At 38.0% G+C, this 57,671-nt stretch carries 54 protein-coding genes, 3 tRNA genes and 1 pseudogene (1 of these 58 running past the window's edge); 2 read left to right on the top strand and 56 right to left on the bottom strand.

The features are described 5' to 3' along the window. The 4 genes from ACAN52_RS07300 to ACAN52_RS07285 form a co-directional block, all read right to left on the bottom strand. Nucleotides 1–339 carry the 5' end (the start) of an ATP-binding protein gene (locus ACAN52_RS07300; protein ID WP_378953919.1) on the bottom strand. It extends 1,389 nt beyond the left edge of the window, so the window shows 339 of its 1,728 coding nt (coding positions 1–339); the start codon lies at nucleotides 337–339; its stop codon lies off the left edge, out of view. A 136-nt stretch (nucleotides 340–475) separates the two neighbouring features. Then, nucleotides 476–551, bottom strand: a tRNA-Val gene (locus ACAN52_RS07295). 7 nt (nucleotides 552–558) lie between these two features. Next, nucleotides 559–633: transfer RNA gene (locus ACAN52_RS07290), tRNA-Glu, on the bottom strand. A 5-nt stretch (nucleotides 634–638) separates the two neighbouring features. Then, nucleotides 639–714 (bottom strand) — tRNA-Asn (locus ACAN52_RS07285). Between the two features lie 149 nt (nucleotides 715–863). Between ACAN52_RS07285 and ACAN52_RS07280 the strand changes: the two genes are divergently transcribed. Continuing rightward, nucleotides 864–1,976, top strand: a complete 1,113-nt coding sequence (locus ACAN52_RS07280; protein ID WP_378953917.1) for an aminopeptidase — start codon at nucleotides 864–866, stop codon at nucleotides 1,974–1,976. 60 nt (nucleotides 1,977–2,036) lie between these two features. On the opposite strand, the gene speE is transcribed toward ACAN52_RS07280, so the two are convergent. From speE to dcuC, 3 genes are all read right to left on the bottom strand, one after another. Further along, on the bottom strand, nucleotides 2,037–2,870 hold the full coding sequence (gene speE / locus ACAN52_RS07275) for a polyamine aminopropyltransferase (protein ID WP_378953916.1): 834 nt from the start codon (nucleotides 2,868–2,870) through the stop codon (nucleotides 2,037–2,039). 123 nt (nucleotides 2,871–2,993) lie between these two features. Further along, the gene (locus ACAN52_RS07270; RefSeq protein WP_378953915.1) at nucleotides 2,994–3,272 is read right to left on the bottom strand and encodes a hypothetical protein; all 279 of its coding nucleotides are present in this window, start codon (nucleotides 3,270–3,272) and stop codon (nucleotides 2,994–2,996) included. A 116-nt stretch (nucleotides 3,273–3,388) separates the two neighbouring features. After that, nucleotides 3,389–4,756, bottom strand: coding sequence for a C4-dicarboxylate transporter DcuC (dcuC, locus tag ACAN52_RS07265; RefSeq protein WP_378953913.1), 1,368 nt, complete (start codon nucleotides 4,754–4,756; stop codon nucleotides 3,389–3,391). Between the two features lie 293 nt (nucleotides 4,757–5,049). Between dcuC and ACAN52_RS07260 the strand changes: the two genes are divergently transcribed. Next, nucleotides 5,050–5,280, top strand: coding sequence for a hypothetical protein (locus tag ACAN52_RS07260; protein WP_378953912.1), 231 nt, complete (start codon nucleotides 5,050–5,052; stop codon nucleotides 5,278–5,280). Nucleotides 5,281–5,767: 487 nt separating this feature from the next. On the opposite strand, the gene ACAN52_RS07255 is transcribed toward ACAN52_RS07260, so the two are convergent. The 49 genes and pseudogenes from ACAN52_RS07255 to ACAN52_RS07015 form a co-directional block, all read right to left on the bottom strand. Continuing rightward, the gene (locus tag ACAN52_RS07255) at nucleotides 5,768–6,130 is read right to left on the bottom strand and encodes an ArsR/SmtB family transcription factor (RefSeq protein WP_378953910.1); all 363 of its coding nucleotides are present in this window, start codon (nucleotides 6,128–6,130) and stop codon (nucleotides 5,768–5,770) included. Between the two features lie 239 nt (nucleotides 6,131–6,369). After that, entirely contained in the window at nucleotides 6,370–7,302 is a 933-nt protein-coding gene (locus ACAN52_RS07250; RefSeq protein WP_378953909.1) for a DMT family transporter, read from the bottom strand. Nucleotides 7,303–7,322: 20 nt separating this feature from the next. Continuing rightward, nucleotides 7,323–8,312: a TRAP transporter substrate-binding protein gene (locus tag ACAN52_RS07245; RefSeq protein ID WP_378953907.1), complete on the bottom strand. Its 990-nt coding sequence runs from the start codon at nucleotides 8,310–8,312 to the stop codon at nucleotides 7,323–7,325. A 33-nt stretch (nucleotides 8,313–8,345) separates the two neighbouring features. After that, the gene (locus tag ACAN52_RS07240; protein WP_378953906.1) at nucleotides 8,346–10,034 is read right to left on the bottom strand and encodes a methyl-accepting chemotaxis protein; all 1,689 of its coding nucleotides are present in this window, start codon (nucleotides 10,032–10,034) and stop codon (nucleotides 8,346–8,348) included. An 89-nt stretch (nucleotides 10,035–10,123) separates the two neighbouring features. After that, a complete protein-coding gene (locus tag ACAN52_RS07235) occupies nucleotides 10,124–11,611 on the bottom strand; it encodes a UxaA family hydrolase (RefSeq protein WP_378953905.1) in 1,488 nt (495 codons plus the stop codon). Between the two features lie 28 nt (nucleotides 11,612–11,639). Then, complete coding sequence (locus ACAN52_RS07230) at nucleotides 11,640–13,160, bottom strand: tagaturonate reductase (protein WP_378953903.1); 1,521 nt, start codon at nucleotides 13,158–13,160, stop codon at nucleotides 11,640–11,642. Between the two features lie 27 nt (nucleotides 13,161–13,187). After that, nucleotides 13,188–13,832 carry a bifunctional 2-keto-4-hydroxyglutarate aldolase/2-keto-3-deoxy-6-phosphogluconate aldolase gene (locus ACAN52_RS07225; protein WP_378954362.1) on the bottom strand — a complete coding sequence of 215 codons (645 nt, stop codon included), beginning with the start codon at nucleotides 13,830–13,832 and terminating at the stop codon, nucleotides 13,188–13,190. 217 nt (nucleotides 13,833–14,049) lie between these two features. Further along, nucleotides 14,050–14,997 carry a sugar kinase gene (locus ACAN52_RS07220; RefSeq protein WP_378953902.1) on the bottom strand — a complete coding sequence of 316 codons (948 nt, stop codon included), beginning with the start codon at nucleotides 14,995–14,997 and terminating at the stop codon, nucleotides 14,050–14,052. A gap of 117 nt (nucleotides 14,998–15,114) precedes the next feature. Then, nucleotides 15,115–16,458 carry a glycoside-pentoside-hexuronide (GPH):cation symporter gene (locus ACAN52_RS07215; RefSeq protein WP_378953901.1) on the bottom strand — a complete coding sequence of 448 codons (1,344 nt, stop codon included), beginning with the start codon at nucleotides 16,456–16,458 and terminating at the stop codon, nucleotides 15,115–15,117. Nucleotides 16,459–16,861: 403 nt separating this feature from the next. Further along, nucleotides 16,862–18,139, bottom strand: coding sequence for an ROK family transcriptional regulator (locus ACAN52_RS07210; protein WP_378953900.1), 1,278 nt, complete (start codon nucleotides 18,137–18,139; stop codon nucleotides 16,862–16,864). An 8-nt stretch (nucleotides 18,140–18,147) separates the two neighbouring features. Continuing rightward, nucleotides 18,148–18,639, bottom strand: coding sequence for an arsinothricin resistance N-acetyltransferase ArsN1 family A (locus tag ACAN52_RS07205; protein WP_378953898.1), 492 nt, complete (start codon nucleotides 18,637–18,639; stop codon nucleotides 18,148–18,150). 32 nt (nucleotides 18,640–18,671) lie between these two features. After that, entirely contained in the window at nucleotides 18,672–19,451 is a 780-nt protein-coding gene (locus ACAN52_RS07200) for an HD domain-containing protein (protein ID WP_378953896.1), read from the bottom strand. Further along, entirely contained in the window at nucleotides 19,441–19,755 is a 315-nt protein-coding gene (locus tag ACAN52_RS07195) for a hypothetical protein (RefSeq protein ID WP_378953895.1), read from the bottom strand. Before ACAN52_RS07195 ends, ACAN52_RS07200 begins: the two co-directional genes overlap by 11 nt. A gap of 19 nt (nucleotides 19,756–19,774) precedes the next feature. Further along, nucleotides 19,775–21,532, bottom strand: a complete 1,758-nt coding sequence (locus ACAN52_RS07190; RefSeq protein WP_378953894.1) for a hypothetical protein — start codon at nucleotides 21,530–21,532, stop codon at nucleotides 19,775–19,777. After that, a complete protein-coding gene (locus tag ACAN52_RS07185) occupies nucleotides 21,522–23,276 on the bottom strand; it encodes a DNA repair helicase XPB (protein WP_378953893.1) in 1,755 nt (584 codons plus the stop codon). Before ACAN52_RS07185 ends, ACAN52_RS07190 begins: the two co-directional genes overlap by 11 nt. 239 nt (nucleotides 23,277–23,515) lie before the next feature. Next, nucleotides 23,516–24,814 (bottom strand): dicarboxylate/amino acid:cation symporter, encoded by a 1,299-nt coding sequence (locus tag ACAN52_RS07180; protein ID WP_378953891.1) that lies wholly within the window; start codon nucleotides 24,812–24,814, stop codon nucleotides 23,516–23,518. Nucleotides 24,815–24,995: 181 nt separating this feature from the next. Further along, complete coding sequence (locus ACAN52_RS07175; RefSeq protein WP_378953889.1) at nucleotides 24,996–27,446, bottom strand: ATP-binding protein; 2,451 nt, start codon at nucleotides 27,444–27,446, stop codon at nucleotides 24,996–24,998. Nucleotides 27,447–27,658: 212 nt separating this feature from the next. Then, entirely contained in the window at nucleotides 27,659–29,680 is a 2,022-nt protein-coding gene (ptsG, locus tag ACAN52_RS07170) for a glucose-specific PTS transporter subunit IIBC (protein WP_378953888.1), read from the bottom strand. 274 nt (nucleotides 29,681–29,954) lie between these two features. Continuing rightward, complete coding sequence (locus ACAN52_RS07165) at nucleotides 29,955–30,812, bottom strand: CoB--CoM heterodisulfide reductase iron-sulfur subunit B family protein (protein WP_378953887.1); 858 nt, start codon at nucleotides 30,810–30,812, stop codon at nucleotides 29,955–29,957. Further along, on the bottom strand, nucleotides 30,812–31,753 hold the full coding sequence (locus ACAN52_RS07160) for a succinate dehydrogenase/fumarate reductase iron-sulfur subunit (RefSeq protein ID WP_378953886.1): 942 nt from the start codon (nucleotides 31,751–31,753) through the stop codon (nucleotides 30,812–30,814). Before ACAN52_RS07160 ends, ACAN52_RS07165 begins: the two co-directional genes overlap by 1 nt. Nucleotides 31,754–31,755: 2 nt before the next feature. Beyond that, complete coding sequence (locus ACAN52_RS07155; protein ID WP_378954361.1) at nucleotides 31,756–33,579, bottom strand: FAD-dependent oxidoreductase; 1,824 nt, start codon at nucleotides 33,577–33,579, stop codon at nucleotides 31,756–31,758. Between the two features lie 363 nt (nucleotides 33,580–33,942). Further along, a complete protein-coding gene (locus ACAN52_RS07150) occupies nucleotides 33,943–34,887 on the bottom strand; it encodes a molybdenum cofactor synthesis domain-containing protein (RefSeq protein WP_378953885.1) in 945 nt (314 codons plus the stop codon). Continuing rightward, nucleotides 34,872–35,363 carry a cyclic pyranopterin monophosphate synthase MoaC gene (gene moaC, locus ACAN52_RS07145; protein ID WP_378953884.1) on the bottom strand — a complete coding sequence of 164 codons (492 nt, stop codon included), beginning with the start codon at nucleotides 35,361–35,363 and terminating at the stop codon, nucleotides 34,872–34,874. Before moaC ends, ACAN52_RS07150 begins: the two co-directional genes overlap by 16 nt. Before the next feature lie 31 nt (nucleotides 35,364–35,394). After that, entirely contained in the window at nucleotides 35,395–35,889 is a 495-nt protein-coding gene (mobB, locus tag ACAN52_RS07140) for a molybdopterin-guanine dinucleotide biosynthesis protein B (protein ID WP_378953883.1), read from the bottom strand. Further along, nucleotides 35,886–36,500 (bottom strand): molybdenum cofactor guanylyltransferase, encoded by a 615-nt coding sequence (locus ACAN52_RS07135; protein WP_378953882.1) that lies wholly within the window; start codon nucleotides 36,498–36,500, stop codon nucleotides 35,886–35,888. The genes mobB and ACAN52_RS07135 overlap by 4 nt, the downstream gene beginning before the upstream one ends. Next, nucleotides 36,469–37,440, bottom strand: a complete 972-nt coding sequence (gene moaA, locus ACAN52_RS07130; RefSeq protein ID WP_378953881.1) for a GTP 3',8-cyclase MoaA — start codon at nucleotides 37,438–37,440, stop codon at nucleotides 36,469–36,471. The genes ACAN52_RS07135 and moaA overlap by 32 nt, the downstream gene beginning before the upstream one ends. A 209-nt stretch (nucleotides 37,441–37,649) precedes the next feature. Then, nucleotides 37,650–39,374, bottom strand: coding sequence for an NADH-dependent [FeFe] hydrogenase, group A6 (locus ACAN52_RS07125; RefSeq protein ID WP_378953880.1), 1,725 nt, complete (start codon nucleotides 39,372–39,374; stop codon nucleotides 37,650–37,652). A gap of 24 nt (nucleotides 39,375–39,398) precedes the next feature. Beyond that, on the bottom strand, nucleotides 39,399–41,189 hold the full coding sequence (nuoF, locus tag ACAN52_RS07120) for an NADH-quinone oxidoreductase subunit NuoF (protein ID WP_378953879.1): 1,791 nt from the start codon (nucleotides 41,187–41,189) through the stop codon (nucleotides 39,399–39,401). Nucleotides 41,190–41,222: 33 nt separating this feature from the next. After that, nucleotides 41,223–41,720 carry an NADH-quinone oxidoreductase subunit NuoE gene (nuoE, locus tag ACAN52_RS07115; protein ID WP_378953878.1) on the bottom strand — a complete coding sequence of 166 codons (498 nt, stop codon included), beginning with the start codon at nucleotides 41,718–41,720 and terminating at the stop codon, nucleotides 41,223–41,225. Nucleotides 41,721–41,981: 261 nt separating this feature from the next. Beyond that, entirely contained in the window at nucleotides 41,982–42,608 is a 627-nt protein-coding gene (locus tag ACAN52_RS07110; protein ID WP_378953877.1) for an ABC transporter permease, read from the bottom strand. Beyond that, on the bottom strand, nucleotides 42,605–43,375 hold the full coding sequence (locus tag ACAN52_RS07105; protein WP_378953876.1) for an ABC transporter ATP-binding protein: 771 nt from the start codon (nucleotides 43,373–43,375) through the stop codon (nucleotides 42,605–42,607). Before ACAN52_RS07105 ends, ACAN52_RS07110 begins: the two co-directional genes overlap by 4 nt. A gap of 13 nt (nucleotides 43,376–43,388) precedes the next feature. Continuing rightward, a complete protein-coding gene (locus tag ACAN52_RS07100; RefSeq protein ID WP_378953875.1) occupies nucleotides 43,389–44,291 on the bottom strand; it encodes a glycine betaine ABC transporter substrate-binding protein in 903 nt (300 codons plus the stop codon). A 21-nt stretch (nucleotides 44,292–44,312) separates the two neighbouring features. Next, nucleotides 44,313–44,951, bottom strand: a complete 639-nt coding sequence (locus ACAN52_RS07095; protein WP_378953874.1) for an ABC transporter permease — start codon at nucleotides 44,949–44,951, stop codon at nucleotides 44,313–44,315. Nucleotides 44,952–45,176: 225 nt separating this feature from the next. Beyond that, nucleotides 45,177–46,109, bottom strand: coding sequence for an ABC transporter permease (locus ACAN52_RS07090; protein WP_378953873.1), 933 nt, complete (start codon nucleotides 46,107–46,109; stop codon nucleotides 45,177–45,179). After that, the gene (locus ACAN52_RS07085) at nucleotides 46,109–47,194 is read right to left on the bottom strand and encodes an ABC transporter permease (protein ID WP_378953871.1); all 1,086 of its coding nucleotides are present in this window, start codon (nucleotides 47,192–47,194) and stop codon (nucleotides 46,109–46,111) included. The genes ACAN52_RS07090 and ACAN52_RS07085 overlap by 1 nt, the downstream gene beginning before the upstream one ends. Continuing rightward, entirely contained in the window at nucleotides 47,184–48,680 is a 1,497-nt protein-coding gene (locus ACAN52_RS07080; protein WP_378953870.1) for an ABC transporter ATP-binding protein, read from the bottom strand. Before ACAN52_RS07080 ends, ACAN52_RS07085 begins: the two co-directional genes overlap by 11 nt. A 139-nt stretch (nucleotides 48,681–48,819) precedes the next feature. Further along, complete coding sequence (locus ACAN52_RS07075) at nucleotides 48,820–49,935, bottom strand: BMP family ABC transporter substrate-binding protein (RefSeq protein ID WP_378953869.1); 1,116 nt, start codon at nucleotides 49,933–49,935, stop codon at nucleotides 48,820–48,822. Nucleotides 49,936–50,253: 318 nt separating this feature from the next. Further along, entirely contained in the window at nucleotides 50,254–50,391 is a 138-nt protein-coding gene (locus tag ACAN52_RS07070; RefSeq protein ID WP_378953868.1) for a helix-turn-helix domain-containing protein, read from the bottom strand. A 138-nt stretch (nucleotides 50,392–50,529) separates the two neighbouring features. Further along, nucleotides 50,530–51,129, bottom strand: coding sequence for a DsbA family protein (locus tag ACAN52_RS07065; RefSeq protein WP_378953867.1), 600 nt, complete (start codon nucleotides 51,127–51,129; stop codon nucleotides 50,530–50,532). 107 nt (nucleotides 51,130–51,236) lie between these two features. Then, nucleotides 51,237–52,181 (bottom strand): NAD(P)/FAD-dependent oxidoreductase, encoded by a 945-nt coding sequence (locus tag ACAN52_RS07060; protein ID WP_378953866.1) that lies wholly within the window; start codon nucleotides 52,179–52,181, stop codon nucleotides 51,237–51,239. A 33-nt stretch (nucleotides 52,182–52,214) separates the two neighbouring features. Next, the gene (locus ACAN52_RS07055) at nucleotides 52,215–52,442 is read right to left on the bottom strand and encodes a sulfurtransferase TusA family protein (RefSeq protein WP_378953865.1); all 228 of its coding nucleotides are present in this window, start codon (nucleotides 52,440–52,442) and stop codon (nucleotides 52,215–52,217) included. A gap of 299 nt (nucleotides 52,443–52,741) precedes the next feature. Further along, complete coding sequence (locus tag ACAN52_RS07050; protein ID WP_378953864.1) at nucleotides 52,742–53,347, bottom strand: NTP transferase domain-containing protein; 606 nt, start codon at nucleotides 53,345–53,347, stop codon at nucleotides 52,742–52,744. Continuing rightward, nucleotides 53,332–54,108, bottom strand: coding sequence for a selenium cofactor biosynthesis protein YqeC (gene yqeC, locus ACAN52_RS07045; RefSeq protein WP_378953863.1), 777 nt, complete (start codon nucleotides 54,106–54,108; stop codon nucleotides 53,332–53,334). The genes ACAN52_RS07050 and yqeC overlap by 16 nt, the downstream gene beginning before the upstream one ends. Before the next feature lie 3 nt (nucleotides 54,109–54,111). Continuing rightward, entirely contained in the window at nucleotides 54,112–54,423 is a 312-nt protein-coding gene (locus ACAN52_RS07040) for an XdhC family protein (protein WP_378953862.1), read from the bottom strand. After that, a complete protein-coding gene (locus ACAN52_RS07035; protein WP_378953861.1) occupies nucleotides 54,416–55,198 on the bottom strand; it encodes an XdhC family protein in 783 nt (260 codons plus the stop codon). The genes ACAN52_RS07040 and ACAN52_RS07035 overlap by 8 nt, the downstream gene beginning before the upstream one ends. Nucleotides 55,199–55,214: 16 nt before the next feature. Further along, nucleotides 55,215–56,018 carry a selenium-dependent molybdenum cofactor biosynthesis protein YqeB gene (gene yqeB / locus ACAN52_RS07030; protein WP_378953860.1) on the bottom strand — a complete coding sequence of 268 codons (804 nt, stop codon included), beginning with the start codon at nucleotides 56,016–56,018 and terminating at the stop codon, nucleotides 55,215–55,217. A gap of 136 nt (nucleotides 56,019–56,154) precedes the next feature. Continuing rightward, nucleotides 56,155–56,634 (bottom strand): hypothetical protein, encoded by a 480-nt coding sequence (locus tag ACAN52_RS07025; protein WP_378953858.1) that lies wholly within the window; start codon nucleotides 56,632–56,634, stop codon nucleotides 56,155–56,157. Between the two features lie 154 nt (nucleotides 56,635–56,788). Further along, nucleotides 56,789–57,196 (bottom strand): methylmalonyl-CoA epimerase, encoded by a 408-nt coding sequence (gene mce, locus ACAN52_RS07020; protein WP_378953856.1) that lies wholly within the window; start codon nucleotides 57,194–57,196, stop codon nucleotides 56,789–56,791. A gap of 19 nt (nucleotides 57,197–57,215) precedes the next feature. Beyond that, nucleotides 57,216–57,671 (bottom strand): annotated as a pseudogene (locus ACAN52_RS07015) (methylmalonyl Co-A mutase-associated GTPase MeaB); the annotation flags it as partial.

Here is a 57,671-nt window from a genome sequence, read left to right as displayed (position 1 = left end):
AATCCTTGCATTAAAAAATTTCAATATTTCTACCGAACGCATAAGGTCTTTATTCATTTCTTTTGGGTCAAATTTCTTTTGATTTACATCTGATGCCAAAAATTGCAACGCCATTAAGCGGGCATTTAAATTTAAATCTAAACGTTTTACTACGCCTCCAAGGATTTCACGTTCTTGCGTAATGATATTCCGATAATGAGTTGCAAAATAATAGGAAGTCACTCCAATTGATACAAACAGCGCGAAAAAAAGAATAAGCCAACGCACCCACAAACGTGTATCCTGCAACTTTTGCAAATTTAACACCTCTTTTTCTACATAATTCGTCAAATTTTGCATTTTTCCTGCCCTTATGTAAATGACGATAAAAACTTAATTGAATAAACCAGATTTGAAACACAACAGAAAGAGGTATACATGCAAAAAAAATGAGTACTAGAATTTTTATTCCAATACTCATTGACTATTCATAAAATGGTGGGCGATGACGGGATCGAACCGCCGACATCCTGCTTGTAAGGCAGGCGCTCTCCCAGCTGAGCTAATCGCCCGAATGAATGGTGACCCGTGGGGGAATCGAACCCCCGTTATCGCCGTGAAAGGGCGGTGTCTTAACCGCTTGACCAACGGGCCATGGATGGCTCCTCGAGTAGGACTCGAACCTACGACCGATCGGTTAACAGCCGATTGCTCTACCAGCTGAGCTATCGAGGAATAATCACATATACTATTATATATCATCTTAACCATAAACACAATAGAGTAAACTCATAATTTTTAATGTTTTTTTATTTTTATTTATGGAATAATACTATATAATAAGTTTCAGTATAAATATACCAAAACATAAGGAGGTCTTTATATTGGATCCACGAATACAACAGCTTGCTAAAAATCTCATTACCTACTCTACTAGTTTAAAACAAGGCGAAAAGATCTTGATTGAAATGTTTGATGATGCCTTACCTTTGGCTAAAGCCCTCGTTGCAGAAACCTATCGCGTTGGTGCTATACCTTTTTTAACCTTAAAGAATAATCAGTTGCAGCGTGTTCTATTACAAAATGCTACAATTGATCAAATAAAACTAATTGCCCAATGGGAAACTCAACGTATGAGCGCTATGGATGCCTACATCGGTATACGTGCAAGCGAAAATATTAGTGAACTTTCCGATGTCTCCACTGAACAATTACAAATCTACCAACAACATTATCAAAAACCAGTACATACAGATCTACGCGTACCAAATACCAAGTGGTGTGTAATGCGCTATCCAAATCACTCAATGGCACAACTTGCTAATATGAGTACAGAAGCCTTCGAAAATTTTTATTTTGATGTTTGCAATCTTGATTATGCTAAAATGTCAAACGCTATGACTCCACTAGTTGATTTAATGAATCGAACTGATAAGGTGAAAATCATAGGCACTGGTACCGATTTAACATTCTCGATTAAAAATATACCCGCTGTCAAGTGTTCCGGGTTACGCAATATACCCGATGGAGAAGTCTACACTGCACCTGTCAAAACATCAATCAACGGTTTTTTAACTTATAACACACCAGCTGTATATCAGGGAGTGACTTATGAAAACATCCGTCTTGAATTTTCCGCAGGAAAAATAATCAACGCAACGGCTAACTATACTGAAAAAATCAATAAAATATTAGATACAGATGAAGGTTCTCGCTATATCGGAGAGTTTGCGATTGGACTTAATCCTCATATTAGCATCCCTATGAAAGATACATTATTTGATGAAAAGATCAAAGGCAGTTTTCATTTCACACCAGGTAACGCCTACGACCATGCCTTCAATGGTAATAAATCAGCGATCCATTGGGATTTAGTCTGCATACAAACTCCAGAATACGGTGGTGGTGAAATCTGGTTTGATGATGTACTCATTCGTAAAGATGGGCGCTTTGTTACACCAGAATTAGCTGGACTGAATCCTGAAAACTTATTGTAATTGATAAAACAAAAACAAGCAGATGCCTAGACTGGCACCTGCTTGTTTTTGTTTTATCAATTATTTCAATAAATCTTGAACAAAGTTCGGTAGTACAAAACAGCTTTTTTGAATATCTTTGTTATGATAACGGGTCTTCAATTCCTGTATATTATCTGTATTCACTTCCAATGGATTATATTTTTTCGATCCCATCGTAAAACAATGCAATCCACTTGGGTACAAAGGAATATTAGCTAAATACATTTTAGTAATAGGAAATAATGCAGAAATTTCTTTACTTACATATGTAATCAATTCTTGATGATAAAAAGGTGATTCTGTTTGTTGAACAAATAAGCCATCTTCTTTTAAAGCTTTGTATACATTGCTATAAAACTCTGGTGTAAACAAACCTTCACCAGGACCAATCGGATCAGAACAGTCTACAATAATCACATCATATTTATTTTCAGCATCTTTCATGTACTGAATACCATCACCAATCTTAAGTTCAAGTTTCGGGTGAGGCTGAATCATGGCTTCACTAATTTCCGGTAAGAATTGTTTCGAAACTTCCACGACCATTCCATCAATCTCAACCATTTCAGCTTTTTCCACAGCATCATGTCTGACAACTTCACGAATAGCTCCCCCATCGCCCCCACCAATGACTAATACATTTTTGGGATTAGGATGGGTAAATAATGGCACATGAGCAATCATTTCATGGTAAATAAATTCTTCAGCAATCGACGTTTGAAATACACCATCCAAAACGAGCATTCGGCCAAATTGATGGGAATCAACGACTGCTACATCCTGAAATTCAGATTTTCCCATAAAAAGGGTTTCTTTTACCCTAATCTGTAATCCTATATTCTTTGTTTGCGATTCAGTAAACCATAATTCCATCTTCATATCCCTCCTGCTTTTTTATTATATCTCTCTATATAATATCTTCTATAAAAACAAATTATATCATAAAAGCATAACAAGCAAAAGATCTAAAATAAGTTTTTTACATTTTTTTCCTATTTATTTTGATTGCTCTACCGCATTTCCTTGCTTACCAAGAGCTGCAACCGTTTCCAAGTTACTCCCCTTAGGACTATTCCAAATTGAATCGATCGCATGCGTCGCATTCAATTGCGTCATCAACCAAATATAGCTATCTCGCAGTCGGTCTAAATCAAAATGACTATTTTGCGTACCATTCATAATCCAGGCTCCTAGCCAAAGAATCATAAAAAGTGCTGTATAAAAACCAATACATTTGTTGGGAAAATACATTCCTTGTGGAATTTGTCGCCACACAATACTTCACACTCCTATTTTTTATACTTCATCCCCTTTTCATTCATACTATTCGCCACATAAAAAAAATCCTCCAATTATCATTTTGATAAAATTGGAGGATTTATATATAGTAATTATCTGTAGAAATACACAAAGGTGGCTACGACATTAACGATCAAAGCACCAATCATCGGAATGGCTGTACGCTTTACCACATCAATAGGAGAAACCTTCCCAATACCCGATACAACAACAATGACAGCAGTAATCGGCGACATACTACGAGCAATACTCGCAGCAAAATGCATTGGCAATAGCATAAGCACTGGAGCAATTCCCATCTTAGTTGCTACAACCGGAGTCAGTGCTACGAAAGCAAAGAAAGGTGCATTACCAGACCCCATGACTACAGAAGAAATCGCAATAATAGACACCATAACAACAATCATACCAGCTCCGCCAAAACCTGCAGATTGAGCCGAGCTAATGATTGTTTCAATAGCACCAACAGATTTTAACCCCTGAGCAAAAACTTCACCAGAAACGACTAGTGTCACAACACCAGCAAACTGAACACCCATACCATCAAAAAACACTTGTAAATCACCAAAAACTTGCTTAAAATCACGATGACGAATGAACTCAAAAATCATCGATACGAACAAGCTAATAAACATCGCATTCACAATATCCATTTTAATTGATTTAATACCAATATCACTAAATGCTAAAATCAATCCTAAAGGTACAATCGGTAACAAAGCAAAGATTGCTGGTGGCAATTCTTCGTCATCCTTGCCAACATTCATATCCAATTTCTCAACAACATGTCCATCACGCTGATCAAACCACCGTTGAACAAAATAATGAAGCACAGCAACGACAACCATGACAGTGAGTGCAACAGGAATTTGATATTGAGTCCAATAGGTAGCAATATCCATACCAGCAGTATTGGCTGATAATACACTCCCTGGATCTCCGGGGCTCCAATCCAAACAAAGAGTCGTACCAATCACCGCTGTAGCTGCCAAACGACTTACACCTAAACTTACTAATACAGGGAACATGGTAACCATGAGCAACATACCTAAACCAGAAGCACTATTAATAAATAATCCTAAAAATTGCCCAACAATATAACAAGCTGCTAGCATAATATATGGAGCATGAAGCTTTTGCAAGGGCTTAATTACGATTTTAACCAATGCTTTACTAGCACCAATATGATCCATATACCGAGCAAAGCCTCCGACTGCCATAATACTTAATCCAAGACCTGCAGCCCTACCACTCAATGTCTTCTTAATAAACTCAAACAAATCGAACCATACCAACCCTGTACTCTCTTTAGCTGGCAAAATGGTTCCAAGACCAAAAACAATTGCACATGACATCAAGATTAAACCACCAAAAACCAAAACAGCTTGGGTTCTATACTGTTTTAAGATCATGTAAATAACCATTGAAGTCACAATAAGTGCTAAAATAATACCTAACATTGTAAAAAAAGTCCTCCTATAATCTCATCATTGCATGTAAATTCTTGCCGCACCACGTCTTCCAAAATTACACACGAAACGATTAAATTCTACTATTTTATTTTTTCCCCTGCAAAACTACATTAAGTATCAAATCTATTCAAATTATTCTCCAATAAGTAAGTGTTTCTAAGATTTTTCACTTCTGCAAGTAAACATTGAGAAAGACCAGACGTCTTTATATTTCGTTACTTTTACTGTCGAATATTATATAATAAATCTATCGATGTAAATAATAAAGAGCGAGGATCTATATGAGCAGAATGACAACGGAACACTTGAAAGCAGGAAAAATTTTTGGCGACTGCAATACACAAGAATATCTCTACTTACCTGCAAGTGAAATTGGCGTAGATGATCCTTTATGCGTAATTGAAACGCCAGAGGGTCGACAAGATATCACAATGAAAGAAGCACTAACCTATGTGCTTAAACTGAGTTTGAAACCAGTTCGCCACCCTCAATTGGGCAGCCGCTCCTTCTAGCGTTTAGCATCAATAACAAGATACGAAAACAGACTGTTCGCATAATGAACAGTCTGTTTTCGTATCTTATCACCAGAGAATTCATCCTTCAAAAGCAACTATCGTTTACCAATAGCTACTAATATTTTGATAAAAAATAATCTTTCCATTTTTATAGTGACACTTTTAAATAAAGTTGCTAACTCTTGGCTATAATACACAGAAATATCATCAATTTCGATTCGTTCATACACCTGAATATTAGCCGGTGTACCCCGTCTCACGGACGGTTGACGATTTCCATCGCCACAACCATTACTTCACCCACCCGCTCCATCAACAACACGAATGGTGATTGCCTTATCAACTTCACTTGCAATAGAATCCTTTGCCTCTTGATTCAAAAAAAATTCCATAAGTCACAACTCCTTCATGATTCATCGATTAATATATGCAACTATCTTAATCGATGAATGCTAGCATAATTTTCTCTTAGATTTTTTATATCCTACTTAGTATCCATGTCCTTTGAAAACTTACATTCATAGTTTTGCTCTCGATATTGTTTAAGTTTGGCTAACTCGTCTTGATATTGAACATGGGCAGCAAGGTCTTTATCTAATAAGACTTTAATGAAGGAATACCGATTTACTATCTCTTGATTAATTCCATAATATACCCACTGGGATTTTTTTTCACTATATATAATACCTGCATCACGCAATTTTGCTAAGTGCCTCGATACATTAGACTGACTACTTTGAAGTATGGCTTCAATTTCGCATACGCATAAATTTTCAACTCGCAATAAATTCATAATGCTAAGCCGAGTCTCATCACCTAAGGCTTTTAATATCCGTATTAAACTCACTATTTTCCCCTCCATACTCTTTCAATTTATCGTTAAACATATCATTCTAATAGGAATATCTTTCACCATCAAAGATGTAAATAGAACAACATTACCATATTCATTTATAACCATATATAATCTATAACAAATTGTCAATTAAATGATTTCATATCTTCTCGCTTAAAAATATCGCCAAATAGAATTAGAAAGGCTTCCTTGCGTTAAATCCTCAAGCGCAAAAAAAGCCTTACTCATCCTTATTTTGAATCTGAACATACGATTCTTTCTGATTTTGTAATCAAATCCTTATTAACTTTTATACGCGATATATATAACCCTATAAAAATGATAACAGTTCCAGCGCACTGCAACCATCCCATGACTTCTCCCAAGAAAAACCACCCACCAATGATTGAAAAAATCGGAATCAAATTTTGATAAAGGGAAGCTCTTGTACTGCCCAATTTACCAATGACCCAAACCCAGACAATATTACAAAACAAAAGAGCAAACAGAGCAGAATAGCTAATACTTGCCCAAGCACTAAAAGGTATCGCCCTCCATGATACTGTAAGTAAATCCGGCATGGCAAGTATACCAAAAGCAATGGCAGACACAGTCAAAACATAAGTCGTAATTTGATAGGTGGAATATCGAGCAAGTAAATCTCTAGAAAAAATAGTATAATACGCATTACCAATTTGCGCAATAAATACACATAAAGTCCCAATTAAATGGTTACTTGTTAAATTTATTTCTTTACCTGAACCTAAGATCACCAAAATAGCTCCTGTTAAAGATACGACCATACCGACTGCCATAGGAAACGTCATTTTCTCATTTTTGAAAATCCGATTCATAATCACCACATTAAGAGGTAATAATGCCATCATTAAGGAAGCATTGCCTGCCGTTGTTTTCGGTAAACCAATCGCTAAAAATAATTGGCAAAAGAAAAATCCACATAGGCCGATAGCTAGAATCGGAATGATATCATTTTTTTGAACCGGTTTATAAGTTCTCGAATACCATAAAATAGGCCAAGCTAACATGGCAGCGATGAGTAATCGAATGGCATTATATAGGACAGGTGATATATAAATTAACCCAACCTTCATAATAGGAGTATTCATCCCCCAAATGAATACTGTCAATAACAAAAGCCATTCTAACATTTTATTTTTCTGCATAGTCATCTCTCCATATTATTTTACTTCACGGCCTGTATTTTGCGTATTAATTCTGTATGCTGAGGATATTTTTGATATAATGGCTCGACAGCCTTCTGAAAGAGTTCCTTATTAGGTTGCAATATCGTAACGCCTTTGTCTTGCAGGGCTTTCATGGACTGTTCTGTAAACTCAGCCCATAGTTTATGCTGATATTTTGCAGCTTCCGCACTACATTCTTTTAACAGTTGTTGATCTTCGACGCTTAACTGATTCCATGCTTTTTTACTAATATATAAAATTTCAGGGGATACTGTATGCTCATCAAGAGTATAGTATTTTGCCAATTCAAAATGCTTAGAAGTCAAATAACTTGGTGTACTATTTTCAGCTCCACTGACAGCTCCAGTTTGAAGTTTTGGATATACATCATTATATAATAAGGGCACTCCTGTCGCACCGAGAGTTTGCATCATATTAGCAAATAAGTCACCTGGTAATACGCGCAGCTGTAAACCTTTTAAGTCTTCTGGCGTTACAATGGGCTTAGTCGCATAAAAACTTCGAGCACCAGAATCATAATAACCTAAAACAATCATATCTTTTTTTTCAAACTCTTGAGCAATCGTGCTACCAATCTCACCATCGAGTACTTTACGAACATGATCAGAATCACGAAATACATAAGGCATTAGAAGGGCTTCTAATGAAGGTATCTCTTTGATAAAAACATCAATTCCTATACGATCAATATCAATAATACCGGCTTCTATCGCATCACTAATCGTTTTCCCTTGACCAAGTTGTCCTCCGGCGTACATTTGTAATTTAATTCTGCCATGACTTCTCTCTTCTAATTGTTTTCCTAAATACATTGTTCCTTGTGTCGTTGGATAATTTTCCGGCTGATTTTCTACAGCTTTTAACACAATAACTTTGCCCTTATCACTTGTTCCTGACCAGCTACACCCATTCATTAGAGTGAGGGATAAAACAATGAACATTAGGATATATTTTTTTGTATATTTCATAGTTCCTCCATAAACTAAAAAAATCCAACTTGATTAAACCTTAAATTGTTCAATCAGATTTTTAAGATGATCAGCTTTATTAGCAAGCAAATTACTTGCTGTCGAAATTTCTTCCATTGAAGCCAATTGCTCTTCCGCTGCTCCTGAAATAGTTTGCGTACTTGCGGCGGTATGAACGACCATGACCTTCATTTGATCGACAGATTGTAATACTTCATGACTAGAGTCTGAAACCAGTGTTGTCACTACATTAATTCCATTAATTTCTGTTGATAAATTTTTGATTAAGTCAACAATATTTTCAAATTGCCGACCTGTATCTTCCATGACTAGACTTCCATCAACCACATCGTTGCAACCTTTTTTCATCAAAGTTACTGCTTCATAGGTTTGTATTTGAATTTCTTTGATAATAGCACTAATCTCTTGAGCTGACGAGTGAGATTGTTCGGCTAACTTTTTAACTTCATCAGCAACAACAGCGAATCCTCGTCCTGATTCTCCTGCTCGTGCGGCCTCAATGGCTGCATTGAGGGCTAATAGATTCGTTTGACTTGCAATATTACTAATGGCATGCACAATTTCACCGATTTGTTTGGAGCTCTTATCTAACTTTTCGACAACTGCCGCCGACTGACTGACAGAATGATTAATTTGCTCCATTTGCCGGCTGGCACGAGATACAATCTCACGACCTGATAAAGCTACTTGTTCCGTTACATTAGATTGTCGGGCAACATTTGATGCATTGCTTGAAATTCCATTCATCGCTTTTACCATATTGTGTACCAAGTGCACCACTTGTTCTATTTCTTTTGTTTGTGCATCAGACCCTGAAGCTACACTGACTGTCGCTTCGGCCACCTGTTCCGAAGCCTTTGCCGATTGTTCGGAAACGATTGTTAATTGTCTAGTTGATTGGGTTACATACTCCACAGTGCCAAGCACCTGTGAAATCAGATTTCGTAAACTATCGCCCATGATCTCAAAGGAACCAATTGTATCACTAATTTCATTATTGCCAGAATAGTGAATATTCTTTGGACGTAAATCACCTTTTGCAATGGCATCAGCAGCGTTAGACATAAGTCCTAAAGGTCTAGAAATTCGTCTCGAAAGCCAAATTGAAACTCCGATCGCAACAACTAGAATGATAATGTTCAAACCAATCATCAAAGTTGCAATTCTAGATTCTGTTGCCTTTGTTACTTCGATCTGATTATTAATCTCCTGAGTGATAAAATTCGTAAAATCATCTGTAATTTTTTCAATGTAGATCGCTCTTTGTCCGCTTGCAGCAAGAAACTTCAAAGTTCCTTCAACACCCAATTGATCTCTTATGCCAGTTCCCTGTACTAACACTTTGCTATATTCATTCATAGCCAATCGCAAAATTCCTATTTCTTTGTAAGCCTGAGGACTATCCATTTTCTTTTCTAATTCTTTAATAGTAGCTTCAATCACTTGTTGAGATTTATCACTATCCTGAATGTATTTCACATCACCTGTCAGAATATAATTTCGCACATGGGTATTTCGTTTCCACAATTCTACACGTATATCTTTCACTTGACCAATTAATAAGGTTGAGTTTTCCAACATTTGTTCATACTTTTGTTCCATTAATCGACCACGATAATGCAAATATACATTCATAGACACAAATACAACAATCAAGGCCACGCAAGTTGCCGTGATTTGTTTACCAATATTCATTTTCATAAGGCACCTCTGTATTTCGCAAAATAATTTGGGACAATAGACTTACATAGTATTCAACTACTTGCAAGTCATTGTCCCAAAAATCACCTTTACAACGTCACACCATTTTTAAATATCGCTATTTCACGGAAACCCATTTTTTCTGATTTTGTCAACGTTCCTGATGCCACCTGAATCACATGCAATAATAAATCATCTGCAACATTCTCCATAGATTGTCCTTTTAATAAGACACCAGCATCAAAATCCATCCAATTGGATTTTCGTTTGAAAATTTCACTATTGGTCGCTATTTTACTCGTTGGCACAGCCGTACCAAGGGGAGTTCCTCTGCCTGTCGTAAACAAGATAATTTGGCAGCCAGAAGCAGCAAGAGCAGTGGCAGCTACCATATCATTACCAGGCGCACTGAGTAGGTTCAGTCCTTTTCTTCTAACCACATCTGTGTACCCTAATACATCGACGACTTTGCTCCGTCCACCTTTTTGTGTACAGCCTAAGGATTTCTCTTCTAAAGTTGTAATACCGCCTTTTTTATTGCCAGGTGATGGATTTTCATAAATAGGCTGATTATGATCTTCATAATACTGTTTAAAATCATTAATTAGATGCACAATATTGCCAAAAACCTCTTCATTGATGGCACGATCCATCAAAATTGTTTCCGCTCCAAACATTTCCGGAACTTCAGTCAATATAGATGTTCCTCCATTGGCAACCAATTTATCTGAGAATTCACCGACCAATGGATTGGCTGTAATTCCTGAGAAACCATCAGAGCCACCACATTTTAAACCTACAATAAGTTCTGAAATCGGGCAGTCTTCTCTAGCGTCCATTGCTGCTTGTTTTACAAGTTCACTGATGATTTCAACACCGCATATAACTTCATCTTCCACGTCTTGAGCGACTAAAAATTTGACCCGACTATCATCGTATTGTCCGAGCACTTTTTTAAACTCTTCAATATTGTTGTTTTCACAACCAAGACCAAGAACTAAAACCCCAGCAGCATTAGGATGTTTAACTAAATCAGCAAGAATTTTTTGCGTATTGCTATGATCTTCGCCGAGCTGTGAACAACCATAAGGGTGAGTAAATTCATAGATTCCATCGATATTCCCAGCTGTCTTTACGATATCTTGCGCACCACTTGCAATGAGCTGAGCTGTACGATTCACGCAGCCAACCGTTGGAATAATCCAGATTTCATTACGCACGCCAACCTTACCATTTTGTCGACGATAGCCTGCAAAAGTTTTAGGAATCGGCTGAATGCTGCTCTCTGCATGTTGAGGATGATACTGATATTCCAAAATATCTCCCAGGTTGGTTTTCACATTATGAGAGTGAATCCAGTCGCCCACTTTAATATCTTCTGTCGCATGACCAATGGGAAATCCATATTTTACAACATTGCTTCCTGCCGGGATATCAACCAAAGCGACTTTATGCCCTTTAGGGATGATCACTTTAGGCACGATCGAGAGCGTGCCAACCGTATAGCTCTCGCCACTTGCCAATTCTTCAATCGCTACGGCAACATTATCATGTTGACTAATTTTATTTAATAACAAAATACATTCCTCCACATCAGAGATATTGTTATACTAATTCTGCAACTGTTTTTTGCATGCCATTTGTCGTAATTTTATATAAATATTCGCCAAGACAATCCGTAAAACCAGCCGTTTCTGTTAAATCTTTATCCCAAAGTCTTGTGTTTTTTAATACTAACTCAGCTACAGCCTTAGCTGACTGTTGACTACCATCAAAATTCGACCATGCAGCTGCAAAAAATTCTAAAGCCCATACATCATCTTTCATTACAAACTCGCCTGCATCACGAATTGCTTGCATCCCTGTACCATCAATTTTTCCATCTTTATACACAGCAATAAGAGCTGCTAATGAAAAAACTAATTTTTGCGGTAATCTACCATTCAGTTTATGATATTCAAGAATGGATGGTAAAACCCGCGCCTTAAACTTCGAGGATGAATTTAAAAGGATACTTAATAAATAATGTTTGATATAAGGATTTTGGAATCGCTCTACCACAGCATGAGCAAAATCAACTAACATATTTTTATCAAGATCAATAGAAGGAACAATTTCATCTTGAATGATTTGTCTTACATATTTACCCATCACTTCATGATCCATCATTTCTCCGACTGTCTCTAAACCATACAAAAAGGCTGCAGGTACAGAAGCAGTATGAGCACCATTCAAAACGCGTACTTTTCGTGTTCTATGAGGAGTCATATCCTCTGTCCATACCACATTTAAACCAACTTTATGGAATGGCAGACGTTCTGCCAATTCTTTTGGCCCTTCAATAACCCATAAGTGGAATAACTCTCCTGTATTTACCAAAGAATCTTGATACCCTAACGAAGCAGTAATTTCTTTTATTTCATCTCTTGGATACCCCGTTACAACACGATCGACAAGCGTATTCAAGAAGTGATTATTTTCAACTACCCACTGAGCAAACTCTTGAGGTAAGTTCCAAAGTTCTATATATTGCAAAACAGCTTTTTTCAAGTTGTCGCCATTGCGATCAATTAATTCGCAAGGGATGATGACCATCCCCTTCGTAGTATCCCCTTTAAAGCATTGAAAACGATGATATAAATAGGAAGTCAATTTTCCCGGATAGGAAGTAGGAGGCTGATTCTCAAACTTATCTTCTTTATCAAAGGTAATTCCAGCTTCCGTAGTATTGGAAATAACATATTCAATCAATGGATCTTCTGCACATTTTAAATAAGCATCCCATTGAGTATAAGGATTGATACAACGACTAATAGAACTAATGACTTCTTTTTCTTCTACAGGTTTTCCATCGCGTAAACCACGAAGCAATAAAGTATATAAGCCATCTTGTTCATTAACCATATCTGCTAAGCCTTCTTTGATTGGCTGTGCAACGACGACACGTCCATTAAATAGATTTTGTTTATTGAGTAAATGAATCATCCAATCAGCAAACGCTCTTAAAAAATTACCTTCACCAAATTGAATCACTCGTTCTGGTAAATTTTCCGGATATTTTTGTACACTTAGATCCTCTAGAAAGGAAAAATCACTATTAACTAAAGAACTGTTTAACTTTTGCATTATAATCCTCCTCAACTCTTTTTATTTTTATAAACCGCGTGCGACGCGAACTTTTTCAATAAATTGTTTAGCGATCTCTTCGATCTTTTTAAAATCACCCGTTTTAGCGCCACCTGTTAAATTTCCGCCAACACCAACAGCTACACACCCTGCTTTAATCCATGCGCCTACATTATCCAAATCCACACCACCTGTTGGCATTAAGGAAGCTTGTGGCAAAGGACCTTTAATCGCTTTGATGAAAGATGGTCCAAAAGCATCACCTGGGAATACTTTTACAATATCAGCACCTGCTTCCATAGCAGCAACAACTTCAGCAATGGTCATAGCTCCTGCCATAATTGGAATTTGATAGCGATTACATAATTTAACGGTTTCAATATTTAAAGATGGGCTTACAATATACTGTGCACCTGCAAGAATCGCAATTCTAGCCGTTTCTGGGTCAAGTACAGTTCCCGCTCCAATAATCATTTCTTCTGCCGTATATACTTTTCGTAAGTCTGCGATTACACCAGCTGCATCAGGGATCGTAAAAGTAATTTCTATAGCGGCAATTCCGCCCTTCATACATGCATCTGTAATTTTTATGGCTTGATCCGAACTATCAGCTCTCACGACGGCCACTACCCCAGACTTCATAATTTTTTGTAATACATTTAATTTAGGTATCAAAATAACGACCTCCTGTAAAATTTATATTATTTATTATTTATTATTTATCAAGGATTTATTAAGGACAATCGTCAGAAATGGGATATAGGGCTCTAACAGCATTACACAAAAGCAAGAGATGCCCTATATCCCATTTCTGGCAGACTCATCATGAACATCGGATCTCCCACTCTTACTAGTAGGAGATCCATTTGAGGTTTTTCTTATACTACGCTCACTTACTGAGATAAGCTTCTAATTTTTTTCTAGTTGGATAGCCATCTGAATCGCCTCTAACCATAACCGCCATTGAACCAATGGCATTTCCACGTTTCACTGCTTGTCCAAAAGATAGACCTTCATGCATGGCGGATAATACACCAACAGCAAACCCATCACCAGCGCCGACTGTATCGACAACTTTAGAAACCTTAAAGCCTTCTTCATACCCTGTCGTGATTGATCCATCTTCTTCTCGAATTGAATAATAAGCACCTTCCGCGCCATTTTTCATGATAACAAATCGATTACCTTTCTCATGAAAAAATGCAGAAACTTTTTCCCATTCAGTCGTACCAACTAATAATTCGGCTTCATGTAACCCTGGTAAAATCAAATCTGACAATGCAGCAATCTCCAACAATGTGGTTTTTGCTTCTTCAGCCGTCCAGAGTTTTAAACGAATATTTGGATCAAAAGAGATCAGCATACCTCGACTTTTTGCCATTTTGATTGCCGCGAATAATGTTTCCTTACTTGTTGCACTCAATGCTGGAAAAATCCCCGTTATATGAAATATTTTCCCATTTTCAAAGTAACTTTCCTGTAACATATCCGGGCTAAAATAACTTGCCGCCGAATGTCTCCGATAGTAGTAGACAGCAGGATCTCCTGCATCATTACGTTCTTTCACTAGTAAACCAGTTGGATGAACTGTTGATGTCACAACAGCCGAAGTATCTACACCCTCACCACGAATACTATTGCGTATATACGTCCCAAAAGGATCATTACCAATGGAACTGATCCAGCCTGATTGGTGTCCTAGTCTTGCTAGTCCAATCGCGACATTCGATTCCGCCCCTGCAACGTGACGTGAAAAGCTAGATACAAATTCAAGTGGATCTCCTTGGTCTGCAATCAGCATAACCATACTTTCGCCGATCGTAATTATCTCTGGCATTATGTTGCAAGCACCTCTATTCCCTTAAAGTTATTTAATTTAATTAACTAACTTTATATACTATTCGCTTTTTTTATAAAAATTCCTGTTAGGGAATCATTAAAATACTTTTTTATTTTATGCAGATTTTGCTTTTAATTCTTCTACAATTTCACCATGTCTCTTATCACTTAAAGTATATAAGATAGCTACAACAAGACCTGCACAGAAGATCGTCACTGCTGGATATAAAAGCAATAAACCTTTGATACCGGCTAATGATTGCGCGCTTTGTTTTACATTTGGTACATAGCCGACAAGGGATAAACCAATACCAGAAGCAAAACCAGAAACAGATTGAGCAATTTTTCGTGCAAAGTTAAAGAATGAATAAGTAATACCTTCTCTTCTCTCACCAGTTTTCCATTCGCCATAATCAATAGAATCAGAAACAAATGCCCAAGTCACAGCATTCGGAATACTAATACCAACAAAAGCAATACTTGCTAAGATCGTAAAGGTAATGAGATCGCCAGGAATTAAGAAATTAACAAAATCAGCAGCACAACTAATACCAAAACCAATCATTGCTGTATTTTTTTTGCCAAAACGTTTTACCATTTTAGGTATCAAAGTAATACCTAAACAAGAACAACCAATTGTGATGAAACTAATGTAAGGCATTAAGCTAATATCACCAAGATTATATTGGCAATAATAAATTAACATGGCAGATTTTATATTATAAGCTGAAATAGTAAAAATAGTCATTAAAATAAGTGCTAACAAAGGTTTATTGGTAAATACAGATTTAGCCATGGCTTTAATCGAAAATTTTTCAGTTGAAGAAATCGTTTTACCGATGATTACTTCTTTACAATTTTTAAAACAGAAGTAGAAAGCTGTGACACCAATCACTGAAGTAAGAGCAACAACAACAGGCCATCCAATATGTGGATCAGAGAATTGTTTGATCAAAGGTACAACCATTACGCTTGTAATAAGCAACGCTCCTAAAGAACCAGCTTGTCTCCATGATGCGAGTGAAGCTCTATCAATCGGATCTTGTGTCATAGCTGCTCCTAATGCGCCATAAGGAACATTTGTGAAAGAGTAGCCCACACCCCACGCCATATATGTGGCATATCCAAAAAACATTTTTGCAGTTGGTGAAAGTTCTGGGGACAAGAATACAAATACTGATAAAATTCCAAGAATAATACTTCCTGTAAACATAATTTTTCTAAACTTACCTGTCTTAGGATCAAATTTTCTAGCATCAATAAAAGCACCTGCAATTGGATCCATGAAAGCATCAAAAATCTTCGTCAACAAGAAGATGCTGCCTGCAACTGCTGCCGGAATACCAAATACATCTGTGTAGAATTTAAGCAGATATATTTGTCCCATATCAAACATGAAGCCATTACCAAAGTCACCTAGACCATAGGAAATCTTCTCTTTCAAACTTAATTTACTCATTTAATATATGCCCCCTTTATTTCTTACCAGTTTTTGATTTATTTATGGATGATTATTTTTTTCTAAAATTCCTGTTATTATTTAAATATTTTTCGACATTTTTCTGCAATATAATTGCTAATTTACTTCCTTTCTTTCTTTATTTTCTACTTCATTCACTATTTTTTATCTTGTCTGATTATTTCTACTTTGATTATATTGCAAAAGTTCTGTTTTGTAAATACACTTTCTTAATTTAATTAATTATCTTTAAATTTCCAATTCTAGCTTTTACTAGCTTAATCAAACTTAATCCATCTTACTTTAATTAAGCGAATGCTCAACTTTATAAATTCGTAAAAAAAGATCTAAAACCATTCACAGGTTCTAGATCTTTTTTCATTGAATCATCATTTTATTATACTCATTTTTGCTCTACGTTATCCACACCATCTTCAAATATATTAGAATTTGGTGATTTTAACAGTTTTTTAAGGGCAAGAGCGCAAGCTCCGATCACACCTGAATCAATACCAAGTTTTGAAATAAGGATCGGTGTTGCATCACCTACTTCGGAAAAAGTATGAGTCGCAATCACATTTCTGAACTCTTCTATAAAAATTTCTGCGACAATGGACATTTTCCCACCAATAAAAACTGCATCCGGATTATAAAGATTGATCATATGAGAAATTGCCAATCCTACGTATCGACTTGTTTGCCGTAAAACATCTCGCGCATAAGAATCTTCTTGCAAGGCAACTTCCAAGATATCATTAATCTGAATCTCATTATGAATGGCAAAACGTTGTTGGAGAGCATCTTCATTCGCAAGAAAAGGTAACTCCGCAGTTACTTTTCTTAGAATTGCAGGAATACCACATATAGTTTCCAAACAACCACGATTTCCACAATTACATAATGCACCTTGCTCAATCATGACAGTATGTCCGATTTGACCAGCATATCCCTGAGAACCTTGTACAATAGATTCTCCCATAATGATCCCCGCACTAATGCCTTCACCCATATTGATGTAAATTAAATTTTCACAATTAGTGCCGCCACCAAACCATTTTTCTCCTAAGGCAGCAACTTTAGAGTTCGTTTCAATAAAGACAGGTATATTAAACTCTTGGGTCAAAACAGTTTTCAATGGGAATCCATTCCATTTTTTACCCAGATTAACCGCTCTCTTGACTGTACCCTCGTGTGTATTAAGCATCCCAGGAAAAGCAATCCCTATTCCTAAAAACCTTTTTGATTGATGATCTTCATGTAAGATGACTTTTTTTATGGTATTAATTAATTCTTGAACCGCAACATCAGGATTCTTCATATCAACTTTTATACGTTGTATATCAATAGGGACATTTTTCAAATCTGCAAGCGCAATCGTTATTTCTTGACTAGTAATTTCAATTCCAATTACATATCCTGCCAGACAATTAAATTGTAACGTTACTGGCCGCCTTCCGCCTTGCGATTCTCCTAACCCCACTTCTTTTACAAATCCTGTATCAATAAGTTCACGAATGATCCCTGTAATGGCTGGTGGTGTAAGTCCAGTTACTTCTGCTAGTTGCTGGCGTGAAATCAGTTCATTTTCTTTAATAATATTGATGATTCTCATGCGATTTAATCTCTTAACATATTTACTATTAGCAGGACTTCTCATTATTTTTATCCCCAATTTTTCCACTTATCATTTTACTCCCTAAGAAACTTTTCCATGATGGTCATATCAATCCACTTTCCATCTAACATACCCTGTTTCAGATATGTCCCCACTTTTATGAATCCTACTGAACTATATAGATTTTGTCCTGCATAATTGGAAGCAAAGGTACTCAATACCAGTTTGTGAAATCCTACTTCCTTAGCAATTTCCATAAGTTCTACCAATAGTTCTTTTCCTAACCCCTTACCGCGTTCTTCACGGCGGATATAAATCGATAAATCAGCTACTCCTTGATAACACTCACGAGGATTAAATACATTAAGGGATGCCCATCCTTTTATGTAACCATCTTCGTTCTCAATAACAATGACCTTATGCCTTTCACTGCGTATATTAAACCAGTTTTCCATTTCTGCTACACTTTTCAAATTGCTCTCTAAAGTTGCAATTCGATCCTGTATGCCTTGGTTATAAATTTCAGTAATTTGCTCAATATCACCGATCAAAGCAATGCGAGTCAAAAAAATCTCCTCCCCCTTTGCATATGATGAAATTATGCAATCGCATGTTCTTCAGCATACTTCTTTATATAGGAATACACTCCCTGAATATCATTTGTAGCAGGTAGCTTCCCAATCATTTTCTCTATATAATGATGCCGTAATATATAGGAAAAAGAATAAGTATAATTAATATCATAAATCCACGATAAGCGAAAAAGCATTAAATCCGCTGGGGTTACAATTTCTTTAGGCTCAATTAAATTTCCTTGTAAAAGTTCTTGAATGATAAAGTCAGAATACCCACTAGCAGAGGTTAGTTCTGGCGGCTCAGGTATCTGATTTTCTTTTTCATCAGTGACTAGCATAGAAAAAATATCAAGTTTATCTGCATCACGTGTGATTTTAGAGAGTACTACACACTCATCCGAAAGATTTTGGGGCAAATAACGAAGATTATGGTAGAGTACAGCTTGTTTCACAACGTCCTGCTGCTGTACCGATAAACCTGCACTCGTCAATATATTTGCCTCTTCTAAGACATCAAGTCCAAGTTTTGCATGGTTAATGGACAAGCCATCGTTAAAAGTACGATAGATCTGATATTGTTTAAATCGACCAATATCATGCAATAAAGTTGCAATCTCAGCAAGCTTCAATTGTTCAGGAGAAATGGCAAGCCAACGTCCAATATCACTCCCATGCTGCATCACACGCAGAGTATGTTCTTCTTTGAGACGCACATGAAAATAAAGTTGTTCATCTGTTGAATAAAAACTTTGTACATAGTGCTGAAACCACTTCTGTAAAAATAAGAGAGAATTATGTAGCATGTTTCTTTTTACTCGGAACTGCGGTAAGTACAATTTGTTTCCCCTGACGTGCCACTTTAACATCAAAATCCACAATACCTTCTTTATATAACTCAACTTTTATCTCAAGTAACATTTTACCAACTTTCTCCTGAAGTTCAGTTGTAAAAAATTCACTGACATAATCCACTGGTTCTTTCTTGCTTTGCTTTACAGGTTTAGGTGCTGTTATTTCTTCTGAAAAAATATCGTTTTCAAAGGTAATTTGTTCTTGATAATCACCAAACATAGACTTATCACTTAAATTTTTAGGAATTTTTGCCATATTAAAATCCACCTACTTTTTATTTATTTAACCATTTATGTAAACTATCTCCAGAAAAAATTCCAGGCCTTGGAACCCAATTTTTCTTTTCTAACCATTTTCGGATCACACTTTCACCTTCTGGTTTAACGAGTAAACTTTGAGGGCCAATTTGTCCAATAACGTATGCAGAAAGCTTACTTTGCAAAGCGATTTCTGTTGCCATTTCAGGAGTCTCACAAGACAGTATCGTAACTTTAGCAAAAAGTGTCCGGTCATACGCAGCACACCAATGTTCTAATGCCTGTATCACATTCTCTGCAGGTGGAACCTTACAATGATCATTAATGACCTCAAATAACTCACTGACAGCCACTCCGCCTTTAAGAGCACGTAATACACTGTCTCGACTGAAATTTCCTTGATAAACATAATCTTGAATGTGTGTCGTTCCAAACACAGATAATATCCACAATAAATAAGGTGGCGCATAACGCGGTGCAAAAAAAGAAAGATCTGGCTGAATAATGAGTTGCTGCTCAATTTCAGCAGGCAATACATCTTGCCATTTTGCAAAGAGTCGAGAAAAATCAGAAGTAGTACTTTTGCTAAAGATATCGACGTTAGTAATGTGCTGTAAGGACTCGCCTCCATCATTTTCTTCTGCTAACCATTCCGCAAGCGCCAATCCAAGAGATGTCAATCTCCAAAATTTCCTAATTTCTTCTTTGTTTTTGAGCCAAGGTGTTTCTAATTTTTCCGTGGTCTGCTCAAAGAAGCCTAAATACATCATCGGTTCTAATACCACTGACTCTACCCATTCTTCACTGCGAAAAGGATTTTTATGATCAAAGATAACCGCTGAATCAGATCCAATGCTAGTCATCATCAAGGCTGTACTTGTTTGCCAGCATCCCTTTGCCTGAACTGAAGTTTTTAGTAAACGAGCAATAAAAGAGAAGCTTCCTCTCTTTTGAGAATTGATGCGAGAAAGTTCCCAACAGAGTGCTGCTAGAAGACGATGAGGAGGTGAAGAAAAAATAAAATCCTCCCATCTTTCAGGATTAAAACCATAATAACGATTATCAATCTGTTCAGTTATAATTTGTACTGCTTGGATTACTTTGAGCCCATGAAGCAACATAAACATTTTACTCGTATACAAATTTTCATCGGCAGCTTCTTCCCAATCTTCTGTGGCAGCAGCGCTTAACCTTGTAACCAAGCGACGTAATACTGTTTTGGACAAATATCCTTTTGCAGTAAGTTTCGGTTTTTCCACGTAAAAAAAAGCTGCCATTTCAACCAAATCAAATAAAAATTGTCCATTTTTGATCAAAGTTTGATGCTGGGCTGGTAACTCAGCACTCAAAAAGCGACTAAATGCCGGTATTGCTTTAAGAGTTATTTTAAATTCAGAAACAATAAGAAGAGTATAGGGCTGATCACCCTCTAGCAACCATCCTTCCTGCACTAACTCTCCCACTAAAGTTTGTACTACTTTTTTAGTGATTTTACCAGAAAAATACTCATAGATTTTTTCGATTTTTATAGGACAACCAGCATATTCACATAAAAAAGTGATAATTAGCTGTTTTTCTAAACTAAGAGCATTATATAGTCCCATAAAACGTGGAATATTACAAATTGCTTCATGAAGTAAATTAGGAACATTGCCAACCCAGCCGCTTACATCAAAACGCCAGCACATGCGATTTAACGCAGTCGCTCGCATCAAATGAAGATCTTCCAAAGTATATGTTTTATCCATATCTAATGGTAATTTTTTATTTACCACAGCCTTCAATTCCTTCCTCAAGCAATGTCTCATCAAAATCTAAAATTTGGTATTGATATCCTTGCTCAGTAAGGAATAATTGACGGTGATGAGCAAACTCCTGTTCTCTGGAATCTTTGGATACCACACTATAAAAAAATGCACTTCTACCATCTTTTTTAGGCCTTAATATTCGCCCTAAACGCTGTGCTTCCTCTTGGCGTGATCCAAAAGCACCAGAAACTTGTATGCCTACGGATGCATCAGGTAAATCAATGGCAAAGTTAGCCACTTTCGAAACAACAAGTACAGGAATTTTTCCAATACGAAATTGTTCATATAATATATCACGTTTTTCCGTTGGAGTCTTACCAGTAATTAAAGGAAAGTCAAAATGAGCTGCTATAGCTTCCAATTGTTTTATATATTGACCGATAATCAATATACCGTCATCAGCATGCTTATGCAATAAATAGTCAATGGCTTTTAGCTTATCTGCATTTTCTGCCTCAAAACGATAAGCCATTCGTTCTGGTACTTGAGCACATTCCATTCTCAATGAAAAATCCATAGGTACACGCACTTCAGTACAGATAGCTGTTGCAATCCAACCAGCTTGTTCCATATCACTCCAGGGAACATCTAATTTTTTTGGTCCAATCAACGTAAATACATCAGCTTCTCGACCATCCTCTCGAACCAATGTCGCAGTGAGACCAAGCCTCCGTCGAGCCTGCAATTCTGCTGTCACCTGAAAAACAGGAGCTGGCAGAGTATGGACTTCATCATATATAATCAATCCCCATGCACGCGCATTAAAAATCTCAAAATGAGGAAATGGCCCATTCTTTTGAGGACGATACGTAACCATTTGATAAGTAGTCACAGTCACTGGACAAATATTTTTTTTGCTACCTGAATATTCACCGACTACCTCAGACTCAAGAGTGGTTTTCTCAACAATTTCTCGCATCCATTGGTGTACAGCACTTGTAGATGTGGTTAAGATCAAAGTATTCATACTGATTTGCGCCATGGCTCCAATACCAATGACCGTCTTACCCGCACCACACGGTAGCACCAATATTCCTGATCCTCCAGTCTCTCGCCCATTATCATAGAAAAGATTAACGGCTTGTTGTTGATAATTACGTAATGAAAATGGATTGCCTGCATCATCATATTGACTCAAATCAATCTCTAATTGCTCACCATCAATATAACCAGCCAAATCTTCTACAGGATAACCGATTTTTACCAAGAGTTGCTTAACAATTCCCCGCTTGCCTGATGACAATATCAATGTATGATCATCAAATTTATGATGAAAAATTCCTTTGGTTTCTTTATGTCCAGCAATCGCCATAATAGTCGGAATATCTTGGGAATATAAATAAAGAAATTCTCCAGGTACGACAGGTTCACTCTCTTGAGCAAGGGAAACACTCGGTGGGTTTGCCATCAATTTTACTAATCCATACCGCCCCATATAGCCTTGAATATCACGACATACATTATTTGGGATGGGAAACTTAACATACTGCAGCAAAAATTCAAGCACTTGCTCAGGAGTCTGGCCTGTAGCTGCTGCATTCCATAAGGATAGGGGCGTAATACGATAAGTATGAATATGCTCAGGGCTTTTTTCTAAATCAGCGAAAACGCCTAACCCACTACGCACTTTTTCAAAATCAGCATGATATGCTTCAAGCAATACAGAGAAATCTCCTTGAACAATCATTGGATTCGTAGGATTATATACCACAATGGCCTCCTAATATTAATCTATCTATTATGGATATGAGCTTAGAAATCAGTCTACACTTCAATTGTACGACTCTTAGGAAGATTCGTCAAAATAAATTAACAAATCCTTATCTGCTATTATCTGTATTAAAATAATAATCAATGCAATAAGTAAACAGACTCTGCCTTCATTAAAAGCAAAGTCTGTTTATTATATCTACTTGATGTTATATTTTCTGATTCCAAAACTACAAATTCTTAATGACAATTCCCTTTAGCGATATCTCCATTAAGGTCTGAATCTGAGGAATCATTATTTAACTCATTATGAAACTTTACTTCATCTAATTCATTTTCCCATTTTGCAATGACCACAGTCGCGATGCCATTACCAATTAGATTAGTGACAGCTCTAGCTTGCGACATAAAGCGATCAATTCCAAAGATTAAAGCAAGTCCTCCTACTGGAATTCCTGGTATCACTGATAAAGTAGCAGCAAGAACAATAAAGCCACTTCCTGTTACGCCTGATGCCCCTTTCGATGTTAACATGAGGATGGCAAGAATCGTTAACTGTTGCGTTAAGGTAAGATCCGTATTTGTAGCCTGAGCGACAAAGATCGCAGCCATCGTTAGGTAAATCGACGTTCCATCAAGATTAAATGAATAGCCCGTTGGAATCACTAAACCAACAACAGATTTAGCACACCCTAATTTTTCTAATTTATTCATCATGCGTGGCAATACACTTTCTGAAGAAGCGGTACCAAACACAATCAAAAATTCTTCTTTAATGTATGAAATGAACTTTATAACGCTAAATCCTGCCCATTTTGTAATTAACCCTAAAATGACAAGTACGAATAAAATACAGGTCACATAGAAAACAGCTAACAACTTACCCAAAGGCAATAATGAGGCAATACCATATTTACCAATTGTAAAAGCCATTGCACCAAATGTACCAATAGGTGCAAGTTTCATAATAAGATCCACCATACCAAATAAAGCATGGGAAACTTCACTAATGACACTAAATAAGCCCGTTTTCTTGCCTCCCATTGCTGATAAAGCCCAACCAAACATGACAGAAAACAATAAAACTTGCAAAATATCGCCTTTAGCAAAAGCATCGACAACTGTTGATGGAATCACATTCATTAAAAAATCTTGTGTACTTTGTGCTTTGGCAGCTGTTGTATAAGCCGAGATGGCTCCACTGTCTAAACTTTTCACATCAATATTCATGCCGGCCCCAGGCTGAGCCCAATTAACAATAACCAACCCTACAATTAAAGCAAAAATAGAAACAACTTCAAAATAAATAAGTGCTTTTGCGCCAACTCGACCCACTTTTTTCATATCATCCATACCAGCGATACCTGTAACAATGGTACAGAAGATAATAGGAGCAATAATCATTTTAATTAACTTGATGAAAGCATCACCAAGTGGTTTCATACTTTCACCTAAAGCAGGGTAAAAATGCCCTAAGGCGATCCCCACAACAATAGAAAAGAACACTTGAAAATGCAACGATGTATAAATTTTTTTCATTTAATTCTCCTTTCCATTCATTGTTTTTCAATACATATACATTATCATAAAAAACGCAAAAAACAAGGATTCTTAAAGAAAAATACAAGATACAATTTAAAAAACCTACGTGATCCTACAATAAAAATCATGTTTTTCTTCTCTATTTTATCAATATTTCCTTGATAAAACGATGGAAAAATTAGTTACTTTTACGATCTTCCTCTTTTTTAAGTGGAAAATCAATGATGAAAGTTGTCCCTTTACTGAGTTCGCTCACACATTCAATCGTGCCACCAAACTGTTGCGTCACGATATTATATAAAACCGATAAACCTAGACCCGTGCCTCCCATGCCGCGCTTGGTTGTAAAAAAGGGATTAAAAATCTTCTCTAAGACTATATCTTCCATCCCCTGCCCATCATCCGAGTAGGTCAGATGTACCGTCTCATCCTTTTCTATGATAATCCGAATGGTAATTTCACCTATATCATCAGGCTCATAAGCATGCATGAGTGAATTCATAATCAGATTTGTTATGATCTGAGCAAAAGCCCCTGGGAAGCTATAAATTTCTAACTCTTCATCACATTCAACATTAATTTTATAGTGAGTCCTCTTAAGTTTGGGCTGCAAACTTAATAATACTTCACCAAGATATTTCTTCACATTAAAAATCCGCATTGTTTCATTCGACTGATCCACTGAAACTTGTTTGAAGCTACGAATTAATTGAGAGGCTCGCTCCAAATTAGAAAAAATAATTGTCGCGGCTTCATCAGATTCTGCCAAGTAATCCGTTAACCCTTTCCGACTTAGATTACCACTTTCATACAGTTCATTAAATTCTTTTGTAATCACTTGCAAATGAGATACTGCCGTTACACTAACACCAATAGGAGTATTAATTTCATGAGCGATACCTGCCACTAGATTTCCCAATGAAGCCATTTTTTCCGACTCTACCAAATAAGTTTGTGCTTGTTTCAATTGTTCAAGATTCTGAGCTGATTCTTGGTTCACAGATTGTAGTTCTTGATTAATGGCAAGTAAGTCTTGAGTCCGCAGTTCCACTTTCGTTTCCAATTGATCATAGGCCTGCCGTAGAGCTTCCTCTCCGTTTTTACGCTGCGTAATATCACTAAGCGAACCAACAATACGAACAGGTTTATCCCCTTCCCATAAAGCTTGCCCTCGGCCAAATGCCCATTTAAAAGTGCCATCTAGACAGCGAACACGGTGTTCAGCACTAAAAAAATCCGTTTCTTTAGCAAAATGTTTTTCTATAAGTTCATGGACGATTTCACGTTCATCAAAAGGAAGAATTTCCATCCATTCATCAATATTTCGTGGCATAGTCGTATCATCATAACCAAACATTTCTTTGGCACGACTAGAAAAAAATATAGTACCAGTTTTGATATTCCAATCCCAAATACCATCATTACTGCCACTGAGTGCCAAATGCCAACGTTCTTCACTCAGACGCAATGCTTGATTACTATTATTAATTGCTTTCATATTTTCCCGAATCGTTGCCGACATGGTATTAAAGGTCATACATAGTTGGCCAATTTCATCTTGGGTCTTGACATCAATCACATGGTCAAAATCACCACTGCCGATTCGAGCGGCATGGAAATTTAGTCTCTGCAGTGGTACAACAACTTTAGATTCAAACAATTGAAAAATCATCACTGCTAATAATAAGATCGAACAAATTAATACAATCATATTTTGGGTTAGAATCCATCTCACCGATGCAAAAGCTTCCCTCACTGGCATGACCATTACCAAACGCAGTCCTGTATCACCAACCGGAGTCGCTACAACGAGAACCTCTTGGCCATTTAGAATGGTCTCCATCATCCCAGTTTGATCTTTATCAAGCACGATACTCGCTATATTTTTTAAACTTGTTACATTTTCTTCTGTGTCTTCAATTCGTGAGTATTCAGTAGCTAGATTTGCTAACGGTGCACCACGGCTGCTCACTAAGAATCCATAACCACTGTTACCAACTTCCATCTCATTAATGTGATGGATCAATTCTTCAAGACCAATATCAACACTTGTTACTCCAATCACATTTCCATCTTTTTTAATCGGACTGGATGCGGTAATCATAATGACACCTGAAATTGCATCAATATATGGTTCACTCCAGGCTACTCTTACCCCAGGTTTGAGGGCCTTTTTATACCAATCGGATTGAAAGTAATCATGTTTCTCATTACTATACTCCCAAGTTAGATGATATTCTCCGCCCACACCACTACGAAACAAATAGGGAGCGTAATATTTTTCTTGCTCACTATGGACAAAAGGTTCTAACCAGAACCCACCACCAATAATCAATGGCTCACGCGCCATCATTAGTTTCATAATTCCTAAAATTGCATCTGCATTAGAAATACTCAATGCTTCCATTGTTTCGGCCTGCGACTCGACAACCTTACTAGTGACAATAAAATTAGTATTTAATCGTGTTGCCTCATTACGCCCTTGTGTTTTTAATAATTCTACAATTTTTTCTTCTAATATTCTACTAAATTGATAGTGGCTAAATCCAGTTTGCAAGCTAAAAACAATGATCGTCATGATTACCATTGTCAGTGCAAATATTGTCTTAATACTTTTAATCTTGCTCATTATCTCACCACCTCACTTATACCTGAAAACTAAACTAATGATCAATCAATTTTTATTTTTAATATATAGTGATGCTATTCTAGCGTTTTAAGACAAAATCCTCTTGGGATGCATCTTTTTTAGAAAAAAAGCAAAAAAAGACTCACAATTGCTTTTGAATCGATATAATAATCCGATTCATATCACAATTGTGAGTTTTTTATACCATGATACTATTTAATTTTAATAAATCCTTTTTCTCCACGTTTTACATTTTGTCCATTTTTAACTTCAACTTTTTTACCTTCAGGAAGATTAGTAAAAACAATGGGGGTAATCAAGGAAGGAACTTTCCCTTTGACACTAGCAAAATCTACTTTTAACATAGGTTGTCCAACTTTGACTTTATCGCCTTCTTTAACAAAAGCAGTAAAACCTTCACCTTTTAAATTAACAGTATCCATGCCAAAATGAACGATGAGTTCTAAGCCATTGTCAGCTTGAATCGCTACTGCATGTTTACTATCAAGTAAACTAACAACAGTTCCATCAACAGGTGATACAACTTCACCATTGATCGGTTCGATAGCAAAACCATCACCCATTATTTTTTGTGAAAAAACCTGATCAGGCACTTGGCTAATATCCATGATTTTTCCATCTAATGGAGCAACAAATACACCAAGCTCCCCACTATTTGTCTCTGTGCTTGCAGCAGGCACTTGAACATCATCATATGTTGCAGCTACTTTTCCATCGACAATGTCTTTGATTTGACTTTTTAATTGATCGGATTTTGGTCCAAAAATAATTTGAAGATTATCACCAACTGTCATAATGCCAGCAGCTCCTAAGTTCTTTAATTTATTTTTGTCCACAAGATCAATTTTCTTTACACTCACACGTAAACGAGTAATGCAAGCATCCAAGTTACCAAGATTTCCTTTTCCACCTAATGCATCTAAAACTCCAGTTGCCAAACTATAACCTGTAGAGCTTATGCTTGCATTCTCATCCTCTATTTCTCGACCAGGAGTCTTTAGATCCCAAGTACGAATAGCAAAACGGAAACCAAAGTAGTAAATCAGGGCGAAGACTAAACCTACAGGAATCACTAACCACCAGTCCGTACGATTCGGAATGACGCCGAAGAGTAGATAATCGATGACTCCGCCTGAAAAAGTCATACCAATTTTGACATTGAGAATGTGCATGGTCATAAATGATAAGCCAGCAAAAATACAATGAATACCAAACAGCATCGGTGCAACAAATAAGAAAGTAAATTCAATAGGTTCTGTAATCCCTGTCAAGAAGGATGTTAAGGCCGCTGACGCCATAATACCACCAACCAGAACTTTCTTTTCTGGTTTTGCTTCATGATAGATGGCAAGGGCAGCTGCTGGTAAACCAAACATCATGAATGGGAATTTACCTGTCATGAAGGTACCGGCTGTGAAAGGAACACCATCTTTAAGCTGAGCAAAGAAAATGCTTTGATCACCATTTACAACTTTACCAGCTGCATTCACATATTCACCAAACTGATACCAGAAAGGATTATAGAAAATGTGATGTAAGCCAAAAGGAATGAGAGAACGTTCAATTACACCAAAAATAAAGGCTGCCAATGTTTTATTCGTGTCGATCATATTACGCGAGAAGTGAGTAAGACCATTTTGTATGGGAGGCCAAGCAAACACCATTACAGCACCTAAAATTAAGGCTGCAACAGCAGTGGCAATCGGTACAAAACGTTTTCCGGCGAAAAAGCCTAAATAAGCAGGAAGTTCAATATTATAATATTTTTTATACATGGCTGATGCCAAAATACCAACAATAATACCACCGAATACCCCGGTTTGTAAGGTAGGATAACCGAGTACCATGGCGAGTGCTGGATTTTTAGCCGAAGCCATTTCTGGGGTAATGCCTGCCACAAGACCGATGGTGACATTCATAATCAGAAAACCAACAATGGCTGCGAGACCAGCAACGCCTTCACCACCCGTTAAACCAACGGCTACACCAACGGCAAAAAGAAGTGAAAGATTACCAAAAATAACGCCACCTGCTTGTTCCATAACTTGGGCGATACCGTGAATATTTTCTAGTCCAGGAAAAATAGTAAGAAGTGCGGGATTTTGAAATGCATTACCAAAAGCTAATAAAAGTCCTGCGGCTGGCAATAATGCTACCGGGAGCATTAAAGCTTTACCAATTTGTTGTAAGACACCAAATGATTTTTTAATCATAATCTGTATTCTCCTCCAATCTCATATTTAGTTTTTATCTCTGTCCTATTAGATTGCAAGATACGTGCCAAACATAGTTTTATATTTTTATTATTAACAATAATCCGTTTAATTATGAGATAAATCAAGACTTATCTCATAATTAAAAAAACACTTCTAGAATGAGTCATTAAACTAGGATTATATCATGTCTTATTTATGTTTTAATCCTGTTTTGCAAATTAACCTACAATCTGACTGATTGTAGGTTAATTGTATTCTATGAATTATGATATTAAAAACGAATTTTATCAACAGCTGAAATATGCCGCTGAATTCCAAGATCTTGTTTATTCATGCCAAGTGCAAGTCCAATTAATTGGGGCAAATGAAGTATAGGAAGTTCAGCGCTAACCTTTGCGACTTCTCGTCCTTCAGGCTGATACATATCCAGCTGGATTTGGCATAAAGGACAAGGGGTCACAAGCAGATCAGCACCAGCGTTAGCTGCACTATTGACCGTCTGCCCTGTGACTTTGAGTACATCTTTTTCAGCCGTCCAAAAAGCATGGAAGCCACAACATTTAAGTTTGAAATCAAAATCCACGGCTTGTGCACCAAGAATACCAATAATTTTTTCTAAAGATTGAGGGTTTAGACTATCTTCATAATTCATTATTCTCGGCGGACGCAGTAAATGACACCCATAATATCCAGCAACCTTTAAGCCCGCTAGTGGTTTGGTCACTTTTCCCTCTAACAATTGAGGATTTGAGGCAAGGACCCATAAGAGATGAGTCACTTCAGCAGTTCCTTTATATTCATAACCTGATTTTGCTAATATCTCATTGACCTTTGCTTTGAGAGCTGCATCTGTATCAAGACTTTCTTTTGCCCGTCTGAGTTGCAGAGTACAGGTATTACAAACTGTCATAATCGGTAATCCCATACTTTCTGCAATGGCTAAATTTCGAGCATTCACTGCCAGTGCAGTCATTTCATCCACATCTTGCAAATGAGATGCACCACAGCATGTCCAGCTTGGAATCTCAACAAGTTCAATACCAAGGGCTTCCGTAACCTTTACCGTAGCCAAAAAAGCTTCACTGGCAACACCACGGAGAACACAACCAGGAAATAATGCGAATTTCATTATTTTTCCTCCTTTGCTGCCATCATAATCGTACGTACCTTTTGAATTTCAGGAATGACTTCTGCTTTTTCAAGAGGTGCCATTTTGCCAGCTCTCATTAGGCGATAGGCAACTGGAACACGTAAAGCTGCTTTGAAACCCTCAGTTTTAAATGCGAGTTTAGATTCATCAAGACGTCCTGTATCGCGAATGTCATCATAAAATGCCTGAGCATGATCAGACCCTGCATTACTTGACATTTTTTTCTTAAAAGTCGCAATGCGCAGTTTTTCAATATCTTCAGCTGGTGTAAGGCCTTTGGGACACTTTGTTGTACATTCCTGACAATTAAGGCACTTCCATAATCCCTCTTGCACAGCAGGGGCTAAATGGAGGGCAGCATCTTTATCTCTTGAATCAGCAACAAATTTTTGCGCCTTCGTGAAAATGAAGGGATCTAAAAAGTCGCTGGAATCAAGAGTTGATTTATTACACTCTGAAACACAAGCACCGCATAAAATACACTCAGAATTCTTTTGATACTTTTTGAAATCCTCAGGTGATTGCCTGCAGCCAGCTCCAGCGCTAAACTCATCTTTGGGTTGTAAGGCGGGCTTAATCTTCTTCAGGCGTTCATACTTAGGTTTCCAGTCAACGATCAAATCACGTAGTACCGTAAAATTGCCTAAGGGAGCAATTGTTAACGTATCACTTTTATAACGTCTCACAAGATCACTAAGGGGCGTTTCACAAGCAAGAACTGCATTACCATTGACTCTGACTGCACAAGCTCCACAAATCCCTGAACGACAAGACGCTGTAAACGAAAGAGTTGGGTCCATTGTTTCTTTTATTTTAATTAGTGCACTGAGTACGGTCATTGTTTTATCTGTTTCAAGGCTATAATCTTGAATCCACTGTTTCCCCTCTACCAATCGCTCAATTTTTAAAATAATCGGCATGACTAGTACTTCCTTTCTTCTGGTTTATATTTGGTTACCACCACAGGACGATACTCGGTTTTTAACTGCTCACCGTCTTTAAAGACCAGTGTATGTTGCAGAAAATTTCCATCGTCACGTTTTGGAAAATCAGTACGGGAATGACTGCCACGACTTTCCTTACGTGATTTTGCACCCGCTATAATGATTTTTGATAATACCAGAAGGTTGCCGAGTTCCACATAATTCATAAAAGCTGTATTAAAAGTTCGACTCGTATCACCTACGTTGCATTTTTTATATTCTTCTTGTAAGACATTAATATCATTCAATGCTTGAGTTAACCCTGTTTCATTTCGGAAGACTCCCACGTTATTCCACATAGTAAGAGCCATTTTGTCGCGAATCGTTGCAATGGTTGAACCACCAGTTCTAGTCGTTACCTCAGCAAATTTTTTATTCCATCTATCAACTGCTGATTTTAATAGTTCCTTGTTTTCTTCATAGCTGTTAGCTTTTGCATATTCAGCTGCTGACGCCCCAGCATTTTTACCAAACACCAGGATTTCAACTAAGGAATTCCCCCCCAATCGATTAGCTCCATGGACAGAAATACAGGAACATTCACCTGCTGCAAATACACCAGGCATCTTAGTGGCACAAGTCTTATAATCAACAACATCAATTCCACCCATGGAATAATGGCATGAAGTTCTAATGGGAACAGGTTGCTCTGCAATATCTACCCCTTCAAATTCTAAGGAAAGCTGATAGACTTGGGGCAGCCGTTCCATGATCTTGGCACGGCCTAAGTGACGGAAATCCATATATACAGCAGAACGTAACCCTTCGCCAACGCCACGTCCTTCATTAATTTCTTTTTCAATGGACTGAGCAACTAAATCACGAGGTCCAAGTTCCATGGCCTTGGGTGCATAACGTGCCATGAAACGTTCCCCATCTTTATTAAGTAAATAAGCACCTTCACCACGGCTGGCTTCTGATAATAAAACACCATTAATCGAAAGACCTGTAGGATGAAATTGCACCATTTCAGGATCTTTAATTGGAATGCCCGCATTAAAACAGGCTGCAATTCCATCACCTGTTGAACTAAATGGATTTGATGTTCTAACCCAATAAGCACGACCATACCCACCTGTGGCAACAATAACAGTTTTAGCTGGTATAGGCATGATATTTCCACTGCGCATGTCCATTGCAACGACACCGCTGAACTTTTCCTTATCAGTCACAATTTCAAGCAATTGACAATCCATAATAAAATCAATGTTATTTTTCATACATTGCTCAAACATCGTATGTAAAACAGCATGGCCGGTAATATCAGCTGAAAATGCAGTTCTGGCATAGGTACTGCCACCCATTTTCCGCTGATTAAAACGACCATCAGCTTGCCTGTCAAAAGCAATGCCAAAATAATCAAGCTCTGCTAAGACCTCAGGCGCTTTTTCTGTATAAAATTCTACAGCATCCTGATCGCATAAATAATCTCCACCTTTAACCGTATCAAAGGCATGACTTGCTGGTGAATCCTTCTCATCAGCATGACGAGCAGCACCATTAATACCACCTTGAGCCATACAGGTCGCAGACCGTGTCGGAGCCATCTTTGTCATCACGGCGACCTTAATCCCTTTTTGTTTACTAGCCTCTAAAGCGGCTCGCATCCCTGCACCACCACTACCGATAATTAGTACATCATACAACGCTGTACCATTGCGCACTGTCGCAGGTATATTATCACCAAACCAATCAAAATAACTACCTGCAACAACTGCAGCCCCTGCTGCTGCACCGACTTTTAGAAATGTACGTCGATTCATTTTTTCCAAAAGATCACCCACTTTCTCATTATAAACGACAAGAAAAGACTTGATTTTCGCCAACTCTCGAGATTAAGAGAAAATCTTAGTCTTTCTTATTGGAAATCAAGAAAATGTTTATTTCCTGATTCCATGAAGCAAGTTCTTATATTCACATTCAGTTTACAATAATTCTCTATTCAGTTAACAAATCCTTTTTTTACTAATCCTTTGTTAAAAGGCTTCTTTTATGATTTTTCCTCCTATAAAATCCTCGCCAAACCTAGTAAAACAACTGTTAGAAGAGTTGCCCTCTATTTAACTGAAATCGATGTTATGAATTAAGTAATTAAAAAAAGTCACCAATTGGTGACTTTTTCTTAGTTATTTTTTAGTTTCTTGTCCACATTCACCACCAGTGCCACGTAATATCTCTAAGGCATGGGGTAATACTGGTAAAATGATTTGTAAACATTCTCGTACAGCTTTCGGACTACCTGGTAAATTTACAATTAGACATTTACCACGAATACCTGCGACGGCGCGACTTAACATGGCGCGAGGCGATATGGCAAAACTTTCACGACGCATAGCTTCCGGCAAACCAGGAACGGCCCTTTCAATCACGCTCAGCGTAGCTTCCGGCGTTACATCTCTTTGAGAAAATCCTGTCCCGCCCGTAGTGAGCAGTAATCCTACGCCTAGTTCATCAATCATCTCAATCATAGCTTTGGATAAGAGTTCTTGATCATCTGCTAATACGCGATAATCAATTACCCTTCCTTGTATTTCTTGTACAAGATTTTTAATTTCTGTCCCACTTTGATCTTCCCGCTCACCTTTGGAACCTTTATCGCTAGCCGTAATAATACCCACCGGTATACCAGACCAAATTTCAATGGGATCTTCTTCTTTGATTTTCCCGCCCACTAATACTCGAGTAAAGATACCTTCTTTAGGCATAACACATTGACCAACTTGTCGAAATATTTCGCAGTTATGATGACAGCTTTTACCGATCTGAGTCACTTCTAGTAGTGTTTCACCAGCTTTAAGATAGGTTCCAACAGGCAGTTTGAAAAGTTCCAGTCCTTCTATTGTTAAATTTTCAGCAAAATCACCTGGTACTAAATCAATACCTTTTTGTTTGCCTACTTCTTTCATTTTCTCAATACTGCTTGCACTCAGCAAACTAATTTGCCGATGCCATTTACCACTGTGGGCATCACCTTCCATACCCCAATTGGGGATGAGAGTCGCCTCACCAATACTTTCTTTGCGCATACCTTTTTCTTTACTGATACACACCGCTACTACTTTTCCTGACATGGCTGATCCTCCCTTTCAAATAAACCGCTTTTGCCGCCTTCTTTACGCATCAAACAGATATTAGAGATGACCATAGAACGATCAATGGCCTTACACATATCATAAATCGTGAGCCCAGCAACGGACGCAGCAGTCATAGCTTCCATTTCCACACCAGTCTGCCCACTTACACGAACAGTCGCTTCAATCATAATTGACTGTTTTTGTCTGGTAAAACTAATGTTGACTGCGCTAATATTTAAAGGATGGCATAATGGTATAAGATGAGGCGTTTGTTTCGCTGCCATAATACCTGCCAAACGCGCGACTTCTAGTACATTCCCTTTAGCAATTTCTAGGTCATAGATTTTATTTAAGGTTTCATCTTCCATAAAAACTTGTCCACAAGCTACTGCTTGCCGATGGGTAATGTTTTTTTCACTCACATCTACCATCTGACTTTCCCCTTTTGCATTGAAATGAGTAAATTCTGCCATAGTGACCTCCTTTTTATTTAACAACTATTATTTAACGAGTAAAGGATTTAGATTTGATCATCTTCTCTAATAAATCAGCGACTCCTTTAGCATCCTCAAGACCAAAATGCGGTATATTATCATACATCATCACTTCAGAAACTAAAGCAATCGTATGATCCTTCTGACCAAGGAACTGGTTTCCTCGACAATTGACTTCAATTTGTGGTTTTTTTTCTTGTTTAAACCCTTCTGTCAAGATTAAATCAACCTGACCAATCAACGGAATCATCTCATCGAGAGTCATTGGTTTATGTAATGTTTGCATCATAGCAATTTGCTGAGTTGAAGCAATACAAACTACATCAGCTCCAGCTTGTCGATGATTCCAAGTATCGGTTCCCACATGATCAATTTCAAAATCATGACCATCATGTTTAATCACACCAACACGGTAACCTCGTTTTTTCAATTCTGTAATGACTTTTATTAAAAATGTGGTTTTTCCACTATTCGAATATCCTACAAATGAGACAATTGGTATCATACTTCTCTCCCCTCTGCCAATATTGCTTTGGCTTTTTCATATTCATGAGGAGTATTGATATTCATAAAACAACAATCAGCATACTGCTTAAGATCTTGAACACCCACCCAGCTAATCCTTGTTAAAAAATCCTTTACTCGATATTTCTCTTTAGCCAATAATTCTGCAACGATACCACTACAATGCTTATGATAACAAGCAAATAGTGGTTCCACCTGTTCATTATAAATCGCTACACTCCCATCTTTACTTCCTATTGAATGAACAATATGGGGAATGATTTCGGGAATCAAAAAAGGTACATCACAAGCCGTCACAAAAACAAGATCATGACGGGCATGTATGAGTCCAGCATGAATACCACTTAAAGGTCCCTTACCAGGAATTAAGTCAGGAAATTGCCGAACTGGTGAGGTCACGGTCCGCTCTACGTTACTTATGACTACTACATCATCGGATAAGGGTAGTAAACGAGCAAGTAAACTACTTAATACATCCTTCTCCCCCCACGATAAGGACGCTTTATCCTGCCCCATACGACGACTCTGACCTCCTGCCAAAACTATGACGGAGAATTTTTCAGCCTCCAATGCGCGACATCCCTCTTTCACTCTTTTTTCCCTGCTTTAGATGATGCTCCGTAGGTTTATTCCACACGATCTGCTTTATTTTTTCTCGCAACTCAGCATCAGAAATTCCTGATCGCAGTTCATCACGCAACGAATATTCATCATTGGATAATAAGCAAGGTTTAAGATATCCGTCGGGAGTCAGGCGAATCCGATTACAAGAATCACAAAAATGTCGAGATACTGGGCTAATAAAACCAATTGTCCCTTGAAATCCAGGTACTGAATAAATCTTTGCAGGGGAACTGCTCTTCATTTGAGGGATTAGGTTATTAAATCCAGCATCAATGAATTGTTGTTCCATTTCTTCAGCCGTAAACAGATAGTTTTCGCCAGTATTAAAAGGCATATATTCAATAAAACGAATTTGATACGGATGATCAATCGCAAGTTTCGCCATATCAATGACTTCATCAGAATTAAAACCTTTCATAACTACCATATTAATTTTAACCGGCGTCAATCCCACTTCTTGGGCTTTTTTAATGCCTGCTAATACCTGATTTAGCTGATCTTGCCCTGTCACCTTAATAAAGCGTTCTCGCTGCAGAGTATCAAGACTTACATTGATACGTCCAATTCCCGCTTCTTTCAAACGGAGAGCATATTCCTCAAGTAAACTGCCATTTGTAGTCAATCCAACTTCTTCAATACCTGGAATTTGAGTCACTTTTTTCAAAAAAGGTAATAATCCTTTGCGTACCAAAGGTTCACCACCAGTAATTCGTACTTTATTAATTCCTAAGCTAGCAAAAGCACTAATAATCCGTAGGATTTCTTCATACCGTAGAATATCATGATGCTCGATCCATTCTACCCCTTCTGCTGGCATACAGTATTGGCAGCGAAAATTGCACCGATCCGTCACCGCTACCCGCAAATAATGAATATGACGCCCAATCCCATCATACAATTCAGGCATTTTTTCACCTTCCTATTTTCCAGATCTTGCTTTAATACGATAGATCCGTATAGGTTAAATTAAAATATGACTCGCAACCTCTTTAATACAACTTATACAATTCAATTTTATCATAGTTTCTTATGTTTTCAACTTATGAAATCATTTCCCTCTTGGAAGTTCTTTTAAATAATAATAGCCTGCAATTGTGATTGCAGGCTATTATCACTCTATGAACGTTTCTGTGGATGATAATGAGTATGTAACAAGTGATGAGATTTTTCTCCTAATGGCTTACCAAGCCAGGTATCATATAATTCCTTTATCGCTGGATTCAGATGGGATTTACGAATGGGAGCACAACTATCGCACTCATAAATAGAGTCAATCCTTTTTTGCCTTAGTTCTGCCGACTTAACATGAGGTTGACCACCACCACCAATGCAGCCACCTGGACAGGCCATGATCTCAATAAAGTGATAATCAGCTTCCCCTTTTTGGATTTTATCCATGAGGATACGAGCATTCCCCAAACTATGGGCAACAGCTATTTTGACAGTAAGATCGCCAATCTCTACTTGGCTTTCTTTGATCCCACTCAAACCTCGCACAGCCTTAAAGTCAATATTTTCCAATTCTTTTCCTGTCACAACTTCGTAAACAGTACGGAGCGCCGCTTCCATCACGCCGCCTGTAGCTCCAAAAATAACCCCTGCTCCTGTGCTAATGCCCATGGGTGAATCAAAATCTTCAGCAGGTAAAGAATTAAAATCAAGTCCTTGTTCACGAATCATCATGGCCAGTTCACTAGTTGTCAATACATAGTCTACATCCTGATAGCCACTTGAATTAAATTCCTCCCGGGCAGCTTCCCCTTTCTTGGCGGTGCAAGGCATAATCGACACAGAGACAATATCTTTGGGATCAATCCCTGCCTTTTCAGCATAATATGTTTTTACAAGAGCACCGAACATTTGCTGAGGAGACTTAGCACTCGATAGATGATCAAGTAGATCAGGATAAATTAATTCAGCGAAATTGACCCATCCTGGACTACAAGACGTAATCATCGGCAATTTACCACCATTTTTTAACCGATCAAGAAATTCAAAGCCTTCTTCCATGATGGTTAGATCAGCTGAAAAAGTGGTATCAAAGACTCGATTGAAACCTAAATGCCGTAAGGCTGCTACCATTTTCCCAGTGACAACATGCCCCGTCGGAAGCCCCAATTCTTCACCTAATGCGACGCGTACAGCGGGTGCAGTTTGGACAACCACATGTTTACTTGGATCACCTAATGCTTTCCACACCAAACTTGTATCATCTTTAATTGTGATCGCAGCTGTTGGACAGACAGCAGCGCATTGTCCACAATAGGTACAAGCTACCTCATGTAATCCTTGATTGAAAGCTGGCACTACTGTAGTATGAAAACCTCGATTAGCAAAACTGTATACATGCATACCTTGGCGATCACTGCAGACCCGTACACAACGACCGCAGAGAATACATTTGCTTTGATCATGTACAAGAGATGGATTTGAAGTATCGATGGGATAGTTTTTACGTTCGCCATCAAAACGTACTTTTCGAATTCCAAGATCACTGGCAATCGTCTGGAGTTCACAATTTAAATTACGCGAACAAGCTAAACAATCTGGCGGATGATTAGCTAATAATAATTCGATTACTAATCTACGCGCTTCACGTACAACAGACGTGGTCGTCCGCACCACCATACCTTCACTTACTGGATATACACAGGATGCAATCAAACTACGAGCACCTTCAACTTCAACCATGCAGACGCGGCATTTTCCTGCTGTTCGTAGTTCTGGATGATGACACAATGTCGGAATATTAATTCCAATGACTTGTGCAGCTTCAAGAATCGTAGCATTTTTTGCCACTTGCACTTTTTGACCATCAATTGTTATACTAACCATTTCCATCTCTTTCCCTCCCTGTTCTCAAAACTAGCCTTTCACAATCGCTTTGAAAGGACATTTCGTCATGCAAACACCACATTTGATGCATGTATTGTGATCAATTTTATGTACGGCTTTCTTTTCTCCTTGAATAGCTCCTACTGGACATGCCTTGAGGCATATACCACAACCCTTACACCCTGCAGTGATCTTATATTGTGTCAATCCAGCACAAGCCCCTGCTGGACACCTTTTTTCTCGAATATGAGCTTCGTATTCTTCTCGAAAATACCGTAGTGTACTCAACACTGGATTTGGCGCTGTTTGCCCAAGACCGCATAAGGCAGTCAATTTAATATTTTTAGCCAGGGTTTCTAATAATTCAATATCCCCTTCTTTACCTAACCCTTCCGTCATACGAGTCAGAATTTCTAGCATACGTTTTGTCCCTTCACGACAAGGCGTACACTTGCCACAAGACTCTGCTTGCGTAAAGCTTAAGAAAAACTTCGAAATATCGACCATACAAGTGGATTCATCCATGACAACAAGTCCCCCTGACCCCATCATAGCCCCCACCTGAATTAATGAATCATAATCAACAGACATATCAAGGAGATGCTCTGGCAAACACCCGCCAGAAGGCCCGCCAATTTGAACTGCTTTAAACTTTTTACCACCTTGAATACCGCCACCAATATCATAAATAATCTCACGCATAGTAATACCCATTGGTACTTCAGCAAGTCCTGTATGATTGATACGTCCAGTTAAGGCAAACACTTTTGTACCCGTACTGCCTTCAGTACCAAGCGAAGCATACCATTTTGCACCCTTGGTAATAATCTGGGGTACATTAGCAAAAGTCTCCACATTATTAATATTGGTTGGCTTACCCCATAAACCAGAAATAGCGGGAAATGGAGGACGTGAACGAGGTACACCACGCATCCCTTCAATAGAGGCCATGAGCGCTGTCTCTTCACCACAGACAAAAGCTCCAGCTCCTTCTTTAATCTTGACATGAAAATTAAAGCCCGTTCCAAATAGATTGTCACCGATCATTCCCATTTCTTCCGCTTGTTCAATCGCAATTCGGAGTCGTTTGATCGCCAAAGGATATTCTGCTCGTACATAAAGATACCCTTCATCTGCACCAATTCCATAAGCGCAAATTGCCATACCTTCTAATACGCGATGAGGATCACCTTCCAGTACACTCCGATCCATAAATGCACCAGGATCTCCCTCATCCGCATTACAGATTACATATTTCTTATCACCAGGTGCATTTTTGGTAAAACCCCATTTTACCCCCGTTGGAAATCCACCGCCACCACGACCGCGAAGCTTTGATAGTTTGACTTCCTCAATGACTTCGTCAGGTTTCATTGTCGTCAATGCTTTTCTGAGTGCTTCATAGCCACCAACGGCAATGTATTCATTAATTTGCTCTGGATCTAAATGACCACAATTGACCAGAACCATACGTGTTTGTTTTTTGTAAAAATCAATATCTTTATAGCTAGGAATGCCTTTTAACGCACCCTCTTCTTTAAATAATAATCGCTCAACAATACGACCATTGCACAAATGTTCTTCTACAATATCAATAACGTCACTTTCTTGTACACGAATATAAAAGACACCTTCAGGATTAATAATAACAAGTGGTCCCATTTCACAAAAACCGTGGCAACCCGTTGTCACAATTTTTATTTCATTCTCAAGACCTTTTTTGATTAACTGATCCCGAAGTGCAACTTCAACTTTTTTAGAACCTGAAGATATACATCCTGTTCCTGCACAAATCAGCACTTGCATTTTAAATTGTTCCATTTTGTACCTCCTTCTTGCTGCTCAAAAGAATGATCACGATTCATAGTTAGCAAAAATTTCAGGAATACTCTCTGGCGTAAGACGTCCATGAGTTTCATCATTAATCATCATCACAGGCGCTAGACCACATGCACCAATACAAGCCACTGTTTCTAATGTAAACATTAAATCAGGCGTCGTACCACCCGCCTTAATATTTAATTTTTCCTCAATGGCTTTTAAAATTTCTTTTGCACCACGTACATGGCAAGCCGTTCCTTGACAAACACGAATGATATTTTTACCGCGTGGCTTAAGATGAAATTGAGCGTAAAAAGTAACAACACCATAAATTTGGCTAATGGGAACATCCATCTTGACTGCAATCGCTTCTAGAACCTCTTTTGCTAAATAGCCATAAGCGTTTTGCGTATCTTGCAATACAGGAATTAAAGCCCCCTTAATGCCTTGATACTTTTGCAAAATTTCATCGAGTTTTGCAAATTTGTTGGTCTTGCCGCCACAGCAGCATGTAGGTTGGTTGCTGTTCATGTTATTCCTCCTTGTGAAAAGTTCTCAAAATCCGCTGACAACTTGGTCTGCCATTTAAAACTACCTTTTCCAATTGAGATGAGACGTCTTACACCTTTACAACTTTACAATTTTATGACTCATTTCCAATTCGACTTCCATAGCCTTTTTTCCTACCAGAATGTTATAAATATTCTTTTAACGCATAAATATTTTTAAAATTTAGCTCAACGTCAAAATATATCTTGCTATAATTTGATGTTGAGCTAAATTTTATATTTATTAACTTTCTTTTTTTACCTCAAATTTCTTTTCTAGCATATGTAATAATCCATTTGCCAAAATCGCAAATCCGGAAGACAAAATCGTACCCCAAAGGATCTTAACCGTATTCAAAGTTCTAAGACCATCAAGAAGAATCGTCCCCAATCCTCCTGCATTGATTGTGGCGGCAATCGTTGTAATACCAATGGTTGAAATAATCGATAAATGAATTCCTGCAAAAATCGCCTTAGAAGCCAGTGGTAACTGAACCTGAAATAAGACCTGATATCGACTCATTCCCATTCCGATAGCCGCTTCAATAATTGCAGGCTCTACTTGATGTAAACCATCCAAAAAATTTCTCAATAAAATATACTGGTTATAAATAACAAGGACAACAATTGCTGTTGTTTTACCTAGGCCAAGTACCGGAATTAACATAGCAAAAAAAGCCAAACTTGGAATGGAATAGAGTATGGAAAAAATGTCAATCCAAAGTTTAGATAATCTTTTCGAATGAACAATACATATGGTTAACAACGATGCCAACAAAAGAGAAAGTAAAAGAGTCATCAGCACGATTTCAATATGCTCTACAAAAGCCTCTAGCAATTTACTATGATATCGTACAGCATATGCAATCATGCAAGTTCCTCTTTCCACAAGTATCCTTGCATTTTGACAGCCTCAAGCAATGATTTTACAAATTCATTGGCTGGTTGCGCTACAATATTGGTCGGCGTATCAAATTGCATAACTTTCCCATCCTGCATAATCAGCACTTTTGTACCAAGCTTTAAAGCTTCCATAATGTCATGAGTAACAAATAAAAATGTTTTTGAAGCACTTTTATGAATCTGTAATAGCTCATCTTGTAACTTATTTCGGGTTATCGCATCAATTGCGCCAAAAGGTTCATCAAGCAGCATAACATCTGGATTGACTGCAAGAGCTCTGGCGAGACCAACGCGTTGCTGCTGCCCGCCTGAAAGCTGTGCTGGATATCTATTTTTGAATTCTTTCGGCTTTAAACCCACCAATGTCAAAAGTTCATCTACTCTAGCCCCAATCTTCTCTGGTGACCATTTCAATAGACTAGGCACAACAGCAATATTTCTAGCGATTGTCATATGAGGAAACAATCCAACCTGCTGAATGACATAACCAATTTTTCTTCTGAGTTGCACCTGATCCATCTGACTAATATCATCACCATAAAATCGAATGTGTCCAGAATCAGGGTCATAAAGGCGATTTACCATTTTTAATAATGTCGTTTTTCCACAACCAGAAGAGCCTAAAATAGTGATCAATTCGCCATGCTGAATCGACAGATTTAAATGATCAACCGCATATTCTTGTGCACCCTGAAATTTTTTACTGACATTTTCAAATTCTATCGCTGTTGTCATGTTAATTCACCTGCTATTTTCCCTTTACAGATTGATAGTAATCCTTAGCAACTTCTTCATATTCTCGCTTATCAATATCAACCATCCCATTTAATTTCGTCAATTTTTCCGTTGTAAGGCCAGCACTTATTTTATTTAGAATTTCCACAACACTTGGATGAGCATCTACGATCCCTTGGCGAACAATTGGTGCCATGTTATAGGGTGGCCATACATGTTTATCATCTTCTAATAATGTAAATTTCTGATTGAGTAGCTGCCCTTCTGTAGTATAAGCAGGTGCCGCATCCCCTTCATCATTTTCCATTACAGAATATTTCAGACCATTGTCATATACTTTCGTAGATTTCCATTGAAAGGGTCCATACATCTTTCTAAGTCCTGGAATCCCATCTTCTCGCTGGTCAAACTCACCTTGTGAAACAAAGCGAATCTCTTTAGCATGCACCTGCAAATCAGAAATTGTTTTTATTCCATATTTCTTTGCCACATCAGTACGAATCACAATTCCTTGCCCATCATTTGCACTCGAATAATTCAGCCATACAATATTGAACTGTTTTTTATACTCATCTTTTACAGTTTGATAAACCTGCTTTGGATCAGTCATCAAATTCATTTTGAGCACTGATAACAGCCCTGTACCTGTATACTCTGGATACAAATCAATTTCATTATTCGTGATTGATGCATGAATCACTGAAGATGCAATATTAGGCACCCGTTCTACCTTATATCCCCCATCTTCTAAAGCTAATGCATAAATTTCACCAACAATTAAATTTTCCGTAAAATTTTTCATTCCAACACGAATCTTGCTTTTATCCCCCGCATTATTTTTTCCACACCCTCCAGCTCCAACAACAAGACCCATCATAAGGATTCCCACTACAATCCAATTCAAAATTTTTTTCATGTGAATCTCCTTTCAATCTTATTATATCGATCTGTATTTCAGAATTTTCTGTTCAAGAAAAGATAAACTCATACTTGCCAGTATAGATAAGAGCGCTACAGAAACGCCGCCAATCAACAGTAAATCAGGGCGATTTAGCCCTAGTCCTGTAAAAATAATCATCCCCAGGCCACCACCACCGATATATGCGGCTAATGTTGCGCTTGCAATAATTTCCATTGTTGCAGTCCTAATGCCAGTCATAATCAAGGGCATGGCAAGAGGTATCTTTACTTGGAAAAAAATCTGACTTTTTGTCATACCCATTCCTGCTGCTGCCTCAATCATAAAAAAGGGTAAAGAATGAAACCCTGTCGCCGTATTGATTAAAATTGGCGGAATCGCCAGAAAAATCAAGGCAATAATCGTCGGCTTTATCCCTGTTCCTACGACTGGAATCATTAAAATTAAGATTGCTAAACTGGGTACAATCCGAAAAGTATTAAATATAGTTGTAACCCATCCATACCAACGACTGCTTCTTGTACATAAAACACCAAATGGTATACCGATAACCATTGCAACCAGTAATGCTAGCAGACTAATCCCAATATGCTCTTGAAGAGCCAGCAGATAGTCGCTTACATTCGTTGAAAAATAAAATAAGATTTTCTTTACCATATCTGATTTATTTTTCCCTCCAATCCGTTCCTATCTGCCATAGAGTTGGCAGCACGTCCTTATTATTTATGAGAATATTCTCTATAGTCAATGTAATATCCTTCATGAATTGGATAGTCATTTGACTGATACAGTCACGGGCAAATAAAATTGGATCATGACTTGATTGTACTTAGATGCAAAAACAGAAGGCAGAAGGGTTGTTCATAGCCTTCCACCTTCTGCCTATCGTTCTTCTCGATTATATGGTATACCTAGCGCACTAGGTGATGCTACATGACGTTTCTTGGTCTCCCGACTCACAATAATTAGTACAACAATCGTAATTACATAAGGTAACATTTTTAGAAAGAAGGAAGATACAGTAATTCCTAAATTTTGCAAATGAAAACCTAACACATCAACAACTCCAAATAACCAGCTTCCTAAGAAAGCTTTGGTCGGATTCCAAGTAGCAAAAATAACCAGCGCGACTGCGATCCATCCTCGCCCAGCGGTCATATTTTCAAGCCATGAAGGTGCATAAGCTAAGGATAAATAAGCCCCGCCCATACCAGCCAACATACCACCAAACATAACACAACCATAACGAATCGCAAAGACATTCACTCCTGCAGCATCTGCTGCACCAGGATTTTCCCCAACAGCTCTAATTTTCAAACCCGTTCTGGTGCGATAGAGTACGAACCAACACACCCCTACGCCCAAATAACCTAAATAAACTAATAGATCATGCTGAAATAAGCTAGGTCCTATCCAAGGAATTTCACTTAGACCAGGAATAGGTACAGGTTTAAAAGTAGACTGTAATGGTTTACCAATTAAAGTTTGCCCTAAATAACCACTCAATCCTGTACCAAATATCGTCAATGCCAGACCACTGACGACCTGATTGGCACGCAAAGTAATGGTCAAGAAGGCGTGAATCAATGCCATCAAACCACCAGCTACGATGGCAGCGAACAGCCCTAACCATTGATTATCGGTTTGCATGGTAACCATAAAACCTGTCACAGCACCAACGAGCATCATACCTTCGACTCCGAGATTGAGTACCCCCGCCTGTTCACTTATAATTTCACCAAGGGCAGCAAATAAAATCGGTGTACCAGCAATAATGCCAGTGGCGAGCATTGCTATCAGCAAAGATTGTTCCACTATTGATTACCCCCTTTGCCACTCCAGGTTAAACGATATTTCACAAAAATTTCCCCACCGACAACAAAAAATAAAATAGCACCTTGCAACATAGCCACCGTTGCAGCTGGAAAACCGCTTGTTTGAATGCTGTAACCGCCAACGAGTAAACCACCAAACAGGAAGGATACAACAATAACTGCCCAAGGATTTAAACGTGCCAACCAAGCAATAATAATGGCTGAATAACCATAGCCTGGTGAAATACCATGCTGCAGGCGCTGAGTAATACCTGAAACTTCTGTCATACCTGCAATTCCAGCCAGACCGCCACTCACAAACATCACAAGCAAAATATTTCTGATATAATTCATTCCTGCATAATGAGCAGCGATTGAACTCTCACCACTCACTCGAATCTCAAAACCCCATTTCGTATACTTTAGTACAACATATAGCACCACAGCCATTAAAAGTGCCAAAATAAGCCCAACGTGAATACGGCTGTCTCCCAAGACAGGCAGTATGGCATTCTCAGAAAATGGAGCCGTAATGGGGAAATTAAATCCCTTAGGATCTCGCCATGGACCATATACTAAATAATCAACCCACAAGATCCCTACGTAATTTAGCAGTAAGGTTGTAATGGTTTCATTGACTTTAAAAAAGGCTCGCGGAATGGCAGGCAAAAGTCCCCAAATACCACCTGTTATAAAACTCATAATGAGCATACCTGGCAATAATAAATAAGCAGGCCAATCAGGAAAATTCAGTGCCACCCAAGTCGCACCAAAAGCACCCATATAAAGTTGCCCTTCAGCACCGATATTCCAAAGTTGCATACGAAAGGCTAAAGCTACGGCAAGTCCTGTCAGCATCAAAGGAATTGACTTAACGATTGTCTCTGATAATCCATACTCTGAACCAAAGGCCCCTTCAAACATAAGCCCATAAATATAGAATGGACTTTTCCCTGTCGCTCCAATAAACAATCCTACAAAGCATAATCCCACAATAATAGAAAGTAGGGGTACGAAAAACAACACCGACCGCGCAGTTGTACTTCTTTTTTCAAAATGAATTTTCGACATCCATTTATATTGCATTTTCTTTCAACATCCTTTTCCCAGCCATCATCATACCGACGGTTTCTATATTTGTATCACTTGGCTGGACAATACCCATGATTTCACCTTCATGTAATACAACAATTCGATCAGATAACATAAACAATTCTTCTAACTCTTCCGAAATTAAAAGAACTCCTTTTCCAGCATCACGTTCGCCCATTAAAAGGTTGCGTACCACTTCCATAGCACCTACATCTAGACCACGCATGGGATAAACAGCCACAATCAAGCGGGGATTTGCGGTAATTTCACGAGCCAATAATAATTTTTGCAAATTACCACCAGACAGCATATTAACAGAATTAGATAAACTTGCTAATTTTATATCAAACTTTTCAACTGCAACTTTAGTTTTCTCTTCTGCCTCGCGCCAATTAATAAAATAAGGGGCAGCACTCTGGTAACTTTTCAAAATAAAATTATCAACAGCATTGAGCCCTGGCACGAGTCCAGTTCCCAAACGATCTTCTGGTACATAACTGACGCCCGCTGAAATAAGCGTTCTTACACTACTATTGGTATGATCAATGTCATCAATCAATTTAGTACCCGTTTCCAAAGATCGTAAACCAGCAATCATCTCTGCCAATTCACTTTGCCCATTACCAGCTACACCAGCAATACCTAAGATTTCACCACCAAATATATCAAGAGAGATGTTACGCAAAGCCATCTGTCCTCGATTGCCCAAACAAGATACATCATTTAGAGCCAGCACTTTGGAACCCTGGCTAATTGTTTTTTTGGGTACATCGAATAAAACATTACGCCCAACCATCATTCGAGTCAATTCTTCTTCATTCGTCTGGGCTGTAGTGACAGTACCAACGGCTTTACCACCACGTAATACTGTGATATTATCAGTGTTTTCCATCACCTCAGTCAGTTTATGAGAGATAACAATGACACTTTTGCCTTGATCTACCATAAGCCTTAAGGTTTTATAAAGTTCAGTGGCTTCCTGGGGTGTAAGTACTGCAGTAGGCTCATCTAAAATTAAAATTTCGGCTCCCCAAAATAAAGATTTTATAATCTCAGCTCGCTGTTGTTCACCAATCGATAGTTGACGAACTTGAATATCTGAATCAACAGTAAAGCCATAATTTTGACAAAACTCTTGAATTTTTTTCCTAATTTCCTTCAAATCGTATATTTCGCTGCCAAACTGCATTCCCAAAAGAATATTCTCAACAAGAGTAAATGTTTTTACCAACTTAAAATGCTGATGAACCATACCAATTCCCTTGAGCACTGCATCTTTCGGTGAGTAAAATTCCACTGGTTGATCATTAATATAGATCTCACCATGATCTGGTCGATATAAACCAGTCAAAATACTCATCAGTGTACTTTTACCTGCACCATTCTCTCCGAGCAGTGCATGAATTTCACCTTTATGAATGACTAAATTCACTTGGTCATTGGCGAGAGTACCAGGGAAACTCTTTGTTATATTTTTCATCACTACAATAGGTGTTTTTATGTTGATCGCCCCCTTTTAGCACCATTAAAGCTACTTAAAGTCATAGCAGCTCGCGTGTTTCTATCGAGCTGCTATGCTTTCCCCATAATAGGTTCTTACCCTAATCATGATTGACCAATTATTTGGAAATTGTACCTTCTACACCTTTAACAAACCAATTAAACTCTAACATATCTTTATCAGACATTTTTTGCCCTTCAGCAATCTTTACTTGACCTTGTTGATCAACAATCGGTCCTGTAAATACATCCCACTCATTTTTCACAATCGATTCTTTTTTCTTGGCAACCAACGCTTTGGTGTCTTCACTCACCATAGCTCCATAAGGTGCTAAATCAACGATATTTTCAGCCATAGAACCCCAATATTGTTCAGACTTCCATGTTTTATCCATTATGGCTTTTACAGTTTTCACATAATAAGGTCCCCAATTCCATACTGGTCCAGTTAGAATAGCTTTTGGTGCAAAAGAATGCATATCTGTATTGTAAGAAATACCAAATTTGCCTTTCTCTTCAGCAGCTTGCATTGGTCCAGGAGTATCTTGATGCATAGCAATCACGTCAGCACCAGCATCAAGTAAGCTTTTAGCAGCATCTTTTTCAGTAGCTGGATTATACCAAGTATTAGTCCATACCACCTTTACAGTCACATTAGGATTGACCGATTGTGCTCCCAACGTAAAAGCATTGATACCACGAACAACTTCTGGAATAGGGAAAGCAGCCACATAACCAATGACATTACCCTGAGTTTGTTTGCCAGCTACGATACCTGATAAATAACGGGCTTGGTACATTCTACCGAAATATGTACCCACATTTTTCGCAGTTTTAAAACCTGAACAATGCAGGAAGGTTACATCAGGAAACTTTTGGGCAACTTTTTGTACATAATCCATATAACCAAAGCTGGTAGCAAAAATAATTTTATTACCTTTCATTGCTAGTTCAGTCAAGACTCGTTCAGCGTCAGCTCCCTCAGGAACGGCTTCGACAAAGGTTGTCTCTACATTCGGTAATTCTTTCCCCAAATATTGGCGTGCTTGATCATGAGCATAAGACCATCCAGCATCACCAACAGGTCCCACGTAGATAAAAGCTACCTTCAGTTTTTCTTGTCCAGCTGGTTTATTCTCTGCCGCCTTCTGGTTACCACAACCTGTGACTAAAACAGCTACAATTAAGAACATGGCTAACAACAATACATGATACTTCTTTTTTCTACTCTTCATCTGATTTCCTCCATTATCTATTTTATTCTATATCGTGGGTAATTACCCAAGGGGGCATAGTAAAATAAGTTTAAAAGCCCCAAAACGATACTTCTTATCATTTTGGAGCTCCATTGCTTCAATTTTATAAAGAAAACTTAATTTTGGTCAAGGCTCAGCGCAGACCGAAGTTTTAGTTGCCCTTACTTATAATCGAGAAAGTATCATACTTTCTGATTATGCAAAATATTTAATTTTCTTTTAAAGACATCATAACGTAAAAGAAGATAAAAGTCTAGGCTATTTTTATTACATTTTTTTGTTTTATAATTCTCACATCTATAATAACTCATTTAACTTCCGATATAAGGTAGCAACTCCAATTCCTAAGGCTTTTGCCGCTGTTTGCTTACCTATAGTATTATCACCATAGAGTTTTATCGCATTCAAAATATGTTCTTTTTCTACTTCGTGCACATTACCCGGTCATGGAGTATCTTCAAAGCGCAAAAAAGACCACGAAGGCTACTTTCACAGCTTTCATGGTCTGCTTTTAATGAATATTCATTTATCAAAATGAGAATTCATTAATTCTTTATTATAGGCTTTGATTTTTTAGCCTATGCGTGAACAAATAGCCTCTTCAAATACTGTAAAGGTAAATACACCTTCCAAAATTTTCTCATCACCGCTGAATATCGTAGGAACCCATTCTATTTTCTTTTCCACACACTCTTGATCGTGTTCTTGGAGAATATGAGTGTAATGACCACTATCTAACGCCTGACAAACTTTATCTACATCGAGACCTATTTGCTCAGCAATATGGAGTAGTACTTCTTTGTCTCCAATATTTTTACCTTCTACAAAACTTGCATGATAGACTCTATCAATCCATTCGTGCATTTTATTATTTTCTTTAGCAAATTCCAAAACTTCTAAGGCTAAGCGGGTATTAGGAACAAACTCCTTAGCCCCAGGGGTAATCCCTACAGGTTCGCCGAGAGCATTGAGTTTATGACGTCTTGTCGTCATATCAATACCCTGTACTACATCTTGAATTTTTGCACCTTCACGAGGAATATCAGGGTGAATTTCCCAACTTACCCACTCATCTTCAATCGAAACACTTTCTTTTAACTTTTTAACAAAGCTCCAAGCAATATAACAATATGGGCATGTAAAATCAAAAACGATACGAAGTGGTAATGACATCTAAACTCCCCCTCCAACTCTATTTACTATCTCTTGTTTCCTTTCTGCATAATAACAAAAACTCCTTGTCATGATAGGTATTAAAAATGTTCTCATCTTTATACATACTACGTTGAGTGTTTAATGTATTGCTCTGCAGCGACTCCGCCAACGGCTCCATCACCAACAGCCGTCGCAATCTGGCGTAGACCTTTTGCACGCACATCTCCTACGGCAAAAACACCCTCTAGGCTGGTTTCCATATTTTCATTTGTCAAAACATACCCGCTTTGATTCATTGCAACCTGTCCTTTGAATAAATCAGTATCAGGCAAATAACCAATAAACAAGAAACAGCCATCCACGTCAATGGGAATCAGATTCCCAGTCTTACTATTTTTCAATACAACTTGTTGGAGATGTTCTTCACCTTTAAACTCTTCAACCACAGTATTCCAAATAAATTCAAGTTTTGGATTGGCAAAAGCATATTCTTTGGCGATTGCGTTGGCATCAATCGTTCCTTTATCATGAATAACAGAAACTTGCACCCGCCGAGCAAACTTTGTCAAAAAAAGAGCTTCCTCAATGGCGGCATCACCACTACCAATAATCAGTACGGACTTATCAGTATAATAAGCAGCATCACAAGTAGCGCAGAAGGAAATACCTTTGTCATATAAGAAAGTCTCTTCTCCTTTAGCACCTGTTAAACGCGGTTTTCCCCCAGAAGCAATGATCACAGTTTTTGCCATATAGTCAGTACGAAAAGTGCTGACTACTTTTTCTTTACTGATGAAATCTACAGATTTAATAGCAGTTAGTTTAACTTCAGCCCCAAATTTCTTCGCCTGTTTTTCAAAAAGATTCATTAATTCAGTCCCTGAAAGAACCTCTGGAAAACCTGGATAATTCGCAATTTCACTGGTATATGTAGCCAGTCCTCCTGGTACAGATTTTTCAAAAATAATTGTTTTAAGCCGTGCTCGTCCACAATAAATCCCTGCAGTTAAACCAGCTGCTCCACCACCAATAATTGCAACATCATAATATTCACGTTGTTTTACCATCATTTCACCTATACTAAATAGTTATGTACTCTTTTTCTATGCACTTTTTTCAATATAAATATCCCAAACTCGTTCTTTAATCTCTTCAACCTCAACGTTATATCCCTCTTTACGGGCCCAATCTGGAATCTTTTTGAGTGCACAATAACTATCAATATGAATAATTAATATATCACCAACTTGAAGCTCTATCCATTTTTCTTGTACTTTTAACAAGGGAGTAGGGCATGTTTCACCAAGAGCATCAATCCTAAATTCAGCCATTCGAAATTCCTCCGTAATTATTTATTAAGTCAAATTACTAAGTAACCTATATCCTTTATACTCTCTGCTCTTCAGTTGTTGTCAAGAGTTGATCCTAAAATTCTAGTTTTTATCTAAATTCTACTCTAAAATCTTTTATCCTTCTTCATTTTTTCAATATTTGCAATTTTTCAAGTATGTAAATTTAATCAATATCAATTGGAAAAAGCAAGTTATGGGTATTGTGAGATACGAATTGCTACCCATACTCATAAAGGAAAAATATGATTTATTCCCTAAGAACAAATTATGTTTTTCCTTTATGAGTCCTTCAATATCTGCCACTTTTTTTTCATTATTTCAAATTCTGCAGGGGTATCAACATCAAGGAACATTTCCTCATTGAGTCTTTCAATATACTGAATGTCTCCCTGATTTTTTCGAATGATTTGCCGCGCCCCTTCATCGCCTGACAACTGCAGCAAAGCTGATCGCCAGACTTTAAGATCAAATAATACAGGATTTCCAGGCCTATTTTGTGCGCGCGGCATCACAATTCTAGATTTTGTTGCCTGATAAGTTGCTATGACTTCATTTATTAATACGGTATCAACTAAGGGTTGATCGGCTAGCAAAAATACTACAGCCTGAGACTTAGGATTGACTGACTGAATAGCTTTTTTCACACTGGTTGATTGTCCATCAGCCCACTGTTTGTTATAAATAATTCTTAAAGGTAAGCCATTTAGTACTTGGGTAACTTCATCACCATATGCACCAGTAATGACAATCACTTCATGAAAATTTGCCTGGCAAACAGTCGATGCTACATGCCATACCATAGGTTTTCCTCCTAAAGAGAGTAATTGCTTAGGCTGGCCCATCCGCCCTGCCTGACCTGCAGCCAAAATTACGCCTGTAACCATAGCCCCTCCTCTTTCATCACGCTGCCAATCATAATGCCACCTATCTGGGGATGTTTGTTGGCTAAAATTTTTTGAGCCAACTCCTTAGCTTTTTGCTGCTGGCTGACTGACTCTACCTTATTAATAAAGGGTATTATTAACTGATCAGGAGAACAATGATGCAAATATCCTTGAGGATGAAATAATAGTTGAGTAATGAGATCGGTAGTCACTAATGACTTAGATTCAGCTCCCACTAACTCACAGATACGTTCAGGACGATGGACATGTTGAGAATTAATCTCCACCCCTATACTATCAATGCCAATTACAATAATCACCAGAGAGCTCTTACTTGGAATCACTGGCTCATAACCTAAATGTCCTTTTAAAGATTTACCAGCCGAGCCGTCTCCCTCAACGACAAACAGAGTCCCAGGATACTGAATTCCTAATTCATCAATCCATTCCTGAGGAATTCCCACTATTTTCCCTGGAAAATGATGATCTTCACCATATACGAGAGTGATAGCTTCCTCCTTCTCTCTGACCCTTTTTACCACTTGGCAAGCTGCTGACAAACTCTGAACTTGTACAAAAGAATGACCGCTCATCTGTTGACTGCAAAGCTTAGTAGTCGTAGTTGCAATGACCATTTCGCCCTGCTCTTTTACTATTTTTAATAAATAATACATCAGACTAGTTTTACCACCACCGCCAATGATGGTCACAATTTTAGGGGATCTTAAGTTAGAAATGAGACTATACCATATTTTTCTCATTATCTAGAGCACCTGAATAAAAAAATCCATAATTCCACCACAAACCATACCTTCATTTGCCGCTACATCATTCAAGAGAGTCGCTTGGTAAATACAAGAAATACCTTCATCCATTGCCACTAAAGCACGCTGCCGAACTTCAGCTTCACAACAACCACCACCTACTGTTCCCCATATTTTCCCGTTTCTTTCAACAATCATGGCGGAACCGATTTTTCTTGGTGTCGACCCTTTCGTATTAATAATCATAATAAGTGCTAATTTCTCCCCTTGGCTTTGGAGCTCACAAACTTTCTGCAATATTATTTTATCCATGATGCACATCCTTTTCACGATGGCTTAAGGGTAAATAACGTCCGCCTTTAAATGTTGCTATAACTTCGGCAGCAATACTGACTGCAATTTCTGCAGGACTCTGCCCGCCTAGATCGAGACCAATCGGTGCTCGCACCTCATTGAGCAAATGCTCTGCAATCCCTTCTTCTTTTAGAACCTGCAAAGTAGCTTTCACTTTACGACGACTGCCAATCATGCCGATATACCCAGCTTTCGTACCAATGACACTGCGTAAACAATCTAAATCATAGGTATGCCCTCGCGTCACAATGATCACAGCGGTTTGGTCATCGGGCTCAAAATTCTGCAATACACTCGCAAAAGAATCACAAATCACATAGCGCGCTCCAGGAAAACGGTGAGGATGGGCAAACTCCAACCGATCATCCACCACTGTTACTTCGTACTCAAGGATCGATAAGATTTGAACTAAAGACTGGCTGATATGTCCTCCACCGAAAATCATGGCCCGTCTTTTTTCATTGCCTACTACATTTAAAAAAATTTGATATTCATTTTCTTGATAAAAAAAACTAACAACACAAGGTTTTGTCCACTCTTGGTCACAAACCTCTCTTACGATCTTTTCCGTAAAAGATTGATCAATAATACAGCCTTCTACTTGTTTCGTAGGAGAAATAATGAGCATTTGTCCTAATTGTTTAGTTTGCTCGACAGGTCCAGCAATCAATGTAACAGTGCGTACTGCTATTCCATTTTCAACTGCCCGTAAAAGAATTTCAAATGGTTTCATCGGATTACTCCCCTCACTATTTTTGACTCATTCCCTGAGTACGATGAAAGAGTATCGCTTCGAGTACCCCACCACCGATGGCGCGAGCTTTATCTGAAATGGAAAAACAATGTTCAAAGATACAGCGAGGATCAATATCACCAATTTTCATGTCTTTGGGGACAACAAGGTCGTCATGTAATAACCCACGCAAAATACCTGCTACACTGGCAATCACTGGCTGATCATCCACATAAGCAACAGTATCCCCGACTAAAACTTTATCACCAATCTTCGCTACAGCTGTAAAGATACCTTGGCAAGGAGCACGTAAAATTCGTTCTTTGGTGTAACCACCAATCTCTCCTGGTATTCCTGTATCCGTTAATGCTTGGCCCTCAGTGATAACACGTCCCAAATAATGTCCACGCATACTTTCCACGATCGCATGGACATCTTGCCCAGCCGTAAAACCAGGTCCCACACCAATTACAATGGGTGCATCCGTTCGCTTTGTCCCTATATTCTTTTTTGCTAACATAGCATCGACAACAGCTAGCGGCTTGTACATATGAATAACTAACCCTTGAGGATCTACCACCACAGGAATTTGTCCTTTATCGATGATCTGTAAAACATCATCTAACTCAGTTTTAACAGCTACAAGCCCCTCTACCACCATCTGACCTGAAAAAACAGCTTCTGCAAATGCCGCCGTCCGACGAATCACCGTAGGCAGAGCAAGTTCAGTCATAATGACCTTAAACCCACTGCGAAATAGTCGATAGGCAATACCCGTCGCCAAATCGCCAGCTCCCTTAATAATGACTAAATCTTGCATAGTATAACATCCCCTATTTATCGATTGACTTCTTTATTTTATCTGGTAATGAAAAAAACTAGTATACCATAGAATATCACAAAATAGAAAACTCCTGCAAATGTTCATCTTTGAACAATCGCAAGAGTTTATTTTATCAAGAACCTTCGCCAATCTTAAATCGTATTTTTTCCATAAATTGGTCACTCACTTTGAATAAAACTGCACTTAGCTTGCCTTTGTCTTTAAAGATCACAATGCGAATCGTTCGCCCATCACCTGATGAGTAACGATAAATATAACGACTCATGCCTGCACGCTTAAAATACTGCTTAACATATCGTTTGGAATACGTCTCTATCGAATTGAGCGGAATAACAATCGTCGGAGAAAACCATAAGAAGCGACTCGTAATACGTAGCTCTTGATCCGTTAAAATATATGTATACCGAACTGCATAACGCCAAATCAGAATGCACGAAAAAAATAAGATATACCCGATTCCCAGATAACTTACATTACCACCTACATAAGACTCTCTTTCGATTGCCAACCAGCTAACAAGAACAGTAATAATGAATCCCATTCCTATCAAGTTTTTAGTACTATATTCTGTTATCTCTTGGTATTTCTCCACGTAAAAATCCTCCACTATTGCTTTATCCTATTATTAGGTACAGTTTTTTAACATTTTCTTTATTATACCATATAAGTCATGAAAAGACTTGGCTTACGCCAAGTCTTCATGTTGACTTTAAATAAATTCACTCTTAAGAAAAGTAAGATTAAGTTTATTTACGCTCAGATAACTCAAGCAAAATGCCACCTGTTGCTTTAGGGTGAACAAATGCGATTTGAGCTCCGCCTGCGCCATAGCGTGGAGTTTCATCGATCATGCGTACACCTTTTTCTTTAAGGTCAGCAATAGCAGCCTCAATATTGTCTACACGTAATGCAAGATGTTGAATGCCTTCGCCATTTTTTTCAATAAATTTAGCAATAGGACCATCTGGGGAAGTGGATTCTAATAATTCAACTTCACTATCACCGCAAGGAATGAAGCATACTTTTACTTTTTGTTGTTCTACAGTTTCTTCACCCATAACGGTCATACCAAGAACTTCAGTATAAAACTTTTTAGCTTGCTCTAAATCTTTTATAGCAATACCGATGTGATCGACTTTTAATGTATTAAACATAGTAAACCTCCGTTATTCATTATCGCAAAACACTTGTCATGATTTCTTTCACAACAGCATAAGGATTTTTTTCTCGACTTTCTACACTCATTACAAGCTCATCCATCTTACCGTCATCGGATAATTTTTTACGCACATGGCGTCCAATCTGCTCATCAAGCATCGCGAGTAATTCACTGCGCGTACGCTCTGTGCGTCGATTCACAAACTCACCCGATTCTTTGGCACCAGCCACATGAGCACTGATTGATTCAGCTAATTCACAAATACCTTCACCACGGTTGGCGATAACCCGTTTCACTGGAGGGCGCCAAGCCGTTTTTTGTTGGTTTAAATCCATCATCATCTCAAGTTCAGTGTTTAAACGATCAACACCGTCATGGTCAGCTTTATTGATGGCAAAAATATCACCAATTTCTAAGATACCTGCTTTAATCGCTTGAATATCATCACCAAGCCCTGGCACCAAAACGAC

Source organism: Pelosinus sp. sgz500959, assembly GCF_042610375.1.
GTDB lineage: Bacteria > Bacillota > Negativicutes > DSM-13327 > DSM-13327 > CTSoil-075.
Note: the sequence above shows the minus strand (reverse complement) of the source record. Positions and strands in the feature narration are given on the sequence as shown.

Excerpts from the sequence above, each read along its gene's own strand:
- speE (WP_378953916.1), bottom strand. The coding sequence starts at position 2,870 with ATGGAATTATGGTTTACTGAATCGCAAACAAAGAATATAGGATTACAG.
- dcuC (WP_378953913.1), bottom strand. The coding sequence starts at position 4,756 with ATGTTAGGTATTATTTTAGCACTTATTGTGACTTCAATGGTTATTTAC.
- ACAN52_RS07260 (WP_378953912.1), top strand. The coding sequence starts at position 5,050 with ATGAGCAGAATGACAACGGAACACTTGAAAGCAGGAAAAATTTTTGGC.
- ACAN52_RS07250 (WP_378953909.1), bottom strand. The coding sequence starts at position 7,302 with ATGCAGAAAAATAAAATGTTAGAATGGCTTTTGTTATTGACAGTATTC.
- ACAN52_RS07245 (WP_378953907.1), bottom strand. The coding sequence starts at position 8,312 with ATGAAATATACAAAAAAATATATCCTAATGTTCATTGTTTTATCCCTC.
- ACAN52_RS07240 (WP_378953906.1), bottom strand. The coding sequence starts at position 10,034 with ATGAAAATGAATATTGGTAAACAAATCACGGCAACTTGCGTGGCCTTG.
- ACAN52_RS07230 (WP_378953903.1), bottom strand. The coding sequence starts at position 13,160 with ATGCAAAAGTTAAACAGTTCTTTAGTTAATAGTGATTTTTCCTTTCTA.
- ACAN52_RS07220 (WP_378953902.1), bottom strand. The coding sequence starts at position 14,997 with ATGCCAGAGATAATTACGATCGGCGAAAGTATGGTTATGCTGATTGCA.
- ACAN52_RS07215 (WP_378953901.1), bottom strand. The coding sequence starts at position 16,458 with ATGAGTAAATTAAGTTTGAAAGAGAAGATTTCCTATGGTCTAGGTGAC.
- ACAN52_RS07200 (WP_378953896.1), bottom strand. The coding sequence starts at position 19,451 with ATGCTACATAATTCTCTCTTATTTTTACAGAAGTGGTTTCAGCACTAT.
- ACAN52_RS07195 (WP_378953895.1), bottom strand. The coding sequence starts at position 19,755 with ATGGCAAAAATTCCTAAAAATTTAAGTGATAAGTCTATGTTTGGTGAT.
- ACAN52_RS07180 (WP_378953891.1), bottom strand. The coding sequence starts at position 24,814 with ATGAAAAAAATTTATACATCGTTGCATTTTCAAGTGTTCTTTTCTATT.
- ACAN52_RS07175 (WP_378953889.1), bottom strand. The coding sequence starts at position 27,446 with ATGAGCAAGATTAAAAGTATTAAGACAATATTTGCACTGACAATGGTA.
- ptsG (WP_378953888.1), bottom strand. The coding sequence starts at position 29,680 with ATGATTAAAAAATCATTTGGTGTCTTACAACAAATTGGTAAAGCTTTA.
- ACAN52_RS07165 (WP_378953887.1), bottom strand. The coding sequence starts at position 30,812 with ATGAAATTCGCATTATTTCCTGGTTGTGTTCTCCGTGGTGTTGCCAGT.
- ACAN52_RS07160 (WP_378953886.1), bottom strand. The coding sequence starts at position 31,753 with ATGCCGATTATTTTAAAAATTGAGCGATTGGTAGAGGGGAAACAGTGG.
- ACAN52_RS07155 (WP_378954361.1), bottom strand. The coding sequence starts at position 33,579 with ATGAATCGACGTACATTTCTAAAAGTCGGTGCAGCAGCAGGGGCTGCA.
- ACAN52_RS07150 (WP_378953885.1), bottom strand. The coding sequence starts at position 34,887 with ATGTCAGGAAAAGTAGTAGCGGTGTGTATCAGTAAAGAAAAAGGTATG.
- moaC (WP_378953884.1), bottom strand. The coding sequence starts at position 35,363 with ATGGCAGAATTTACTCATTTCAATGCAAAAGGGGAAAGTCAGATGGTA.
- mobB (WP_378953883.1), bottom strand. The coding sequence starts at position 35,889 with ATGATACCAATTGTCTCATTTGTAGGATATTCGAATAGTGGAAAAACC.
- moaA (WP_378953881.1), bottom strand. The coding sequence starts at position 37,440 with ATGCCTGAATTGTATGATGGGATTGGGCGTCATATTCATTATTTGCGG.
- ACAN52_RS07125 (WP_378953880.1), bottom strand. The coding sequence starts at position 39,374 with ATGGAAATGGTTAGTATAACAATTGATGGTCAAAAAGTGCAAGTGGCA.
- nuoF (WP_378953879.1), bottom strand. The coding sequence starts at position 41,189 with ATGGAACAATTTAAAATGCAAGTGCTGATTTGTGCAGGAACAGGATGT.
- nuoE (WP_378953878.1), bottom strand. The coding sequence starts at position 41,720 with ATGAACAGCAACCAACCTACATGCTGCTGTGGCGGCAAGACCAACAAA.
- ACAN52_RS07110 (WP_378953877.1), bottom strand. The coding sequence starts at position 42,608 with ATGATTGCATATGCTGTACGATATCATAGTAAATTGCTAGAGGCTTTT.
- ACAN52_RS07105 (WP_378953876.1), bottom strand. The coding sequence starts at position 43,375 with ATGACAACAGCGATAGAATTTGAAAATGTCAGTAAAAAATTTCAGGGT.
- ACAN52_RS07100 (WP_378953875.1), bottom strand. The coding sequence starts at position 44,291 with ATGAAAAAAATTTTGAATTGGATTGTAGTGGGAATCCTTATGATGGGT.
- ACAN52_RS07095 (WP_378953874.1), bottom strand. The coding sequence starts at position 44,951 with ATGGTAAAGAAAATCTTATTTTATTTTTCAACGAATGTAAGCGACTAT.
- ACAN52_RS07085 (WP_378953871.1), bottom strand. The coding sequence starts at position 47,194 with ATGCAATATAAATGGATGTCGAAAATTCATTTTGAAAAAAGAAGTACA.
- ACAN52_RS07080 (WP_378953870.1), bottom strand. The coding sequence starts at position 48,680 with ATGAAAAATATAACAAAGAGTTTCCCTGGTACTCTCGCCAATGACCAA.
- ACAN52_RS07075 (WP_378953869.1), bottom strand. The coding sequence starts at position 49,935 with ATGAAGAGTAGAAAAAAGAAGTATCATGTATTGTTGTTAGCCATGTTC.
- ACAN52_RS07065 (WP_378953867.1), bottom strand. The coding sequence starts at position 51,129 with ATGTCATTACCACTTCGTATCGTTTTTGATTTTACATGCCCATATTGT.
- ACAN52_RS07060 (WP_378953866.1), bottom strand. The coding sequence starts at position 52,181 with ATGATGGTAAAACAACGTGAATATTATGATGTTGCAATTATTGGTGGT.
- ACAN52_RS07055 (WP_378953865.1), bottom strand. The coding sequence starts at position 52,442 with ATGGCTGAATTTAGGATTGATGCTCTTGGTGAAACATGCCCTACTCCC.
- ACAN52_RS07050 (WP_378953864.1), bottom strand. The coding sequence starts at position 53,347 with ATGGTTACAGGCGTAATTTTGGCTGCAGGTCAGGCAGGGCGGATGGGC.
- yqeC (WP_378953863.1), bottom strand. The coding sequence starts at position 54,108 with ATGAGAAAAATATGGTATAGTCTCATTTCTAACTTAAGATCCCCTAAA.
- ACAN52_RS07040 (WP_378953862.1), bottom strand. The coding sequence starts at position 54,423 with ATGGATAAAATAATATTGCAGAAAGTTTGTGAGCTCCAAAGCCAAGGG.
- ACAN52_RS07035 (WP_378953861.1), bottom strand. The coding sequence starts at position 55,198 with ATGAAACCATTTGAAATTCTTTTACGGGCAGTTGAAAATGGAATAGCA.
- yqeB (WP_378953860.1), bottom strand. The coding sequence starts at position 56,018 with ATGCAAGATTTAGTCATTATTAAGGGAGCTGGCGATTTGGCGACGGGT.
- mce (WP_378953856.1), bottom strand. The coding sequence starts at position 57,196 with ATGTTTAATACATTAAAAGTCGATCACATCGGTATTGCTATAAAAGAT.